Source organism: Massilia sp. UYP34 (assembly GCF_056279385.1).
In genome coordinates, this window is the sequence record NZ_JBWBRF010000002.1 from 623,227 (window position 1) to 678,647 (window position 55,421).

Consider the following 55,421-nt stretch of genomic DNA (forward strand, 5'->3'; position numbering starts at 1 on the left):
GCAGCTCCTCGCGGGTCACGCCCAGCGCCTCGGTCCAGTAACGCACTTCGTGCTCTTCGTGCATGTTGATGCGCGAACGGTCCTGCTGGCCGCGCTTGTTCAAGTCATCCGACATGATTCGCTCCCGGTTTTACGATGAGTGGAAGAAGATGAGTCACAGCGTGACAGTCTCGTCGGGCAGTTTCCGTTAGCTGCCACACGCTGGGGCGAGATCCGGGCAGGCAAATGCGCCGCCATGCCAGGCAACGCATTTTGAGGTACGCTTGCGGTATTCGAATGGCAATACATCAGGAGTTTTCATGGCTGTCCCCTACGCTACCAACCAACCCGAACGCAGCGCCATCGACGCCAGCCAGGGCCTGGTCGCCCTCGACTTCGGCGCCAACTGGTGCGGCTATTGCCGCGCCGCCGAGCCGCTGATCGACCAGGCGCTGGGCGACTATCCGACCGCCCGGCACGTCAAGGTCGAGGACGGCCCCGGCCGGGCGCTGGGCCGCTCGTTCCGCATCAAGCTGTGGCCGACGGTCGTGGTGCTCAAGGACGGCCAGGAGGTGACGCGCGTGGTGCGTCCGGTCGACGCCGACGCGGTGCGTCAGGCCCTGGCCCAGGCGGGTGCATGAGCGAGGCGGCAACCCAAGCCGCGGGCAACAAGCCCCGCACCGTCCTGTTTGCGAGCCTGATCGGCACCACGATCGAGTTCTACGATTTCTACATCTACGCCACCGCCGCGGTACTGGTGTTTCCGCGCCTGTTCTTCCCGGCCGCCGACCCCGGCGCGGCGACCCTGCAGTCGCTGGCGACGTTCGCCATCGCCTTCTTCGCGCGCCCGGTCGGCTCGGCCGTGTTCGGCCACTTCGGCGACCGCGTCGGCCGCAAGGCGACCCTGGTCGCGGCCCTGCTCACGATGGGCATCTCGACCATCCTGATCGGCATGCTGCCCACTTACGCCCAGATCGGCGTGGCGGCGCCGCTGCTGCTGGCGCTGTGCCGCTTCGGCCAGGGGCTCGGACTGGGCGGCGAGTGGGGCGGGGCGGTGCTGCTCGCCACCGAGAATGCGCCGCCGGGCAAGCGCGCCTGGTATGGCATGTTCCCGCAACTGGGCGCGCCGATCGGCTTCTTCCTGTCCGGCGGCGTCTTCCTGCTGCTGGGCGAGCTGATGAGCGACGAAGCCTTCTTCGCCTGGGGCTGGCGGATTCCCTTCCTGGCCAGCGCCCTGCTGGTGGCGGTGGGCCTGTACATCCGCCTGAAAATCACCGAGACGCCCGACTTCCAGAAGGTGCTGGACCAGAAGGCGCGGGTCAAGGTGCCGATGGTGGCCGTGCTGCGCGACCACCGCCGCGCGCTGGTGCTCGGAACGCTGACCGCCCTGTCGACCTTCGTCATCTTCTACCTGATGACGGTGTTCGCCCTGACCTGGGGCACGGCGCAGCTGGGCTACACGCGCCAGGAGTTCCTGGTGCTGCAGCTGTTCGCGGTCGTGTTTTTCGCGCTCACGATTCCGCCGTCGGCGCTCCTGGCCGACAGCCGCGGGCGGCGCAGCGCCATGATGCTGGTGAGCGCCGCGATCGCCGTGTTCGGACTGCTGTACGGGCCGCTGTTCGGCGCCGGCGGCTGGGTCGCGGTTACCCTGTTCATGGTGCTCGGCATGTGCCTGGTGGGCTTCACCTATGGCCCGCTCGGCACCTTGCTGGCCGAGATGTTCCCGGCCGAGGTGCGCTACACCGGCGCCTCGCTCACCTTCAACTTCGCCGGCATCCTCGGCGCCTCGGTGGCGCCGTATATTGCGCTATGGCTGGCCACGAATCACGGGCTGGAATTCGTCGGCTACTACCTGAGCGGCGCGGCGCTCGTCAGCCTGGTCGCCCTGGCGCTGGCCAAGAGCCTGGTGCCGTCCGACGCCAGGTGAGCGCACGCAGGTTCGGGAGCCTCGAAGCGCGATCTGCGTCGTGCGCCGACGAGGCCTCCCTGGACGCGCTCTACCTCGACTCCCGTCCCGACCTCGGGGCGCTGCCGGTGCCGCGCGCCGTCATCGAGGGCATCGCGCGCCATCAACGCGCCATGCAGGCCGACGGTTACGCGCGGCGCTTTGCCACGCTCCAGACGTGGCTGGTGACCGATGGGGAGCGCCCGGTCGCGCGCATCGTGCTGGCCGGGGAGGGCGGCGCGCTGCGCGTGGTGGACCTGTCGGTGGCGCTGGCCGCGCGGCGCAAGGGTGTCGCCAGATCCCTGCTGCACGCGCTGCAGGATGAGTACGAGCGCATCGCGCTGCGTGTGCGCAGCGCGAACGTCGCCGCGCGCCGCCTGTACGAAGGACTCGGCTTCACGCTCCTGCGCGCCGACGACGCCGCCATGGAGCTTGAATGGCGCCGATCGAGAGCAGATGCGTACGACGCCTCTCAGAACGAGTAGACCATCGTCAGCGAAGTCTGGGTATCGGTGTTCTTCTTGTCGTCCGGGACGTTGCTGTCGTTGCGCACGCTGAAGCCGGCCTTCATCTGCATGCTGCCGTTGATCTTGGTGCTGAGCGAGGTTTCGGCCACCGAGTGGGTGTTGCCGGTGCCTTTCTCGACGCTGACGGTCTGCGCGAAGAAGGCCGATGGGCTGACCTGCCAGCGGAACTGGGCGGCGCTACGCACCGTCATGCCTTTTTCTTCTTCGTCGTTGTCGCGCACGCCGACCGAATAGCCCGGACCGATCTCGACGTCGAGCGTCTTGTCGGGCGCGGTATACCAGCGCGAGCCGTAACCGATGCCGACCGTCGAGTAGCGCGAATAGGCGCCGAACTTGTCGTCGGTATGCGAAGCGAGCACGAAGGCGCGGCGGCCGTCGCCCAGCAGCTTGAGCGAAGCCTTGGCCGAGGTGGCCCAGCGCTGGGCCGAGCGGCTTTTCTGGCGCTCGCCGAACTCGTCTTCGTACTCGTCTTCCTTGAAGAAGCCGCTGGCGATGAATTCGTGGCTCCAGCGCGAGGTTTCGTGGCGGGCATCGATCTTGCCCGTCACCGACGTGCCGTTGGTGTTGCCCGAGGTCGTGATCGCGCCCAGCTCGGCGGAGGTGAACCACCCGCCATCGGGAATCGCCGGCTTCGCGACGATCAGCGGCGCGTGGACGTCGCCGATTTGGGGAAGGTCGGGAGCGGCGAGCGCCGCACCCGGGATGCCAGCCAGGGCCAGCGCCAGGATCGAGAGTGGTTTCATCAGCTTCAAGCGGCCGCATGGGTTGCGCCTTACCGCACGGCGTACCCAGGGCGACCGGCCATCGTTCGTGGATCGTGCGCGACCGTGATGGTAGCCGCGAGTTGGCGGACATTGTAACGCAAGGACAGCACGAAGCGATGCAATCGGGCACGTACCGGGCGCTGTTTAGTCGCGACCGGCGCGAACGACCGGTCACTTTTTCTGCGGGCGGCTCAGGCGCCGACGTAGACGATCTTGAAGGCGAACAGCCCCGCGATCACCCACACCACCGGCTTGACTTCGCGCGCGCGCCCGGTCAGCAGCTTGAGCGCCGCATAGCTGATGAAACCGAAGGCGATGCCCTCGGCGATCGAATAGGTGAACGGCATGGTCAGGGCGGTGATGGCGGCCGGGATGCTCTCGGTGCTGTCGCCCCATTCGACGTCGCCCAGGTCGGACAGCATCAGGCAGGCCACGAACAGCAGCGCCGGCGCGGTGGCGTAGGGCGGCACCACGGCCGCCAGCGGCGCGATGAACAGGCAGGCCAGGAACAGCGCGGCCACGGTCAGGGCGGTAAGGCCGGTGCGCCCGCCGGCCTGTACGCCGGACGCGCTTTCCAGGTAGGCGGTGGTGCTCGAGGTGCCCAGCACGCTGCCGGCGACGATGGCGCCGCTGTCGGCCAGCAGGGCCTTGTTCAGGCGGTCCATCTTGCCCTCGACCAGGAGGCCGGCGCGGCGCGCCACGCCCATCAGGGTGCCGGTGGCGTCGAACAGTTCGACCAGGAAGAACACCAGCACCACGTTCAGGATGCCGGCCCCGAGGGCGCCCACGATGTCGAGCTGGAACAGGGTCGGCTCGATCGACGGCGGCAGCGAGAACAGGCCCTGGTAGGTGTTCCCGCCGAAGAAGAAGCTGAGCACAGTCACCAGCACGATGCCGATCAGGATCGCGCCGCGCACGCGCAGGCGGTCGAGCGCCACGATGACGAAGAAGCCGACCACCGCCATGATCGCGGCCGGCTGGTGCAGGTCGCCGGCCTTGACCAGGGTGGCTTCGTTGGCGACCACGATGCCGGCGTTCTTGAGGGCGATCAGGGCCAGGAACATGCCCAGGCCCACCGTGATCGCGATCCGCATCGAGCGCGGGATGCCGTCCACGATCATGGCGCGCAATCCCACCATGGTGACCAGGATGAACAGGCAGCCGGAGATGAACACGGCGCCCAGCGCCGCCTGCCAGGGGATGCCCATGCCGAGCACCACGGCGTAGGCGAAATAGGCGTTCAGGCCCATGCCGGGCGCCATCGCGATCGGATAGTTGGCGTACAGGCCCATGAGGGCGGTGCCCCCGGCGGCCACCAGGCAGGTGGCGACGAACACCGCGTCCTTCGGCATGCCGGCGTCGCCCAGGATCGAGGGGTTGACGAAGATGATGTAGACCATCGTCAGGAAGGTGGTCAGCCCGGCCATCATCTCGGTGCGGATGTCGGTCTTGTTTTCGCTGAGTTTGAAGAGTCGTTCGAACATGGGGGACTTTCGGGATAGGTTTTTGCCCGAAGCATAACACCGGGCCACCGCGCCTGCACCATGGCGCTACGCCGGCCCACGCGGCGGTGTTACCATGCCGGCTCGAACCTCCCCAATTTTGCCCATCCATTTCCACACTATGCCGAAGAACAAGCGTCCCGCACCCCGCACCTCGAACAACACGCGCGAACCCGACACCGACGCACAAGCCCGGCTGATGGCCGACATGGCCCTCGAGATCGCCGAGCGCGAGGACGATGCGGCGCAAGGCGACGAGCAGGCCGAAGCCCTGGCCGGCCTGGTGCGCAAGGCGATCCGCAGGAAGCATGACGAGGTGCTGTACGAGGCGATCGAACTGGCGCGCTACACCGACCCGCTGGCCTGCCGCCTGCTGCGCGCGCGCGTGGAAGAAGAAGCCGCCACCCTGCGCATCCGGCGCGACGACGGTCCCGAATATGAGATCGACGCCTTCCTGGTGCCGCTGTTCGTGCGCAGCCGCGGCGGCCTCGATGGGCGCGAGAACTTCCAGGACCTCGAGGCCTTCGAGCGCCTCGCCGCCAGCTTCCAGGAACACGGCCTGGAAGGCAAGGGCGCGAAAGTGGTGCTGCTGCAGCATGCCTACGACCTGGGCGAGATCGACCACATCGCCTACGGCACGCTGCACCAGATGCTGCGCGAAGCAGCCGCCTCGCTGCTGGAAAAGAAGCTGCAGCCGGCGCCGACCATCGAAGCGAGCATGCGCGGCTGGACCGGCGAGCCGGTGGCGCCCGACGAGACCGCGCTCGAACTGCGCTTCCTGCTCGGCTTCTCGCTCAAGCGCGCCGACGATCCGTTCTACCAGGCGCCGCCGGACGAAGCGGGCAGCGACGCTTATTTCGCGGCCCGCATGGAGCGCTACCGCGCCTGGACCGAAGCCGTCGCCCCGCTGGTGGCGCGGGTACTCGCGCGCGACCCGGAGCGCCTCGAGCTGAACTTCCTCTACCAGGACCTGTTCTATGGCGCCAAGGAGCAGGGCGTGGCCGAACTGGCGATGCTCGGCGTGCTGGCCGAAGCCAAGCGCCTGCTGGCGGCCAAGGACCTGGCGCCGGACGCGGTGCACGCCGCGGTGGCGCCGCTCGACATGGGCGAGCACGTGATCCTGCGCGCCAACCTGTATGCGCTCGACGGCGGCCAGCCCTGGGGCAGCGTCGACAAACCCGTCGACCTGGCCGCCGACCTGGCCGCCGAGGTCGACGAATTGTGCGATGCACTACTGGCCCTCGGCCTGGAGGGCGTATCGGTCGCGGCCGGCTTCAGTGCCGACGGTCACGCCGAAGGGGCCGAGCCGTATCACCCTGTGTAAGGTCCCGCCGCCCGCGCCGTGCGCTGCCCCGATATGGGCGCATTTGCGACCGCAGGGGCGGTAAACAACCGTTTTCGGCCAGGGAATCCAGTGCAACGCGTAAAGTTTTCGCCGTTTTTTCGTAGTGGATTTGCCTGTGTTGGTGTAGGACGCCGCTTACAGAAAGTTGCTGGATAGACGAACTCTCCCTATGAAGCCCAGCCGTAGGCCAGTAATCTTTAGTTACATTCGGTGCAATGTTGCTTTGCACAACTGAAAATATTGGGAAAATTGCATGATACGATTCCGTGGTCCGACCGGCTTCCCGTGCGCGCCACAGCCTTGAACAGAATGATAAGGACCGGTCCGGTTTTACTTGCCAAACTACTAGAACGCCGCCGAGGCGAAAGGAAATCGACATGCCGACCCTGATCGTGTTTTGCCACCTCCGCTGGGATTTCGTGTTCCAGCGCCCGCAGCACCTGATGACCCGCCTGGCTGAACACTACAACATCCTCTTCATCGAAGAACCGATGCACACCGAAGGCGAGGCACGTCTCGAACAGACCACCGTCGCACCGAACATCACCGTCTGCCGCCCGCATACGCCGATCCAGCAGTTCGGCTTCCATGACGACCAGTTGCCGACCCTGCAGGTGCTGCTGGCCGACCTCGTGCCCCTGGACGAGGCGCCGATCGTCTGGTTCTACACCCCGATGGCGCTGCCGCTGCTGCAGGTGTTCAAGCCGTCGAAGGTGATCTATGACTGCATGGATGAACTGGCCATGTTCAAGAATGCGCCGAAACAGCTGCTGCAGCGCGAAAGCGCGCTGCTGAACATCGCCGACGTCGTCTTTACCGGCGGCCCGAGCCTGTACCAGTCGAAGCGCGACCGCCACGCCAACGCCCACTGCTTCTCGAGCAGCGTCGACGCCAAGCACTTCCGCCAGGCCCAGGACCGCGCCATCTCGCACCCGGACCAGGCCCATATCGCGTATCCGCGCCTGGGCTTTTATGGCGTGATCGACGAACGCTTCGACGTCGACCTGGTCTCGAGCATGGCCGATGCCCACCCGGACTGGCAGATCGTGCTGGTCGGCCCGGTCGTCAAGATCGACCCGGCGACCCTGCCGAAGCAGCCGAACGTCCACTACATGGGACAGCGCACCTATGACCAGCTGCCGCAGTTCCTGGCCGGCTGGGACGTCTGCCTGCTGCCGTTCGCGATGAACGATTCGACCAAGTTCATCAGCCCGACCAAGGTGCTGGAATACATGGCGGTTGAGCTGCCATGCGTGTCGACCCCGATCACCGACGTCAAGGTGCCGTATGGCGACGTGGTGGAGATCGCCGAATCCCACGCCGACTTCATCGCCGCCTGCGAACGCCAGCTGGCGCTCGGCGACGACGAGCGCCAGGCGATGGCCAGCCGCATGCGCGACGTGGTGGCCGGCACCTCATGGGACCTGACCGCCAGCCGCATGCACGAGCTGATCGGCAACGCCGTCCCGAGCAACAAGGTCGAGCGCTTCTTTGCCAACAGCCAGGAAGCGGTGCGGTCGACGGCGGAGAAGATGCCGGTGGCGCAGGTCGGCTAAAATCGCGCCGGCAGGCGGATCTCCGCCTGCGCGCCCGGCTCAACCTAACTCCTCCTGAGCACCTGTTCGATCGCCTCGACCGTCGCCGGCTTGGTCAGGTGCTCGTCGAAGCCCGCCGCCCGGGTTCTGGCCCGGTCGGCTTCTCCACCCCATCCCGTGAGCGCCACCAGCCGGATGCCCGCCAGGCGGGCGTCCTGCCTGATCGCCGCCGCCACTTCGTAGCCGGACATGCCCGGCATGCCCAGGTCCAGGAACACCACGTCCGGCATCAGACTGGGCAGCATGCGCAGCGCCTGGCGGCCGTCGTTGGCCACCGGTGCGCGGTGGCCCATCATGTTGAGCAGGGCGGCCAGCGTGTCGGCCGCGTCGCGGTTGTCGTCGACCACCAGCACGCTGCGCCCTGGCGGCGCGGCCTCAAGGGCCGTCCCGGTCGCCCCGGCCTCGAGCGCCGGCAGCGCCGCATCGGCGACGAGCGGCAGGCGTATCGTGAAGGCGCTGCCGGCGTTGACGCCGGCGCTGGCGGCGCTCACGCTGCCGCCATGCAGCTCGACGAGGCTGCGCACCAGCGACAGGCCGATGCCCAGCCCGCCGGATCCAGCCTGCTGCGCCTGACCGACCTGGGTGAACATGCGAAACACGTCTTCCAGCGCCTCGGGCGCGATCCCGATCCCGTTGTCGGTCACCGTCACCACCGCCTGCTCGCCATCGCGCCTGGCTTCCAGCGCGATGCGTCCGCCCTTGGGCGTATAGCGCGCCGCGTTGTTCAGCAGATTGCTCACCACCTGGGTCAGGCGGGTGGGGTCGGCCTCCAGCACCAGGGCTTCGTCCGGCAACCGCAGTTCGAAACCGTGGCGCGCCGCCTCGATCAGCGGCATGCTGGTCTCGACCGCGGCTGCCAGCACCGTCGCCAGGTCGACCCGCTCGCGCCGCAGCTCGACCTGGCCGCGCGTGATGCGCGCGACGTCCAGCAGGTCGTCGACCAGGTTCACCAGGTGGTCGAGCTGGCGCTCCATGATGCCGTGCACGCGGCCGACCGCTTCGCGGTCGTCGGGCGAGCGTCGGATGAACTGCAGCCCGCTGCGAATCGGCGCCAGCGGATTTCTCAGTTCGTGCGCCAGGGTGGCGAGGAACTCGGTCTTGAGGCGGTTGGCTTCGGACAGGTCGGCCGCCATGCGTCGCAGCGCGGCCTCGGAGCGGCGCCGTTCGGTAATGTCGGTGAACAGCACCGCGACGCGACGCAGCTCGGGCGGACCCAGCCGCGTTGCGTGCACGTCGTACCAGCGGTCCAGGCCCCGCGCCTCGTTCTCGAAGCGCACCGCCTCGCCGGTTTGCGCCACCCGGCCATAGATCTCGAACCAGTGCTGCTCATGGGTGGGCACCAGCTGGCGGATCGTCTTGCCCACCGCATCGACGAGGCCGGTGTGCTTGACGAAGGCCGGATTGGCCTCGACGAACAGGTAGTCGCACGGCTGGCCATCGCCGTCGTAGATCATGTCGATCACGCACAGGCCCTCGTCGATCGAGTCGAACACGGTGCGGTAGCGCTCCTCGGTGGCGCGCAGCTGCTGCTCGGCCTCGCGCTGGCGCGTGGCGTCCATGACCACCCCGTGCACTTCGCACGGCGCGCCATCGTCGTCGTACTCGACGTGGCCGCGCGCGATCATCCAGCGCCAGCCGCCGGCGGCCGCGCGGATGCGGTAGGTGGCGGCGTACGCGCCGCCGCCGTCGATGGCGGAATTAATCAGCGCAATGGTCGGGGCGATGTCGTCCGGATGAAACGCCGCCAGGTAGGTGGCGAGCGGGGCGTCCAGGCGCCGCTCGCGCGGCACGCCGAACAGCGCCGCCATGCGGGCGTCGGCGCGGAGCCGGTCGGCCACGATGTCCCACGACCAGATGCCCAGCTCGGCGGCCTCGACGATGCGTTCCAGGCGCGAGCGCGTCTGTTCCAGTTCGGTTTCGGCCCGGCGCCTTTCGACCTGACTGTCGAAGGCCTCGGTGTAGAAGCGCGCCTTGGCGCGCAGGATCGTCGGCGAAAGCGGTTCGGTGAGCACGGCGATGGCGCCGGCGTCGTATAGGTATTCTTGTGGGAAGGGCAGGGGTTGCGGCAGGCCGAGCGCCACGATCGGGGTGCGGCTGGAACGCGGGTTGGCGCGCACCGCCCGAATGGTCTCGAGGATGCCCTCGGCGTCGCCCGCATAGCCGACCAGGATCAGGGGAAAGTCGCCCGTGCGCGCCTGTTCCAGGCCGGCGGACTGGGTGGGCGCGCGGACGATGGCCTGGTCCAGTTCGCACGAGACCTGGGTGACGATCGGGTCGTCGATCGCGCGCTTGCAAATGAACAGGATGCTCCTGTCCCCGGTGTGCGGTAGGGTGTCGGTCACAGACATCGTTGCCCGAGAATTATGGTTATTTCGGCAATTTAAATAGCTCGCAGGGCCATGTCAACGATGTTGCGTCTTCCCGTGCGGTGTTCTCGTCAGGATTTGTCAGGCACCTGCTGCGAAGGAACGGGCGTGCGCAGCGCCTCGGGAACGGCATCGGCGATCCCCTGCGATGGCGCCTGGCCGATGCGGCGCGCCTCGTCGGACTGCTGGTCGAGGCTGACTTCTTCGGCCACGTCGAAGCGGCCGTCTTCCGCGCCTTCGTCGCCCGGCAACAAGTTGTCGGAACGGTTGTCCTGGCCGCCGGCGGGAACCGGGACGTCCTGCCTGCGGTCCGAATGATCGGGAGTGCTCATGAGGAACTCCATGACATAGTGGATGTGTTTTGATTATGAGGCAGCGGCTCTGCGTCAGGCGCACGCCAGCGCCGCCTGCGCGCGCCTGCAAGCAACGAGCGCGTCAGGCGCGCATCGACTGCTCACGGGCCACGCTTTTTACGCGGCAAGTTCTTTTCAAGGATGGCCCACAAGATCAGGCCATAGGCCAGCAGGCGGATCAGGTAGTGCAGCGGCGAGTACTCGCCGCCGTCGTCGCGCAATGCCGCATACACGCGGTGCAGCCCCTCGATCGCGAACGACAGGGCGAAATACAGGAAGAAACGGTCGCCGCTGGCGCGCCAGAAGCGCAAGAAGAACAGGGCGATGGTGATGGAAGCCATGGCAATGGCGCCGGCCAGCAGATCGGTCATCGCGTCAGTCCTTCTCGTAGATCAGGCCGTACAGCAGCAGCAGGCAGGCCACCAGCGCGCTGGCCTGACGCCACGGCAGCAGGTCGATCTCGGTGGGGAACACGACCTTGTCCAGCAACAGCAGCAGATTATTCAGGGTCATCCCCGTGAAGCAGGCGCCGCTCCAGAACAGGAGGCGGTGGCGCGTGCGCCGATAGCCGGCGAACAGCAGCACGGCGCACGTCAGCGAGGTCAGCATGCAGAGGGTATAGATCAATTGGCCCATATCACATCATCCCGAAGGGTATGCTCATTATTCGTGTCGGCGCCTGGCGCCCGCTCATTACGTCCGATTACTTCAGTGTCTTGCATGCAGATAGGCTGACCACCGTTTCCTTTCACCCGTCCTTGCGCAGCCGGAAGGCGTCGGCGAACTGCTGGGCCTGTCGCTCGAGGCTGGAGTGGATCAGGTGGGTCACCTCCACCAGGCGCCGGGCATACAGGTCGGCCAGGCGGTCGATCCTGTCGCGCAGGGCCTCGCTGGCAGGCTCGTAGCGGTAACAATGGGCTGCGGGAGGATCGCAGGGCTGCGCGATGCCCGCCGTGCATAAATCGATCAGCAACTGGCCCGCCACGCGCTCGCGGATGTAGAGCCGGCTGGCCAGCATCGCGCTTTCCCACTGCTGGGTGGGGTCGGCGCGCAGCAGCAGCATGGCTTCCAGGAAGGGCACGGAAGGAACGCTCGTCAGGACGAAACGGCGCAGATCCTCCGGTATTGACGGGTGAGTCATTCGTGGCGAACTTGTTTCCCAAATGGAAAATCTAATTGAGAAAGCGTTAATTTTAAAACATTCCGCGTGGAATTGCTCACACAATTGTGCGCACCGTTGTGCCTCGATCATCCGCACGATTGTGGCTGGCGTCGCGCACCCATCGACGCAAACTTTATGCTCAAGAGCACCTGCTCAGCTAAAATGCCCGCTTTCTTCACCTGGCCGTTCCATGATGCTTCGCTCCACCCTGGGCAGACTGCTTGCCCGCCTTGCCGTCGCCGGCGCCCTGTTGTCCGCCGGCGCTGCGCAAGCCGACAGTTGTCCCGTCCACTACCTTGACGGCCGCCCACCCGAGATCCAGAACAAGAAACTGGCCACGGCCACGCGCGAGCTGTGCTACGGCGTGTTCGGGGTCGTGCATTCGGGCGTGACGCGCACGCCGCTGTGGTCGGCCGAATACGTGCGCGCCGATAATCTCAAGCGGGCCCAGGGCCTGGACCGCGACGACAAGTTCCACGCCGAGCAGCGCCTGCCGCGCGGCCAGCGCGCCGAGCTGTCGGACTATGCGCGCAGCGGCTTCGACCGCGGCCACCTGGCGCCGAACGCCAACATGCCAGACCGCCGCACCCAGCGCGAGAGTTTTTCGCTGGCCAATATGGTTCCGCAAGACCGCGACCACAACCGCCACATCTGGGCGCCGATCGAGGGCGCGGTGCGCACCATGGCGAAGAAGGAAGGGGAACTGTACGTGATCACCGGCCCGGCCTTCCTCGGCGCCAGCCTGAAGAAGGTCGGCAACGTGATCGTGCCGACCCACCTGTACAAGGTGGTGTACAGTCCGCGCCAGAAGCTGGCGGCGGCCTGGTTCACCGAGAACCGCGCCGATGCGCCGATCAACGTGGTGCCGGTCGCCGAACTGGAGCGCATTGTCGGCATCGAACTGCTGCCGTCCCTGTCCGCGAAGCAAAAAGAACGCATGCTGCGCCTGCCGAAGATCAAGCAGCGCAAGAACCGATCGTAAAGGAACGCCATGAGCAAGAAGAAACCCGCCTCCTTCGCCCCGTTCGCCAACGAGGCCGACGTCGCCGGCATCGGCGACCTGATGCTGGAAAATCGCGTCGACCGCATCACCATTTCGGGCGACGTCGATCTGACCGCCGACCTGGCAGGGCTGGACAAGGCGCGTCGCCTGCACGCACTGCTGGGCGAGATCGTGGCGGCGCTCGAGGCGCGCGATCTGCCGGACGTGCTGCCGCCGCCCGAGATCAAGACGATCGACAACCCCTTCGCTTGAAGCGCGGCGCACCGGTTCCGGTGCGCTCCCCGCGCCGGGCGCCAGCCCGGCCTTTCCCCGCTTTCTCTCTTTGTCGTCCTGCGCCTACAGCCCCGTCCGGCTGTGCGCCGACGCGCGATTTCGCTTTGTTCTGACATTAACTTTCCAGTAGTCAATGGTGTGCGAGCCCCATCAGTATTGGAGTAATCTTGACAACAAAGCGCATACGGTGCGGCGACGTCGCCGCTGGCGCCAGAACGATCATTTTTTGGAGGAACGACCATGCAACACACTCTTGTCGCGGTGTTCGACAACCGCACCGATGCGCAGAACGCCATGAACGAACTGCTGTCGTCGGGCTTTATCCGTACCGACGTGCGTCTGTCGAACGCTGACCCGACCGGCCAGACCGACAGCGAGACCGGCCGTTCCGACCTTGGCGCAGAACGCAGCCACGATGGCGATACTGGCATCACCGCCAGCATCAAGAATTTCTTCAATGACCTGTTCGGCTCGGATCACGCGGAACACGTGAGCCGTTACGAAGGCGCCGTGACCCGCGGCCATCATGTCCTCACCCTGATCGCCGTCTCGCTGCCGGAAGTCGAACGCGCCGCCGACATCGTCGAGCGCTATGGCCCGACCGACATCGACGAGAGCTCCAGCGGCATGCCGGACATGGCGGCGGGCGGCATCAGCGCCGGCGCCATGCGCATGGGCAGCAGCGCCGGCATGCAGCAATCGTCGTCGATGTCGGCCCAGTCGGGCGCGCTCGGCAATGCGCAAGCGGCGTCGGCTCCCAAACTCGACAATCCCGGCGACCGCGAGCTGTTCCAGCAGCGCTCGATGAACCAGGACGTGCCGGTGGGCGGCACCCACCAGGAATCGATGGGCAACAGCGGCCTGACCGCCACCGGCGGCACCTCGCTGCAAAGCTCGACGCTGCGCGACGACCCGGTGCAGAATGCGCCGCTCGAAGGCAGCCAGCAGGGCGGCCTGTCGGCCGGCAGCGCGCAACTGGACAACGACCGCATCGCGGCCCGGGGTGCAAATACCGCTTCGACCGCTGCGACCGCGTCGACCGGCTCGACCGCTTCGGCGGCCGGCGCATTGTCGAACAATACCGCTTCCATCCAGGGTTCGGCCCTGGAAGGCTCGATCCGCAGCGACTCGCTGCAGCGCGATCTCCAGGGCAGCCATACCGGCGGGCTGGCGGGCGCAGGGGCGAACCTGGACAAGCAGCGCAGCGGCGTGCGCATCTTCTCGCGCGGCCAGGCGGGGCAGGCCGATCCCGCGCTGGGCCTGGGCGCCGGCTCGGGATCGAGCGCCTCGGGCTCGTACGACGGCGACTACCGCGACCATTTCGACACCACCTACGGCGCCAGCGGCGCGTCCTACGACGACTACCTGCCTGCCTACAGCTACGGCAGCGAAGCCGCGCGCAGCGGCCGCTACACCAACCGTGCCTGGGACGACATCGAAACCGACCTGCGCAGCGACTGGGATCGCCGCTACGCTGCCGGCGGCGAGCCATCGACCTGGGAAAAGATGAAGTCCGCGGTGCGCCACGGCTGGGAACGCATGACCCGTGACGATGACGATGGCCTGTACCGCAGCCACTACGACAGCACCTATGCGTCCAGTGGCACCAAGTTCGAGGAGCTGAAACCGGCCTACTCCTACGGCAGCGAGATGCGCCGCAGCGAGATGTATCGCAACCAGCCCTGGGACGACGTCGAGGGCACGCTGCGCACCGGCTGGGACAACCGCATCGACGGCACGCGCGACTTCAGCACGACCGGCAGCGACGCCAGCGAGCCGTCGGCCTGGGATCGCGTCAAGAACGCCGTCCGTCACGGCTGGGACCGCATGACGGACGAGGACGACGAGTACTACCGCAATCATTGGAACACCACGTACGGCGCCGCCGCCGGCTCGTACGACGAGTACCGCCCGGCCTACAGCTATGGTTCGGAAATGGCGCGTGATGACCAGTACCGCGGGCGCAGCTGGGACGCGGTCGAGACCGACCTGCGCAGCGACTGGGATCGCCGCCATCCGGACGAGCCGTCGACCTGGGACAAGATGAAGTCCGCCGTGCGTCGCGGCTGGGACCGGATGACCGACGGCGATAACGACGCCTATTACCGTAACCACTGGAGCTCGGTGTATGGCGCCACTGGCGAGGCGTACGACGAATACCGTCCGGCCTACAGCTACGGCTCGGAAATGGCGCTCAACGACAGGTACCGCGGCCGCCCGTGGAACGACGTCGAGACCGACCTGCGCAGCGACTGGGATACCCGCTATCCGGGCGAACAGTCGACCTGGGAGAAGATGAAATCGGCCGTGCGTCACGGCTGGGAGCGCATGATGCGCTGAGCGCGCTAAAGCGAACTCCAGGAGTTGCGATAAGCTCGCACTCCTGGGTTAGCCGCCAGCATGTCGTCCCCGCGCAGGCGGGGATCCAAGTTAGCCAGCGGTGCAGCAAACTGGACAGGACCAGTGCTGCAAGCTTGCCTTGGGTCCCGCCTCCCGCGGGGGCGACGTTTTCAGGCCTACATATCTGGTCAGGACCTGACCTGTATCCCTCACACCTGCGCCGCCGGCGCGATCGTCAGCGCCTGCGGCTTGATGTTCAGCTTCGTCGCGCCGATCTCTCTGTCCTCGTTCAGCAAGGCCCGCGGCCTGTTGGCGTCGTATTCGACCGGCGCGAACGCGTCGCTCGCCCCGGTGCCGGGGCTGTGGAACTTCCCGTGTTTACGCCGCTTCCGTCATCGGCAGGCTGATGCGGTTGCGTCCCAGGTGCTTGGCGCGGTACAGGGCGGCGTCGGCGATCGCGACCAGCTGGCTGGCATGGTTGTCGGGCCCGGCAATGGCGGTGGCGGCGCCGATCGACACCGTCACGTGGCCGGCGGCGAAGCGGCATGGCAGCTGCAACTGCTCGACCCGGCAGCGGATGCGCTCGGCCACGATGGCGGCGCCTTTCAGCGACTGGTTGGGCAGGATCACGGCGAATTCCTCGCCGCCGTAGCGCGCCACCAGGTCGTTGGCCCGCATTTCGCTGGCCACCGCGCGCGCCACCCGTTTCAGGCATTCGTCGCCGCCCAGGTGGCCATGGGCATCGTTGTAGGCCTTGAAGTTGTCGACGTCCACCATCAGCAGCGACAGCGGCTGCATCTGGCTGAGCGCGCGCGCCCATTCCGCATGCAGGGTGTCGTCGAAGCAGCGCCGGTTGGCCAGGCCCGTCAAGCCGTCGCGCGTGGCCAGTTGCTCGAGCGCGAGCTGCGCCATCTTGGCGTCGGTGAGATCGCGCAGGGTCTCGACCACCGCCGACAACTGGCCGCTGGCATCGAAGATCGGGCTGGCGTCGGCCGCCAGGTAGCGGCGCCGGCCGGCGCGCGGCATGTCGCACCAGGTTTCGATCGACAGCGCAGCAGGACAACGGCCGTCCGCGCCAATGGTGGGCCGGGGCTCGTCGCGCCGGCCCTTGAGCACCATGTCGGCCAGGGTGGGACGCTGGATGTCGTAGAAACTGCGCCAATGGTCGCCGGTGCCGAGCACTTCCGGCGCCGGCACGCCGGTCAGCTGCTCGCAGGCGCGGTTCCAGATCATGACGCGGGCATCGGTGTCCAGCACGAATACCGGCACCGACAGGCTTTCCATCAACTGCCCCACGAATGCGACGTCCTGGACCAGGGCTGTCGGGCCTGTGCCGGTGCTGGGTGCGCTCATGAGCCGTCCTCTGCGAATGGTTGCGGTGTCGAAGAGCGGCAATCAATGTGGTGCCGCCAGGGACCGATTCTGCAACCTGCGCCTGTTCGGGCCATTGATTTTAAGCAAGGACAATGGCGAGGGGGCATTTTGCAACGCTGAGCGGTCAGGCGGCCTTCGGGGTGAATGCGGGCAGGCCGGGCGCCGGATCGGGCAGCGGGTCGCGCACCGGAGCGCGCACCGGATCTGGCGCCGCAGCGCGCACCGGCAGCGAGAGCGTCCAGCGGGCGCGCCGCCCGGCGCTGACGGCGATCCGCAGCACGCCGCCCATGGCGCGGATCTGCTCGACCAGATCGACGGGCAGGGCGGATACGTCGTCCACCGTGCCGGCGCAGCCGTCGATCTCGAGGCCGAGCGTGCTGGCGCCTTCGAGCAGCCGCACCCTGAGTTCGCTTTCCGGCCCGCGCTGTGCGACACCCGCATTGCCGGCCCCGCGCGCGGCGCCGGCCAGCACGTCCTGCAGCACGCGGAACACGGCCAGGCGCGCCGCCCGGTCCTGGCCGGCGCGCGAACTTGGATCGACGCCGGCCTCGAAGCGGTAGCCCAGGCCGTGGCGGTGAGCATGCTCGGCCAGGCAGCGCTCCAGCGCCTGGCGCAGGCCGTCGCCCGAATGCGCGCCGCCGCGCAGGCCGCCGCCGACGGCGCGCAGTGCATGGATCGCGCCGTCGATGCCGCCCAGCACGCGGTCGAGGTGAGTCAATAGCACCGGGGCGGGCGTCGCCTCGGCGCACTCGCGCAGACTCGCCATCTCATTGCGCAAGCTCGACAGGCGTCGGCCAAGCTCGGCCTGCAATTCGGATCCGATCCGGGTCTGCTCGCCTGCGCCTGCGCGCGCGCCGTCGGACTGGCGCACCAGTCGGCACAGCAGGTCGTGGTTGTCGGCCAGCGCTTGCTCGGACTGGCAGCGCGCCTCGCGCTCGGCCGTGAGCTGGTCCTGCAGCGCGCGCGCCCGTTCGTCGGTGACGACGCTGCGGCGCAGGCCGATGTAGGCCAGCACCAGGGCCGCCAGCGTGACCATGACGCAGGCCAGCACTTCCGGCGCCGCGCCGCGCCACGGCAGCGGCACCAGCGCATGCGCTTCGCTGGCCACGGCGCGGTGGGAAACGAAAGCGAGGGATGCTAGGAGAACCGATGACTTTTTCATGGGTAGCCTCTTAACGGATTCGGAACATTCCGTAGGACCATACCGCCGAGCAGCTGGTGGAATCTTGTTTCTTCTCAAACACCCAATCCGCACCCGGTTTTTGTGGAACCCAGGCAACCCCTCAGCGGCGCGCCGCTCGGCGCGTTATAATGGAAGGTTGACGAGAGGCTTACCGTGACTTACAGCATCAAAGAGATCTTCTATACCTTGCAGGGCGAGGGCGCGCATGCGGGACGGCCGGCCGTGTTCTGTCGGTTCTCCGGCTGCAACCTCTGGACCGGGCGCGAAGCCGACCGTGCGAGCGCCGTGTGCCAGTTCTGCGACACCGATTTCGTCGGCACCGACGGCGAGCGCGGCGGCAAGTTCAGGGACGCTGACCTGCTGGCAGCCGAGATCGACGGCCTGTGGCCAGCCGCTCATCCAGCCAGCAAATACGTGGTGTTCACCGGCGGCGAACCGCTCCTGCAGCTCGACCGCCCCCTGATCGACGCCATGCATGCGCGCGGCTTCACCATCGCCATCGAAACCAACGGCACCCTGCCGGTGCCCGAAGGCGTGGACTGGATCTGCGTCAGCCCCAAGATGGGCTCGACGCTGGTGGTGCACAAGGGCAGCGAGATCAAGGTCGTCATTCCGCAGCTCGGGCAAGACCTGGCCGCCTATGAGGGGCTCGACTTCGAGCACTTCTACGTGCAGGCGATGGACGGCCCGCTGGCCGCGCGCAACATCCGGCTGGCGATCGAGACCTGCCGCGCCAATCCAAAATGGAAGCTCAGCCTCCAGACCCATAAACTTCTTCAGATTCCTTAACGATCCACACGCAGCATGTTGACCATTACCCGCAAGCTCGAATTCGATGCCGGACACCGGATTCCCGACCACAAGAGCCAGTGCCGCAACCTGCACGGGCACCGCTATACCCTTGAGATTACCCTGACGGGCCAAGTCATCGATTCCGATGGCAATTCCGACAATGGCATGATCATGGATTTTTCCGACGTCAAGGCGCTGGCAAAGCAGCATCTGGTCGATGTGTGGGATCATGCCTTCATCGTGTACGAAAAAGATGACAAGGTACGTGACTTCCTGGCATCGCTGCCGGACCACAAGACGATCGTGATCGACCGCATTCCAACCGTCGAAAACCTGGCCCAGGTGGCGTTCGACATCCTGAAGGCCGTGTTCATCGACCGCTACGGCACGGGGCTGCGCCTGCACAAGCTGGTGCTGCACGAAACCCCGAACTGCTGGGCCGAGATCACGCAATGACGCCGGAGTCGACCTTCCAGGCCGCGCAGGAAGTGTCGGCCGCGAGCGCGGCGCCGGCCGAGGCCGGGCGCTACATGGCGCTGGCGCTGGCCCAGGCGCGGCTGGCGTGGGAGCGGGGCGAGGTGCCGGTCGGCGCGGTCGTGGTCAAGGACGGCGAGGTCATCGCAACCGGCTTCAACCAGCCGATCAGCGGCCACGACCCGACCGCCCACGCCGAGATCGTCGCCCTGCGGGCGGCGGCCGACAAGCTGGGCAATTACCGGCTGCCCGGTTGCGAGCTGTACGTGACCCTGGAACCCTGCATCATGTGCTCGGGGGCGATGATGCATGCGCGCCTGGCCAGGGTCGTGTACGCGGCGCTCGACCCCAAGACCGGCGCCTGCGGCTCGGTCGTCGATCTGTTCGCCGAAGACCGGCTGAACCACCACACCGAGGTGGTCGGCGGCGTCATGGCCGAGGAGGCGAGCGCCTTGCTCAAGGCCTTCTTCGTGGAGCGCCGCAACGCCGCGCGCAAGCCGGCTAAGAGCCTAGAGTAAGGGCAGGCCGGGCGGGCAATCGCGCCATTCCAGCAGGCGAAGCGCCATGCGCGCCAATTAGCTGCTATGCTGTTTTCAAGTCGCGATGACGGCACCGCCGTCCGACCATAGGGATGTGAACCACGAACAGCATCGGCGCCAGGCTGGCGCCACCCACGCGCTCCTGAACGCCGTCATGCCTACCCTCCACGCCAATGGTCTGCGCATCGCCTTCGACACCGCGGGCGACGCGAAAGCCGCGCCGCTGCTCCTGATCCATGGCCTCGGCATGCAGCTGACCAACTGGCCCGACGAATTCGTCGAAGGCCTGGTCGAGCTCGGCTTTTACGTGATCCGTTTCGACCACCGCGACAGCGGCCTGTCGACCAAGTTCGAGCAGGCCGGCACGCCGAATCTCGCGCTGGCGCGCGTCAAGGCCGCCCTCGGCTGGCCGCCGCGCTCACCCTACGGCATCGACGACATGGCGGCCGACGCCCTCGGCGTGCTGTCGGCGCTGGGCGTGGCGCGGGCCCACCTGGTGGGCGTCTCGGCGCTGGGCGGCATGGTCGCCCAACAGCTGGCCGCGCGTCACCCGCAGCGGCTCTTGACCCTGACCTCCATCATGTCCACCAGCGGCCGGCGGGCGCTGCCCGGACCGAGCGCGACCGTGCGCAAGGCGCTGGCCAGCGGTCCCGCCGACCCGGCCGATCTCGACAGCCTCATCAACCACGCGGTCGGCCAGCTGCGGCTGCTTGGCAGCCCGTCCTATCCGACCCCGGACCGGCAGCTGCGCAAGCGCGTCACGCGCTCGATGCGGCGCTGCTATTGCCCCGGCGGGAGTGCGCGCCAGATGCTGGCGCTGCTTGCCGCCGGCGACCGCAGCGCGCTGCTGCCGGCGATCGCGGCGCCGACCCTCGTCATCCACGGCGCCGCCGATCCGTTGCTGCCCGCGGCCTGCGGGCAGGACGTCGCGCGCCGCATCGAGGGCGCGCGGCTCGAGATCATCGAAGGAATGGGCCACGATTTGCCGCCCCAGCTGGTCGAGCGCATCCTTGCCTTGATCGACTCCCATGCTCGGGGTAAGATGTTGCCAAACTCAACACCCCGGCTTTTCGTCAAACAGTGATCACCTCCCGTCCCGGCATCGCCATCGTGGCGCCAGCCGGCTGCATTGCCGAGCCAGACGCACTCGAGCGCGCCATTGTGCGCCTCGAGAAGCAGGGCTTCGTGGTGCGTAATTACTACGACCACAGCTGCAGGCACCAGCGCTTCGGCGCCACCGACGAGGCGCGCCTGGCGCAGCTCCACGCGGCCGTGGCCGACCCGGACGTGCACCTCGTCATCGCCCTGCGCGGCGGCTATGGCATCAGCCGCCTGCTGCCGCGCATCGATTTCGAGGCGATCGCCGCCAGCGGCAAGATCGTGGTCGGCTTTTCCGATCTGACCGCCCTGCACATGGGCCTGATGGCAAAGGCGGGCGGCCTGAGCTACGCCGGCCCGATGATCGCGGGCGACTTCGGCGCGCCGGAGTCGGTCGCGGGGGCGGTCGCGGAGTCGGTTGCATTTACGCTCGACGACTTTTTCGCCTGCCTGGCCGGCCCCACCCATACCATCACCGAATGTGTCGCCGGCAATCCGGCGCTCGACGTGCGCGGCACCGTCTGGGGCGGCAACCTGGCCATGATCGGCGCAATGGTCGGCACGCCATACTTTCCGCGCATCGACGGCGGCATCCTGTGGCTCGAGGATATCGCCGAACACCCGTACCGGATCGAGCGCCTGCTGCTGCAACTGATGCAGGCCGGCGTGCTGGAACGCCAGCGCGCCGTGGTACTGGGCGACTTTTCGGGTTATCGCCTGGGGCCGCTCGACAACGGCTACGATTTCGACGCCATGCTGTCCTACCTGCGCCAGACCCTGCCGCTGCCGGTGGTGACGGGCCTCTCGTTCGGCCACATCGAGCGCCGGGTCACCATCCCGTTCGGCGCCCAGGGCCGCCTGGTGTCCGATGCCGACGGATTCCGCCTGACCCTGTCCGACTATCCGACCTTGCGCCGGGTTTGAGCCGCGCGTCACGGTCTGCGCCACTGTCGGGAAACCAGCCTGATTCGCCCGCCAGGGCGCGGAATGGTAAAATAGCCGGTTAATCAAATATGCTTTTTGGGGTAATACAGTGCTATCCACAGCCAATATCACGATGCAATTCGGCGCGAAGCCGCTGTTCGAGAACATTTCCGTTAAATTTGGCGAGGGCAACCGTTATGGCCTGATCGGCGCCAACGGCTGCGGCAAGTCGACCTTCATGAAGATCCTGGGCGGCGACCTCGAGCCGTCCGCCGGCAACGTCAGCCTCGATCCGGGCGAGCGCCTGGGCAAGCTGCGCCAGGACCAGTTCGCCTATGAAGACGTGCGCGTGCTGGACGTGGTCATGATGGGCCACACCGAGCTGTGGAACGCGATCGCCGAACGCGATGCGATCTACGCCAACCCGGACGCGACCGACGACGACTACATGAAAGCGGCCGAGCTCGAAGGCAAAGTGGCCGAATACGACGGCTACTCGGCCGAGGCGCGCGCCGGCGAACTGCTGCTGGGCCTGGAAATCGGCACCGAGCTGCACCAGGGGCCGATGAGCGCCGTGGCGCCGGGCTGGAAGCTGCGCGTGCTGCTGGCCCAGGCCCTGTTCTCGAATCCGGACATCCTGCTGCTCGACGAACCGACCAACAACCTGGACATCAACACGATCCGCTGGCTGGAAAACATGCTCAACGAGCGTAACTCCACCATGATCATCATTTCCCACGATCGTCACTTCCTGAACCAGGTCTGCACCCACGTGGCCGACATGGACTACGGCACCCTGAAGGTCTATCCGGGCAACTACGACGACTACATGCTGGCCTCGACCCAGGCGCGCAACCAGCAGCTGGCGAACAACGCCAAGGCCAAGGAAAAAGTGGCCGAGCTGCAGGACTTCGTGCGCCGCTTCTCGGCCAACAAATCGAAGGCGCGCCAGGCGACCTCGCGCGCCAAGCAGATCGACAAGATCAAGATCGAGGAGTTCAAGCCTTCTTCGCGCGCCTATCCGTTCGTGCGCTTCGAAGGCGAGAAGAAGCTGCACCGCCTGGCGGTGGAAGCCGAGAACATCTCGAAGGCCTACGAGCGCCAGTTGTTCAAGAATTTCTCGATCATGGTCGAGGCCGGCGAGCGCATCGCGATCATCGGCGCCAACGGCGCCGGCAAGACCACGCTGCTGCGCGCGATCGGCGGCGACCTGTGCGGCCTGCAGCCGGACACCGGCCGCGTGAAATGGGCCGAGAACGCCAATCCGGGCTACATGCCGCAGGATCCGACCGAGGAATTCGCCAGCGGCGAAACGCTCACCGACTGGATGGGCAAGTGGACGCAAGAGGGCGACGACGACCAGGCCGTGCGCTCGATCCTGGGCCGCCTGCTGTTTGGCGGCGACGAAGTCAAGAAGTCGGTCAAGGTGCTGTCGGGTGGCGAAAAGGGCCGCATGATGTACGGCAAGCTGATGCTGGGCCGCCACAACGTGCTGTTGCTGGACGAACCGACCAACCACATGGACATGGAATCGATCGAATCGCTGAACATCGCGCTCGACAAGTACGCCGGCACCCTGATCTTCGTGTCGCACGACCGCGAGTTCGTGTCGTCGCTGGCCACCCGCGTGATCGAGATCCGCGAGAACGACGTGGTCGACTTCCCGGGCAATTACGAGGAATACCTGCGCAGCCAGGGCATCGACTGACCGTCGCGCAGGCATCGGTTTGAAGGACGAGGCGGGGCTGGTCCCCGCCAACGCGAGGAGACGCGCGAGCATGAATACCGTGACAGTACCCATCAAGACCTACGAATACGACCGGCCCCAGGCCGGCATGGCCTGTACCGCCGAGGCCTGGGCGAAAGTGCCGAGCGCGCCCGACCTGGCCGAGCGCGCCGAACTGAAGGAGCGCATCCGGCGCCTGCTGAAAGAGAAGGGCGCCGTGCTGGTGGCCCACTACTACGTGGACGCCGACCTGCAAGACCTGGCCGAGGAGACCGGCGGCTGCGTCTCGGATTCGCTGGAGATGGCGCGCTTCGGCCGCGACCATCCGGCCCACACCCTGGTGGTGGCCGGCGTGCGCTTCATGGGCGAGACCGCCAAGATCCTCAGCCCCGAGAAAACCATCCTGATGCCCGACCTCGACGCGACCTGCTCGCTCGACCTGGGCTGCCCGGCCGACGAATTCGCGGCCTTCTGCGACCAGCATCCGGACCGCACCGTCGTCGTGTACGCCAACACCAGCGCCGCCGTGAAGGCGCGCGCCGACTGGATGGTCACCTCGTCGATCGGCCTGGACATCGTGGCCGAGCTGCACGCCCAGGGCAAGAAGATCCTGTGGGCGCCCGACCGCCACCTGGGTTCCTGGATCCAGGCCAAGACCGGCGCCGACATGCTGCTGTGGCAGGGCTCGTGCCTGGTGCACGACGAGTTCAAGGGCGTCGAACTCGACCTGCTGAAAGCCGAGTACCCGCATGCCAAAGTACTGGTGCACCCGGAGTCGCCCGCCAACGTGGTGGCCCTGGCCGACGCGGTCGGCTCGACCACCCAGCTGATCACCGCGGCCCAGACCATGGACGCGACGCATTTCATCGTCGCCACCGACAACGGCATCCTGCACAAGATGCGGATGGCGGCCCCCGGCAAAACCTTCATCGAGGCGCCGACCGCCGGCAACAGCGCAACCTGCAAGAGCTGCGCGCACTGCCCGTGGATGGCGATGAACGGCCTGCGGAATGTCGCCGATGCGCTGGCGAACATGGAGTCGGGCGCGAACGAGATCCACGTCGACCCGGCCGTCGGCCTGCAGGCCAAGCGCGCCATCGACCGCATGCTCGACTTCGCCGCCGCCAGGCGCACCAAGGCGCTGCCGACCGGCAAACTGGAAAACAATGCCCCGATGTTCTCGGGGGTAGGGCCCGCATGAGCACACTGAACAACCCCCACGCCCAGTTCGACGACAAGCTGCAGGCCGCCTTCGAGCAGAACATCCTGGCCGCGCTGCTGGAAGACGTCGGCGCCGGCGACCTGACCGGCAAGCTGGTACCAAGCGATACCCAGGTGACGGCGCGCGTCATCGTGCGCGAAGCGGCCGTGCTGTGCGGCGCGCCGTGGTTCGAAGGCCTGATGCTGGCGGTCGACCAGGACACCGAGATCGACTGGCACTATGCCGAAGGCGACCTCATGCCGCCTGACTCGACGGTGTGCACGATCCGCGCCAATCCGCGCTCGCTCCTCACCGCCGAGCGCGGCGCGCTGAACTTCTTGCAGCTGCTGTCGGGCGTGGCGAGCGCCACCCGGCGCTACGTGGACGTCATCGCCGGCACCGATGCCGCGATCCTCGACACCCGCAAGACCTTGCCGGGCCTGCGCCTGGCGCAAAAATACGCGGTGCGCGTCGGCGGCGGCAAGAACCAGCGCATGGCGCTGTATGACGGCATCCTGATCAAGGAAAACCATATCGCGGCGGCCGGCGGCGTGACCGCCGCGCTGCAGGCGGCGGCCAGCCTGGATTCCGGCGCGCCGGTGCAGATCGAGGTCGAGACCATCGCCCAGCTCGAAGAGGCACTGGCCGCCGGCGCCAAGTCGGTCCTGCTCGACAATTTCGACCTGGCGCGCATGGTGGAAGCGGTCAAGGTGAATGCCGGCCGCGCGCTGCTGGAAGCGTCGGGCGGCGTCAATATGGAAACGGTGCGCGCGATCGCCGAGACCGGCGTCGACCGCATCTCGGTCGGCAGCCTGACCAAGGACGTGCGCGCGACCGATTACTCGTTGCGCATCGTCTGATCGCACTGGACCGAACAATTATTTTTACAGGATCTTCATGACGACTTCCGACAAGTTGAAACGTTCGCTCGGCTTTCGCCTGTTCTGGCTCGGCTTCGGCCTGCTGCTGGGCGTGCCCCAGCTCCTCGACGGCATCATGTATGGCATGAAGGGCGAACTGTTCTTCGGTATCGGCATGCTGCTGGTCGGCATCCGCGGCTTCCTGCGCCCGGTGGTGCTGGGCCGCGCGATGGCGCTCAAGCGCGATGACGCGGCGGCCGAATCATCGATCGGCTCGACCGGCCTGCATGGCCTGCTGTCGATTGGGATGGCGGCGAGCTTGATCGCCGGCCTGGCGATCAAGCTGGGGAATAGCTGACATCCACTATCCTATGAAGTTGTGATATTGCCCGCGGAATCGCCAAAGCAACTGAACTTTGGTACCGGAACTCTGCCGCTGAGTGCGCTATACAATTGGATCGCCAAGCCATAAACTGACTTCAAGTTCACACATCAGAAGGACCGGGCAGAGACAACGAATCTCGTTCGGCGAAGCTGTTTCTCAGGATAGCAAGTGACCGTAGCAAGCTTAATTGACCCGGACGACACGCCCGCTCTACGCAAGGAGCGTGGCGCATTCTTTACGCCCAAAAATATTACCGAATTTATAGCTAACTGGGCCATACGCGCATCGTGTGATATGGTTCTGGAGCCAGCTGCGGGTGATGCGGCGTTCCTGATCGCCGCAGTAAATCGTCTGCGCGACTTATCCGAGGATCGTAAGACGCGACCTACGGTAGACGGTGTCGAGATTCATGCTCACAGCATGGAGATTGCTCGCCAGCGAGTGCAAGACGCTGGCGGTCAGGCACGAATGTGTCACAGCGATTTTTTCGCGATCGAGCCAAGGCCAATCTATGATACTGTCATTGGCAATCCTCCGTATATCCGCTATCAGGACTTCTCCGGTGAATCCCGCGCACGATCGCGTGAGGCAGCACTCCGAGGGGGCGTGTCGTTAACCGGTCTTGCATCCAGTTGGGCAGCGTTTACAGTTCACTCTGCAATGTTCTTGAAGCAAGGCGGTCGATTAGCACTTGTTTTACCTGCAGAATTACTCTCGGTGAACTATGCAGCCCCGGTTCGTCGTTTTCTTTTCGCTCGCTTCCGAGAAGTGCAACTTGTACTCTTTGACGAACAGGTCTTTTCTGAGGCAGAGGCAGACGTTGTGCTATTGCTAGCGGACGGTTACCTAGATGGTCCAGCAGATCACGCCACAATTCGGCAGGCAAAGAATGCCGACAAGCTCGCATCCTTAGACGTCGGTCTAACTTGGAAGCCTGCGGATCCGGCGGATAAATGGACGAGCAGCCTCGTCGATCCGAGGGCTGTTAAGTCGCTAGATAAGCTTCTGAGTAAGGAACTTTTCACCGAACTAGAAACGTGGGGAGATACCACTCTCGGAATCGTCACTGGCAACAATAAATATTTTACGCTTTCGCCTCAACGAGTTAAAGAACTTGGACTAAAACCTAAAGAATTGCTGCATCTCTCTCCGCCTGGAAGCTCTCATTTACGGGGACTGACGCTTTCGAAGGCAGCGCTCTCAAAATTGGGGAAAGAGGGCCAAGCCGTCTATTTGTTTTACCCGAGCGATCCGCCCTCGCTCAATGCAGCTGCATATATCGACGATGGGCATCGCACGGGAGTTGATACAGCGTACAAGTGTCGAATCCGCAAAAGCTGGTTTCGAGTGCCGATTGTCCCGCCTGCTGATCTGCTGTTGACTTGTATGAATGCAGACACTCCGCGGCTTACTGCAAATGAGGCTGGTGCACATCACCTCAACTCAGTCCACGGAGTCTATCTTGATACGAAATACCGTGAAATTGGGCGGGATCTTTTACCTCTTGCAAGCGTCAACTCAGTGACGCTTCTACACGCGGAGATGGTGGGCCGGGCTTATGGCGGAGGAATTCTAAAAATCGAACCTAAGGAGGCAGACGTATGGGCAATGCCCTCGCCAGCTTTAATCTCGGGAAGCGCCAATTCGCTCCTTTCTGTCAAGGAAGAGGTCACCGCATTGCTGAATTACGGTAAACTGATGGAGGCTGTGACTGTCGTAGATAGGATTATTCTTACAGAATTCAGTGGCCTTTCAACGGCAACTATCAAGTGTATTCGGCAAGCCCGGCAGGACCTTGCCATGCGCCGTACTATGAGGGGGGCAAGTGGCCGCTAAACTACCAACTACAAAAGCTAAGGCTTGGGTACTATTTGACCAGATTGTCGACCACGCAGCACCGAATGGCGAACATAGTAACCCATGGTTTAAAGCGGCAGATGGCCAGCTTTTTTTTGAGCCCGACTACCAGACTCTGGAAAAACTACTTGGAGTACCTCTCTATTTGAGAGCAGAAACTCAGTCGGGTGTTCCAGCCCTTGCACTCGATGTATGGTTGAGCTATGAGTTACGGCGGGCAGGATTTGATTCGGATCAAATTTGGCCACGACCTCTACCCCCGCGAATTTTACCGGGGCCAGTAGCGGCGCTGATGAAATCCAAAGACAAAGCTGTTCGTGCGGCGGTAATGAATTACGTGAACAGCAAGCCATCAATTCCTGGTGTTACTTCGTCGAGTGCATCTATCCTTGGCAAGAACTATCTTAAACAAGTTGATGTCACCATGACAGACTGGGCTACAGGACCAGAGCTGTTAATCTCGACCAAGCGGATGGATTCGTCCTATGGAAAAAATGCCCCTAATCGTGTGGAAGAGTCTTACGGTGATGCAAAAAACCTGCGCCTGAGACATCCGTTGGCTGCCCTCGGCTTTGTATTCGGTCTCCGGTCGGATATTCTCCAAAAAGAGTATAATGTAGCCGAATGGTTATTTGATTTGCTAGCCAAACTAGGTCTCGAAGACGATGCATATCACGCAACGTGCCTTGTTTTGATGGAATATGCAGATAATGTCGCTATAGCGAACCCAGGAGAAGAAATCCCTGCTAAAGGCGTGCCGGAGCCCGGTGGAGATGCAGATCAGGAAGAAGAGGTTCCCGAACCCATACCTGATTCAACACTTGATCGTCAGATCGATCAGCTTCCTACAGTGACAGTGCTTCGGGAGCAGACTCCAGCAGTGCTCGGACCTGGTCGCTTCCTTGCTGCGATGACTTCGCGCGTTCTAGCGGCCACCCCCGTAAATATGCATCAGGAGGCCCGTCGACGACGTTCCTCTCCCACGCTCGTTTAGCTGCAACTCAAAACGTTACTGGATTTCCTTCGCTAGCCAGTTATAGCTATTTTCGGCAATCTATTGTGTGGTGAATTCAAACGCCGCTTTCGCCGGCTGCCGCGGCCGCATTCTCGCGTGCGGTAGGCAGGTGCGCCGGCACGCCGGCTTGGGATGCGATCGCGTCGATCGCGGCCAGCACCTTGCCCGGTTCGGCGTAGTGCAGCATATGGCCCACCCCGGGCGTCAGCGCCAGTTCGCTGTGGCGCAGCGCGGCGTGCAGACGCTCGGCGTTGCGGGCGCAATCGCAGACGCCGTCCTGGGTGCCGGACAGGATCTGCACCGGCACCTTCAGCCGTCCATACCGGCGCGCCAGCGACATGGCGGCCGGCACCAGCAGGCTCGCATCGGCGGCGTTTGCCCGCAGCTGGGCGGGCCGCAACACCATCCACGGCGACATGGCGCGAAAGCGCTCCGAGACCGGCAGCGGCGCGAACGCGCAGCCCGCGGCGGCCGGCCAGATCAGCCTTCCGGCCAGCGGCGCCACCGTGTAGCGCAGCGCATCGCCCACCAGCGGCAGGGCCGGCGGCGCGCCCACCATCACGTCCATCCGCAGGCTCGGGTAATAGTAGCCCGACACCAGCACCAGTCCCCGCACGAAGTCCGGCACCTGCAGTCCCATGCAGAGTGCCACCAGCGTGCCCCAGGAATGGCCGGCGACGATGGCGCTGTCCACGCCCAGTTCCTGCAGGGCGTGGTGCAGCAGGTGCGCCTGCCGGTCGGGCGTCCAGACCGTGGTGCGCGGCCGCTCGCTGTAGCCAAAGCCGGGGCGGTCGAAGGCGATCACCCGGTAATGCTCGGCGGCGGCGTCCAGCAGGCCGCTACGCTCCCAGTCGGTGGCGTCGACGCCATTGCCGTGCAAAAGCACGAGCACCGGCCCCGTTCCGCGTTCCAGGTAATGCAGGCGCACGCCGTCGACCGTGATGAAGCGGCCGGCGGGAGGATGCGCCTGCTCGGCGCGCCGGGTTTTGGCGCGCACGAACAGCCACGAGGCCAGTAGGCCAATGCCGGCCAGCGCCGCTCCGGTCGACAAACGGCGGCCGGAGTTTGCGCCGTGAAGTTGCGATTTCACATGGTCCCCCTATGGTCGATGGGGTCGGATGGCGGCGCCGGCCGGTCGGCGTCCAGCAGTCGCGCCACCTGCGGCAGGATCTGTTCGGCCGAGGCTTCGAGCTTGAGCGCCAGCATGTCGTCGGCGCGGGTGCGGCCGAGGTTGATGGCGGCGATCGGCTTGCCGGCCGCCTGCGCCAGCCGGCAAAAACGAAAACCGGAATACACCATCAGCGACGAGCCGACCACCAGCAACGCGTCGGCCGCCTCCATCTGGGCCAGGGCGCAGGCAGTGCGGCTGGGCGGCACGTTATCGCCGAAGAAGACGACGTCGGGCATCAGCACCCCGCCGCAATGGACGCAGGCGGGAATGGCGACGCCGGTGACGGCGTCGGGATCGAGCGCGGCGTCGCCGTCGGGCAGGGGCGTGGCCATCGCCTGCAGCAGGGACGGGTTGGCGAATTCGAGCTGGGTCTGCACGAAAGCGCGCGGGAAGCGCGCATGGCAGGCGAGGCAGGTCACGTGGTGGATATTGCCGTGCAATTCGAGCAGCGCGTGGCTGCCGGCCTGCTGGTGCAGGCCGTCGACGTTCTGGGTCAGGATGAAACCGAGCTTGCCGGCCGCCTCGAGGGCGGCCAGCGCCCGGTGCCCGTCATTGGGCCTGGCGCGCGCCAGCAGCGGCCAGCCGACCATGCTGCGCGCCCAGTAGCGGCGCTGGATCGCCACGTCGCGCCGGAATTCCGGCCCCTGGATCGGCAGGCGGCCGCGGCGCACGCCGTCGCGGTCGCGGTAATCGGGAATGCCGGAGGCGGTCGACAGCCCGGCGCCGGTCAGGACCAGGGTGCGCGGGCGCCTTGCCAGGAACGTGGCCAACGCCTCGACGCCGTCGTGAATGCTGAGCCCTTCCGCCATGCCGTTTCTTCCTCCGATACCGCCCCCCATGCATGGGATCGTACCATCAGCGATCGGGACGCCCACACACGATTCCGACCGTCAGGCCGCTCATCTTGCCGAGACCGCGATCCCGCCGACGATCATGCCGAACGCCACCACGTGATACAGGTGCGGCGCCTCGCCCAGGAACGCCGACGAGAACAGCGCGGTAAACAGCGGCGTCAGGTTGATGAAGAAGGCGCCCAGGCTCGGCCCGGCGCGCTGCACGCCGGCGCCCCAGCAGCGCATGGCGATGATGGCCGGGCCGATCGCCACGTACAGCAGGGCGGCGGCGAGCGGCCAGCTCCAGGCGATGTGCACGTCCCGGATCGCCCATTCGCCGCCGGCCAGCGCGCCCGACCACAGCACGCCGAACCCGACCTGGGCCAGCAGGAAGGCGGCCCAGTCCGCGCGCAGCGCCGGTACGTCCTTTTGCTGCATCAGGAGCCAGCTGTAGAAGGCCCAGGCGATGGTGGCCAGGATCATGTACACGTCGCCCGCCACCAGCCGCAGCGCCGCCAGCTCGGCCAGCGAGCCGCGGCACATCACGACCAGCACGCCGGCGATCGACAGCACCGCCCCCACGACCTGCTTGCGCTTGACCGGGACACCGAAGAACAGCCGCCCGACCAGCAGCATCCACACCGGCACGCCGGAGGCGACCAGGGTCACGTTGATCGGGGACGAGCTTTGCAGCGCCAGGTATTGCAGCGAGTTGTAGAGGCCGACGCCCAGCAGGCCGAGCATGCTGTAGCGCTTCCAGTTGGCCAGCACGCCGCTGCCGTCGCGCAGGGCGGCGCGCCCCAGCGGGAGCAGGATGGCGAGCGCGATCGACCAGCGGATCAGGTTGAGCGTCATCGGTGGCACCGCGTCGCGCACGAGACGTCCGACGATGGCGTTGCCGGCCCACAGCAGCGGCGGGACGGTCAGGAGCAGGGCGGTGGCCGGGGTCAGCCGATAGCCGGGCGTCGCCATCGGTCAGTGGCGGCGCGGCGTCAGGACGCTGGGCAGCGCCTTCGGCAGCGTGTCGGGGAAGTCGCGCGAATAATGCAGGCCGCGGCTTTCGTGGCGCGACAGCGCGCTCTTGACGATCAGGTGCGCCACCTCGACCAGGTTGCGCAGCTCGAGCAAGTCGGGCGTGATGCGGAAGTTGCGGTAGTACTCGTCGATCTCTTCCTTGAGCAGCTTGATGCGGTGCTGCGCGCGCTCGAGGCGCTTGGTGGTGCGCACGATGCCGACGTAATTCCACATGAAGCGGCGCAGCTCGTCCCAGTTGTGGGCGATGACGACTTCTTCGTCGGCATTCGTGACGCGGCTTTCGTCCCAGGCCGGCAGCGCCGGCTGCGGTGCCGGGCCGCTCGCCGCGATGTGCTCGGCGCAGGCGCGGCCCACCACCACGCATTCCAGCAGCGAATTGCTGGCCAGGCGGTTGGCGCCGTGCAGGCCCGTGCAGGCGGTCTCGCCCACCGCATACAGGCCGGGAATGTCGGTGCGCCCGGCCAGGTCGGTGACCACGCCGCCGCAGGTAAAGTGCACGGCCGGCACCACGGGAATCGGCTCGCGCGTGATGTCGATGCCCAGTTCCAGGCAGCGCGCATGAATAGTGGGGAAGTGTTCCTTCAGGAAGTCCGGGTCCTGGTGGCTGATGTCCAGGTCCATGTGGTCCAGCCCGCGCTTTTTCATCTCGAAGTCGATGGCGCGCGCGACCACGTCGCGCGGCGCCAGTTCGCCGCGCTCGTCGTGGGCCGGCATGAAGCGGGCCCCGGCAAGCTGCCCGGCTTCGCGCGGGAGCTTGAGCAATCCGCCTTCGCCGCGGATCGCCTCGGTGATCAGGAACGATTTGGCATAAGGGTGGTAGAGGCAGGTCGGGTGGAACTGGATGAACTCCATGTTCGACACCCGGCAGCCGGCGCGCCAGGCCATGGCGATGCCGTCGCCGGTGGCGGTGTCGGGATTGGTGGTGTACAGGTAGACCTTGCCGGCGCCGCCGGTGGCCAGCACCGTGTGCCCGGCCTCGAAGGTCAGCACCTGGCCGCTCGCGATGTCCTGCACATACAGGCCATGGCAGCGCGGCTGCCCGACCAGCGCCGGCGCGCCCGCATGGACGGCGTCGGCGCCCAGCTTGTCCGACGTAATGACGTCGATCGCCACGTGCTGCTCGAACAGCGCGATGTTCGGGTGCGCGCGCACCTTCTGTTCCAGGGTCGCCTGCACCGCATGGCCGGTGGCGTCGGCGGCGTGGATGATGCGGCGCTGGCTGTGGCCGCCTTCGCGGGTCAGGTGGAAACCCAGTTCGGCCGTGGCGTCGCGGGTGAACGGCACGCCCTGGTCGATCAGCCATTCGATGGCGGCGCGGCCATGCTCGACGATGTAGCGGGTGGCGCCCTCGTCGCACAGGCCGGCGCCCGCGACCAGGGTGTCGTCGATGTGCTGGTCGTGGCTGTCGCCCGAATCGAGCACGGCGGCGATCCCGCCCTGGGCCCAGCTGCTGGCGCCATCGAGCAGCGCGCGCTTCGAAATGATGGCCACCTTGCGGGTCTGCGCCAGGTGCAGCGCAACGGACAGGCCGGCCAGGCCGCTGCCGACGATCGCGACGTCAAATTTCATGGCAATGTCATATTTGTACAGAGGCATCACTATAAGCCATTTGCGGGTGGACGTCAGGCTTCCCGAAGGCCGCCACCGTACGGCTGCGCACCGAACGACGCGGCGCGGCCGTCTAGGATGGGGCTTTACCTCATCATCAAGGACCCACCATGACCGCAGACCGCCACCACGCAGCCGCGCTCGCCGACCGGATCGGCTCGCTGCGCTTCGCCATGTTCACCTTTCGCGACAGCTACGACCACCTGGTGAGCCAGCCGATGACCAAACAGGACGTCGACGCCGAAGGCGGACTCTGGTTCTTCGTGAACTCGACCACCGAGCTGTGGGACAGCATCGCGCACCAGCCCGAGGTCAACGTCAGCTTCGCCGACAACGAGAACAGCACCTATGTCTCGGTCAGCGGCCGCGCCGAGCGGGTGGTCGACCGCGCACAAGTCCAGGCCCGCTGGAATCCGATGGTCCAGGCCTGGTTCCCGGCCGGCCCGGAAGACCAGCACGCGGTGCTGGTGCGGGTCGACCCGCACGCCGCCGAATACTGGGATTCGAACGACAGCAAGATGGTGCGCCTGTTCGCCATGGCCAAGGCGGCCGTGACCGGCACCCAGCCGGACCTGGACGGGCAGCACGGCACCATCAAACTGTAATTCTTGCAATAGGGCACGTACGTGCCTTACAGTAGCGCTCCCGCATTCTGGAGCGCACATGATGACCAGCCCGCTCGAACTGGCGGCCAATGCCTTCACGGCCGCCGCCATCCTGCTGGCCGGCCGCAACAACGTCCATACCTGGTGGACCGGCATCGTCGGCTGCACGCTGTTCGGCGTGCTGTTCGCGCAGAACCGGCTCTACGCCGACGTCGTGCTGCAGGTATTTTTCGTCGGCACCGGCGTGCTGGGCTGGCGGCGCTGGGTGCGCGGCAGTGACGGGACACCGCTGCCGATCACCCACGCCGGCTGGCGCAGCCTGGCATGGATGATTCCGGCGGGAATCGCCGCCACTGCCGCCTATGGCGCCTTGCTGCATTTCCATACGAACGCCTACGCGCCATTCACCGATTCGGCGGTGCTGGTGTTCAGCGTCATCGCCCAGCTCCTCATGATGCAGCGGCGCATCGAGAGCTGGCCGGTCTGGCTGCTGGTCAATACCATCGCCGTGCCGCTGTACTTCAGCCGCGGACTGCACCTCACGGCCTTTCTCTACCTGTGCTTCTGGGTCAATGCGATCGTGTCCTGGGTCTGGTGGACCAGGCTGGCCCGGCGCCAGGCGGGCGCCGGGCCAGCGCGCACCTGATCAGGGCTGGACCGGCGGCAGGTCCCGGGCGTCCTGGTTGCCGCCCGTCTCGGGTGTTCCCAGCCCGGTTTCCCGCGGCCCCGCCTGGCCGGCGCGGGTGTCCTGGGCGCCGGGATTGGCATGGGTCATGGTCGCGTCCACGGACTCGGTGCGCGGCGCGGCGTCGAGCGTCTCGACACTGGTGGCGGCCGTGTCCGGTACGGCGCCTTCGGTACCGTCCGGCGCGTTGACGTAGGGACCGGACTGGTTGCGGGTAAGGCCCGGGCCGCCGTTGCCGCCGGTTTCGGCCTGGCTCTCGTGGCTGGGGCTCGCCCCTTGCTGGCCGCTCGTCTGGCCGCCGACGCCGACCGTCACGGTGTCGTCGTTGCCGGACGTGGTCGATGGTGGGGACTGCATCATCTGTGCCTCCTGTCGTGTGAGTGGATAACGCCATTCTGGCGCGGCGCGCCGGGCGCGGGTATCGGCGCGGGCGGCGGCGTGGTGTAGGAGAGCGGCGCATGTGTTAGCGATGAGCGTGCCTGGAGGTAACGTGCGCGCGCGCATGACGGTGGATGCTAGGGTATCTGCAATCGCAATAAGTGCATGGAGACCCGCATGGAACACCCCGAATATGCAAGCTGCATCGCTGCCTGCAATGCCTGCGCCGACGCCTGCGACCGCTGCGCCGCCGCCTGCCTGGGCGAGGACGACGTCCGCATGATGGCGCGCTGCATCGCCCTCGACATCGATTGCGCCCAGTTGTGCCGCCTGGCCGCGGCGGTCATGGCGCGCGGTGGCGAGATCGCCGCCGCGCTGTGTGGCGTCTGCGCCGAGGCCTGCGACCGCTGCGCCGCGGAATGCGGCAGCCACCCGATGGACCATTGCCAGGCCTGCGCGGCCGCCTGCCGCGCGTGCGCCGATGCATGCCGGCGCATGGTCGCCGCCGCATGACCGCCGCCGCATGATGCGGCTTTGCGCGATATCGCTTCCTGAGGCGGGAGACGTGGTGCTATACTGTATATCTATACAGTCATTTATCGCGCCACCATGCCTGCCTTCCTGCCGATCGACCTCGACCCACTGCCCGCGGAACATCCGGACCGGGCGGCGGCGAGTCGCCCGGAGTCCGGGATCTTCGCCGGCGTGCACGACGAGCCGGTCACCTCGGCCCGCAACGACGCCGAACTGGCGCGCGAATACATCTCGCATGGCGAGCTCAGTCCCAAGTCGATCGCCAACCTGCAGAAAGAGCTGTACCGCTTCCTGACCTGGTGCCGCGAAGAAGCGCACAAGACTTTCCAGCAGCTGAACGTGGCCGACCTGAACGCCTACAAGGAATTCATCCGCAACCCGCCGCCCGAGTGGGTGTGCGCCACCAAGTGGCCGCGCAACGACCCGCGCTATCGCCCGTTCTCGGGCCCGCTGTCCGATACCAGCCGGCGCCAGTCGATGATCGCCATCAAGGGCTTGCTCGCATTCGCCGAGCATACCGGCTATCTGCGCCGCAACCCGGCGCGCCTGGTGCGCAATGTGCGAGCGCCCCATGCCGGCCGCATCACGCGCTACCTGACGCCGGCCGCGCTGGCCTATGCGCTGGCCGCGGCCGAGGCGCGCGACGCCGATTCCGAGGCCGCGGCGCGCCAGCGCGCCCGCGACCGCTTCCTGTTGATCGCCTTCGCCCAGACCGGCGCGCGCCTCAATGAAATCGTCGGCGCGCGCATGGGCGCGATCTACAGCGAGGGCGACGGCCGCTGGTGGCTGGACGTCCTGGGCAAAGGCAACAAGCCGCGCCGGCTGCCGGTGCCGCCGGCCACGCTGGCGGCCTTCCGCGACTACCGGCGCGCCTTCGGCCTGCTGGAACAGACCAGCCGCGGCGACCACATGCCGCTGGTGCTGTCGAGCCGCACGCGCGACCACGTGCGCGTGACCGACGAGGCGGCGTCCGAGGCGCTCAAGGCGATCTTCCAGCTGGCCGCCAGCGCGGCGGCGGCCCGGGGCGACGGCGACAGCGCGGCCATGCTGCGCCAGGCGTCGCCGCACTGGCTACGCCACAGCATGCTCACCAACCACGCCAACAGCGGGGTGCAGCTCAAGACCCTGCAAGATACCGCGGGCCACGCCAATATCGCCACCACCGCCGGCTACCTGCACAAGACCGACAAGGAGCGCCACGACGAGATCCTCGGCGCGGATGGCAAGGGCCTCCTGTAGCTGCTATACCGGGATCGACGAGGTGCCGCCGTCCGAGCTGCCGTAATTCTGCAACTCGTCGAGTGACAGACGGCGATCGTTCAGCGCCGTGACGATCGACCCCAGCTGTTCATCGTCGGGCTGGATGTAGATGATGCGTTGCTCGAGCAGGTTGTCCCAGTAGGGCGTGTAAGGCACGGCGGTTTCGGTCATCACTTGCGCCTTGAAGCTGCCATCCTGCAGCTCGCCGACCAGGGTGATGCGCGCGGTATCGGGGACGGTATTCTGGACCGTGATGTTCATGCTCTTCCTTTGAATGATCAGTTCGCGTGAGCCCATTGTCACGCAGCCAGGGATCGCGTGCAAACCGCGCGCTGCCTGCCGTGCGCACCCCTGGGTCTGGCAGGGGCGAACGGTCGATGCAATCGCATGCCATCGACATGATTATCCGCTTCATCGGAGCCGCTTGGGCAAGTACTCGACCAGATATCGGCGGTTGCCAGAACCACCGACACGCCCGGCCTGCTTGCGGGCGCACGCGCGCAGGCCTAGAGTAGGGGCCGATCCGGCCCGCCCCGCGGCCGGAGCCGACCGAGGTCATGCACATGGGCCTGTCGTTTCCCGCGCGCCGCGCGCCGACCATCCGCCAATGGCTGGCCTTGCTGCTGGCCGCCTTCATCGTGCCGACCACGATCGCGGTGGTTGCGCTGTTCTTGCATTCCTACGGGCGCGAGCGGGCCGGGATGGAACGCGCCTACCAGGACGTGTCGCGGGCGTTGATGCAGGCCATCGACCGCGAACTGAGCAGCGCGCAGGCCGCCCTCGAGGCGCTGGCCACCTCGCCCAGCCTGGATGCCCACGACCTGCGCGCCTTCCGTGTCCAGGCCATCGAGGTGCTGCACGCCCGTCCCGGCAACGTGCTGGTGGCCGTCGATCCCGGCCTGCAGCAGGTGATCAATACCGGCCTGCCGTTCGGCACGCCGCTGCCGCGGCACGGCAACGTGGGCCAGCTCTGGCAGGTGGTCCAGACTGGCCGGGCGCAGGTTTCCGACCTGTACGTGGGGCCGACCGTCCACCGCCTGCTGACCAGCGTCGACGTGCCGGTGGTGCGGGGCGGCCAGGTGCGCTACGTGCTGTCAATGCAGTACTTCGGCGAACGCCTGGGCGCCATCCTGGAGCGCCACCGGGCGCTGCCGGGGTCCACCGTGACGATCTACGACGGCCAGGCGCGCATCGTGTGGAGCAGCCGGGCCCGCCACGCCGAGGTCGGCCAGCGCGCCAGTCCCGCCCTGGCGGCCGGATTCGCGCTGGGGCGGGAAGGCACGGTCGAAGAGACCGGGCCGCATGACGCCGGCGTGGTGACCGTGTTCAGCCACTCGTCGCTATCGGGCTGGACGTTGGCGATCGCCCTCCAGCGCAGCGTGCTCAACGCCAACCTGTGGCGCACGCTGGAATGGTTCGTGGCAGCTGGCTGCGGCTTGCTGGCGCTGGGCGCCGTCCTGGTGGCGCTGATCGGCAAACGCATCGAGACCGCGCTGCGTGGGCTGGTCCGTCCCGCCATCGCGCTCGGCCATGGCGAACAGGTGGTGCTGCCGCCGTTGCCGCTGGACGAGGCGCAGGACGTCGGCCATGCCCTGGTCCAGACCGCGGCGCTGCTGCGCGAACGCACCGTCCAGCGCGACGAGGCCGAGCGCGCCGAACGGGTCCTGCGCGAAGCCAAGCGCGCGGTCGAGCGCAGCGAGGCCTTCCTGCTCGGGATCTTCGAAGAGACGCCGGACGGCATTCTCCTGGTCGACCCCGGCGGCCGGGTGACGCGCGCCAACGTCCAGGCCGAGCGCATGTTCGGCTACCCGAGCGGCGCGCTGCAAGGGCTGGCGCTGGACGTGCTGCTGGTGGGCAGCGGGGGGGCGCCGGTCCCGGTCTACGAGCGCATGCGCGCCGCCCCGGCCAGGAACGGCATGGCGGGCACCACCCACCTGCGCGGCCGGCGCCGGGACGGCGTGGCTTTCCCGGCCGACGCCATGGCCAACCCGCTGCCCGAGCGCGCGCTCCTGATCGTGACCGTGCGCGACGTCAGCGCCGGCTGGGCGCAGGAGGAAGCGCTGCGCCAGGCGCTGGAAGACAAGAACACCCTGCTCAAGGAACTGTACCACCGGGTCAAGAACAACCTGCAGCTCATCATCAGCCTGTTCAACCTGCAGGCACGCACCCTCAAGGGCGGGCGCGCCAAGCGGGCCCTGGTCGAGGCCGCCAACCGGGTGCGGGCCATGGCGCTGGTGCACGAGCGCCTGTACCAGGCGCGCACCCTGGGCACCATCTGCCTCGCCGCCTACGTGCGCGTGCTGTGTGACGAGCTGGCCAGCGCCTACGGAGCCGGCCGGCGCGGTATCTCCCTGGAGCTCGAGGTGGCGCCGGTCGAGGTCGGCCTGGACCTCGCGGTGCCGCTGGGCCTGCTGCTCAACGAGCTCGTCTCGAACAGCCTCAAGCACGCGTTCCCGGCCGGCCGGCGCGGCACCATCCGGGTGACGCTGGCGCCGGAGCCCGGGGAAGGCGCCGCCGCCGGCGAACAGCGGCTGCAGCTGACGGTCCACGACGACGGCATCGGCCTGCCGCCCGAGACCGATCGAACTTCGCCCCGGACGCTGGGTCTAAGGTTAGTCGCTGCCCTGAGCGAGCAATTGCACGCAAAGCTCGTGTTCGAGAACCGCAACGGCGCCTGCGTCAGGCTCATCTTCCATGTGCCGGTCGATGGCGATGGCAGGCGCGGCGCCGGCCACCCGGCGGCTGCCTCGTCCCGGCACGCGCCGGCCACCGAGCTGGCGGCGCGAGAGTGAGCTCCCGAGAATAAGCTCCAATTAACCAGTATCCATTAACGAGTTCCATCAACCAGCTCCCATCGACCCAGGAACCGCTATGCTGCAACCCCTTCCCGGCGCCGGGCAGGACGCACCGACCCTGCTGGTGGTCGAGGACGAAGCCGTGGTCGCCATGGACATCGCCGGCCAGTTGCGCGACATGGGGTACCGGGTCTGCGGCTGCGTCGACAACGGCCGCGACGCCATCGCGCGCGCGCGCGCCGACCGGCCCGACCTGGTGCTGATGGACGTGGTGCTCCGGGGCGACATGGATGGCATCGCGGCGGCCGCCACCATCAGCGCCGAGCTGCAGATCCCGGTCCTGTTCCTGACCGCCTACAGCGACGACCAGACCGTCGACCGCGCCGCCGCCGCCATGCCCTATGGTTACCTGACCAAGCCGTTCCAGGGGCGCGAGCTGCGCGCCGGGATCGCGGTCGCGCTGCGAAAGGCCGCGGTCGAGCGCGCGCTGCGCGACAATGAGCGCTGGCTCACTGCGGTGCTGCACGGGGTGTGCGACGCCGTGATCGCCACCGATGCCGACGGCCTGGTCGGCCTGGTCAACCCGGCCGCCCAAAGCTTGCTGGGCATGGAGGTCTTGCGCGGACGCAGCGCCGCCGAGGTCGTGCGCCTGGAAGACGATGCCGGCGGCCCGATCGGCCTGGTGCACCACGATTGCATCGCCCGCAGCGGGACGGCGACGCTGGTGACCGGCGCCGGCCAGCGCATCCCGGTCGATTATTCCGCGGGTGCGATCTGCGACGATCACGCCCGCCCGATGGGCACGGCGATCGTGCTGCACGACGAGCGCGAACGGGTGGCGGCCGAGCTGCGCCTGGCGCGCAGCGAGCAGCGCTTTCGCAGCGCCTTCGACAATGCCCCGTTGGGGGTGGCGCTGGTCGACCGCGACAACCGCTTCGTGCGCGTCAATCGCGCCATGTGCCGCCTGCTGCGCACGCCGGCCGAGGCGCTGGTGGGCGCCGCCCAGGACGCCTTCGGCGACAGCGGCGACAATGCGATCGAACGCGAGTACCAGCAAGACCTGCTGGCCGGACGCAGCGACGCGGTCCAGTACGAGCGCAGCTACCGGCCGAAGGATGGCCGCACGGTGTGGGCCCTGGTGTCGGCCACCTTGCTGCCGGTGAACCACGAACCGCAGCACTTCCTGATCCAGGTGAACGACGTCACCGAGCGCAAGCGCGCCGAGGACGAACTGGCCCACCTGGCCCAGCACGACGCCCTGACTGGCGTGGCCAACCGCGCCATGCTGGGCGAGCAGGTCGAGCGCGAGCTCGCCGTGGCGCGCCGCCGCGGCTCCCGGCTGGCGGTGGTCTTCATCGACCTGGACTACTTCAAGCACATCAACGACACTTATGGTCACGAGACCGGCGACCTGGTGCTCAAGGAACTGGCGACCCGCCTGGCCCGCAGCGTGCGCGCGATCGACATCGTCGGGCGCCTGGGCGGGGACGAGTTCGTGGTGGTGCTGTCCGAGGTGTCCGACGCCCACGACGTGATCACGCTGACCGACAAGCTGCGGCTCGAATGCGGCCGCCCGCTGCACTTCGATGGCCACGAGGTGCGCGTGGCGGTCAGCATGGGGGTGAGCCTGTTCCCCGACGACGCCCAGGACTTCCGCACGCTACTGCGCTTCGCCGACAGCGCCCTGTACCAGGCCAAGGGCGAGGGCCGCAACAACGTCCAGTTCTACCGCCCCGAACTCACGGTGCGCATGGAGATGCGGGTGCGGCTGGGCGCCGGCTTGCGCACCGCCCTCGAGCGCAACGAGCTCGAGATATTCTATCAGCCGATCGTGACGCTCAGCGACGGCCGCCCGGCCGCCACCGAGGCGCTGCTGCGCTGGCACCATCCCGAACTGGGCCTCCTGCTGCCCGACCTGTTCCTGCCGATGCTCGAGGAATCGTCGATGGGCGAGGAGATAGGCGCCTGGACCATCGGCGAGGCCTGCCGCCAGGCCGCGCGCTGGAACGCCGGCGGCGGGCCTGGCCTGCGCATGGGGGTGAACGTGACGGCGGCCCAGTTCAAGTCCGGCCGCCTGGTGCCGGCGGTAGAGGCGGCACTGCGCGCAACCGGCCTCGCGCCGGGGCACTTGTGCATCGAGATCACCGAGCAGACCCAGCTGGCCGATACCGAACAGACCCGCGCCGTGCTGGCCGCCCTGAAAGCCCTGGGGGTGCTGGTGGCGATCGACGATTTCGGCACCGGCTACTCGTCGCTGGGCTACATCAGCCGCCTGAAGCCCGACGAACTCAAGGTTGACAAATCGCTGGTGACCGATGTCGACAGCGACGCCGAGCGCGCCGGGCTGGTGGTGGCCGCGCTGGCCATGGCGCGCAGCCTGGGACTGCTGGTGGTGGCCGAAGGGGTCGAGACCGAGGCCGAGCAGGCTTTCCTGCGCGCCCACGGCTGCGACATGGCGCAGGGCTACCTGCACGCGCGGCCTGCGCCGGCGCCCGAATTCGAGGCTTGGCTGGCCAGCGCGGCCGGGCCGGGCGCCGGCCGGCGCGACGGGACGGCGGCGGCCCGGCACTGACGCCACTCGACCCGCGCACCGGCGCTCATCAACGATCGCGGCTTGACGGCGTCGTGGGCGCCTGGAAGTGGGTGTCTGGAACTATTGCCGCTGCAGTACGAATTGCGCAAAGGCGTCCGAGTCGAGCGGGCGGCTGAACAGATTGCCCTGAACCAGATCGCACCCAATCCCTTGCAGTTCCGCGAGCTGCGACTGGCTCTCCACACCCTCGGCAATCGTTTTCATACCCAGCGAGCGGGCCAGCGCGACAATGCCCCGGATGACCGCCGACGCCTTGTCCGAATCGAGCAGCGCGTGCACGAACGACTTGTCGAGCTTGAGCATGTCGATCGGCAATCGCACCAGGTAGCCGAGATTGGAGTAGCCGGAGCCGAAATCGTCGAGCGACGTCGAGATGCCCGCTTGCCTGAGCACCGCGAGCACCGCCATCGCCTTCTCGATATCGCCGACCAGCGAGTCTTCGGTCACTTCCACGTCCAGCATGGCGGGTGAGACGCCGTGCGCGGCCGCGCTATCGAGGATCTTGTCGACGAGGCCCACGGTCAGCAGTTGTCTCGGCGACAAGTTAAAGCTGATCCGCGCGATGGGCACCTCCATCTTCTTCCACTCCTCGATTTGCCGACAGACGGCGTCGAGCAGCCATCCCACCAGGACTCCCTCGTAGGGCGACTTCAGCAACACGTCCAGGAACACCTGCGGCCCCAGCAAGCCTCGCACCGGATGACGCCAGCGAAGCAGCGCCTCGGCGCCGATCGGCGCGGCGTCGGCGATGGCGATCTTGGGCTGGAAATGCAGCTGGAACTGGTTGGCGGCAAACGCCTCGGGCAAATCCATGCGCAGAGCGAGCCGTTCCCGCATTCCACGGTCGAGCGCCTCGTCGTAGACACGTACCTGGAACCGGCCGGACGACTTCGCTGCAAGCATGGCCGTGTCGGCCTCGCTCAGCAGCGTCCCGGCGGATTCCGACGCGTCGTTGAGCAAGGCAATGCCGACGCTGGCGGACAGGGAGATCGACCTTCCGCATGTCTCGAATGGCGGCGCCAGCTCACCGAGCACGGCGTGCGCGAGCGCCTCCGCCGCGTCTTGCGTGGTGTTGCGTAACAGGAGAACGAACTTGTCGCCCCCTACGCGCGCGGCGAACACGTCAGGATCGAGCAGCGCGCGCAGCCTGCTCGCGAAGTCGCGCAGCAATCCGTCGCCGGCGACGTGACCGCAGGCGTCGTTGACCTCCTTGAAATGGTCGAGATCGATGAACAGCACCGCCAGGGTGGGGCCCTGCGTGGCGCCGGCGGAACCAGCGTCGGCGATGGCGCGTGCCAGCACTTCCATGCACTCGCGCCGGTTGTACAATCCGGTCAGATAGTCGTGCCTGGCTTCAAATTCCAGTTCCGCAGCTTGCTCGTGTTCCTGCGTTACGTCGCGAAACAGCACCGTGATGCCGTCGTCGTGGGCAAATGAGCGCGCTTCGAACCAGGCGCCGAGCGCCGGGTAATAACCGGTGTACTGACCGGGCCGTCCCGTCGCCGCCGTTTGCCGGTAGATGTGTTGGTAGCCCGAGCCGACCAGGTCCGGAAAACACTCCCAGATGTCCCGTCCAAGCAGGTTCTCCCGCTTGCGCTGCAGGTATCGCTCAGCCGTGTGGTTAAGATAGGTAAAGCGCCACGATCTGTCGATGGACATGAATCCGTCGGTCAGGCTGTCGAGCATGTCGCCCAGATGGGCCGGGGCGGGCTGCCTGGCGCCGGCCCCAGGCACGCAGGATGGCGGAAGAGCATCAGTATAACGTTCCATCGTGTACCTTCCGCGCGGGTCGGTCATGCATGCGCCGCTTCCGGACCAAGCGGCAGGAGGTCCATTCTACGCGCGATTCGCCGCACCTACGAACGTCGTGATGCACGTGCGTCCCGACCTGCTTCGATGCCCGAGGCGCGCATGTTCGCGGCGCCGGCGACGCCAGGCTGCGCGGCGCCCGACACCCTGCAGCGCCGTGCCCTGCCAACCTGGGAACAGGCGCCTTGCCTTCATGGCATGCGACAGATTGTCGCAAATTTCGCGATGTTGCCTGCGGTCACTATTTTATATCCTGATGCAGTTCCGACTCGCTCAGGCCGAATGACATGAACGCTCCTACCTCTCCCATTGCCGGTCCCGACGCGGACATGCCGGCAAGCACGGGCCATGCGCAAATGCCGGCCGCCGTCGAGCGGGCGGACGGCGCCGGCTTGTCGCATAAGGAACGCGGGGCGACGGCGCAGCCGGGAGCGCGGCGCCTCGAATGCGGCGTGCACGGCTATGACGCGCTCACGGCCCTTCCCAATCATGCGCTGTTCCGCCAGCGCCTGGGCCAGGCCCTGGATCGCGCCGCGGGCACCGGCCGGCCGGTGCAGGTTGCGACCGTCGACCTGGACTTGTACCGACGGGTCAACTCCTGGTTCGGCCAGGACGCGGGCGAGCGCCTGTTGCAGGACATGGCGCGCCGGATCGAGGCGCTGGTGGGGCCCGAGGTGGCGGTGGCGCGTGAAAGCAGCGACCGTTTCCTGGTGTTGTTGGAAGGAGATCAATGTCTCGCCGAAGCGGGAACGGCCCAGGGCATCGCGGCCACGCTGGCCGAGCCGCTCGACTTCGCAGGTCACCCCGTGTATGCGGCCTGCTGCATCGGCATCGCGTCGTTTCCCGGGAACGGCAGCGATGCGGATGCGCTGCTGTGCGCCGCCGACCGCGCCCTGCGGCGCGCCCAGGCGAGCGGCCCCGGATCGCTACGCTACGCCGACACCAGCATCGACAAGGCCGAACTCGACCGGTTTCAGCTGGGCGCGGCCCTGCGCGATGCATTCGCGGCCGGAGAGTTGCGGCTGCACTACCAGCCGCAGGTCGACCTCGTCACCGGCCAGATCTCGACCGTGGAAGCGCTGGTGCGCTGGAGGCGGGGAGACGACGAGGTGCCTGCCGCCACGCTGATCGGCGCTGCCGAAAGCTGCGGCCTGATCGGCGAGCTCGGCGACTGGGTCTTGCGCACCGCCTGCGCCCAGGCCGCGGCCTGGCGCGCCATGGGATTTTCGGCGCTGCGCATTGCCGTGAACCTGTCGACACGCCAGCTTTCCACCGGAATGATCGAGGCATCGGTGAACCGGGCCTTGTCGGAGACCGGGCTGCCGCCCGAATGCCTGGACCTCGAGCTTGCCGAAAGCGCGCTGATGTATGACATGAACGGCAGCATGCAGTTCCTGCTGGCGCTGCAGGAACGTGGAATACGGCTGTGCCTGGACCATTTCGGGACCGGCACTTCCAGCCTGGCCCAGCTGCGGCGGCTGCCGATCGACGTCCTCAAGATCGATCAATCGTTCCTGAACGGCGTTCCGGAAGCGGACCAGGCGGCCGCGATCGTGGATGCGGTCATCGTCATGGGGCACAGCCTGGGCATGCGCGTGGTCGCCGTCGGCGTCGAACACGAAGCGCAGTGCGAATACCTGGCGCGCCACATGTGCGACGAGGTGCAGGGCTACCTGGTGTCCGAGCCGGTTGCGGGCGAGGTGCTCACGCGCATGCTGCACGATGGCGCCGGCCTGTCCGCGCGCCTGCTGCGCTTCGACCGCGCGCAGCCGACCCTGTTGCTGGTGGACGATGAACCGAGCATCCTGTCGTCCCTGAAGCGCCTGCTGCGCGGCGACGGCTACCGCATCCTGACCGCGAACAGCGGCCAGGCGGGCCTGGACGTCCTGGCCGAACATGCGGTCGACGTGATCGTGTCCGACCAGCGCATGCCGGGGATGACCGGCGTCGAGTTCCTGCGTACCGTGCGCCAGTCCTATCCAGAGACCGTGCGTATCGTCCTGTCGGGATTCACCGAACTGCAGACCGTCACCGATGCGGTCAACGCGGGCGCGATCTATAAATTCCTCACCAAGCCCTGGGACGACGGGCAACTGCGCGCCCACGTCCAGGAAGCGTTCACCTACGGGGCGATGGCCAATGAAAACCGCCTGTTGACACTCCAGGTGCATACCGCCAACCAGAAGCTGGCCGCAGTCAACCGGCGGCTCGAGTCGCTGCTGGCGCGGCAACGCCGTGAACTCGAATATGGCGCGATCAGCCTGGACATCGCGCACGAGGTATTGAACAACGTGCCGGTCGCCGTGCTCGCGAGCGACGACCTGGGCACGATCGTGCTGGCCAATCGCGCCGCGTCCTGCCTGTTCGCCGAACACGGCACGCCGCTCGGCCACGACCTGCACCGCTTGTTTCCCTGCCTGCCCGCGCTGTTGCCGGAAGGGGCCGGTCTCGGCTTCGAGTACCGGGGCCAGGACGGCGTCTTCCCGGCCAGCCTGCACCCGATGGGCCATGGCAGCCAGTCGCGCGGCTGGCTGATCACGGTTACCGGATTCGAATCACACCTGAGTGGACAGTCATGAAACGCTATCAAATTGTGGAACTGGACGCTGCGCAGGACGGCATGTGTCTGTACGACGACTTGCGCGACCGCGCCGGCAACCTGCTGCTCCCGAAGGCGACGGTGCTGACCGCGTCGACCATCAAGGCATTGCGCCGGCGCGATATCGAGGTCGTGTCGATCGTGGACGATACCGTCACCGAGGAGCAGCTCGGCGCCGCGCGCGAGCAGGCGAAGGCCCGCATCGCGTACCTGTTCCGCAATGCCGGGACCGGGTCGGCCAATGCCTTGCTGCGACAAGTGGTCGAGGCTTACCGGATGGCGGAGCTCGCATGAACAGCCTCGATGTCATCCAGGTCGTGCGCCGGATTCGTGACCTGCCGCCGCTGCCGTCCATTGTGCTCGACCTCATCAGTTCGTTCGAGCGCGAGGATGTCGATGTCGGGCTGCTGGCGGAAAAGATTTCGCGCGACCAGGCGCTGTCGGCGAAAATGCTCCGGTTGGCGAATTCCTCGTTCTACGGCCTGCCGTCGAAGGTGGGCACGGTCAACCAGGCCATCGTCGTGCTCGGTTTCGACGCCGCCCGCGCGCTGGCGGTGGCGGCCAATGTGATCGAGAGCTTCGAGGCCGGGCAGGGCGGCCAGATCGACGTCGCCGAGTTCTGGCGCCACTCGATCGCAACGGCCCTGTGCGCGCGCGGCCTCGCACGCCATGCCGGGCTGCCGCAGGACCACGCCTTCATCGCCGGACTGCTGCACGACATCGGGCGCCTGGTGCTGGCATCGGGATTCCCCGAGCAGTACGCCCAGGTGCTCGCGGTTTACGCGCGCGAACAGACGACCCTGAGCGATGCCGAGATGCGCGTGCTGGGCATTGACCACCAGCAAGTCGGGCGTATCCTAGGCGAAGCCTGGAAATTCCCTGTCGCGATCCAGAGCGCCATCGCCGAGCACCATCGGCCGATGGGAACGGGCCTGGCCAACCTGCCGGGCCTGATCCATGCCGCGAACGCGGTGGTCCAGGCACTGGACCTGGGCGCCGACGAACACGCCGCCGTGCCGCAGCTGCACGATGCGACGTGGACCAGCCTGCACATCAGCTTCGAACAACTGCAAGAAGCCTGCCGTGAAACGGAGGCCCAGTTCGAAGCGACCTGTCAACTCCTGATGCGTACCAAAAACAATGAATGACATTAAGGACATCACGTGCGCCGGCGAGTGCGCCGCGCGCGAAGAATCCGCGGAGGCGGAGCTGTTGCGTCGCAACCGTGAGCTGACCGAACTGAACGAGAAACTGTCGAGGGCCCAGGAGCAATTGCTGCAGTCGGAAAAGCTGGCATCCATCGGACAGCTGGCGGCCGGGGTCGCTCACGAAATCAATAATCCCATCAGTTTCGTGTTTTCGAATTTCGGCACGCTCGACGCCTACATCGTCGACCTGCTGCGGGTGCTGGCCCAGTACGAAGAAGCGGAACCCTTCATCGCGGATCCGGCGATGAAGGCGCGCATCGGCGCCTTGCGCAAGCAGGTCGAGCTCGATTACCTGGTCGAAGACGTGCCCGTCTTGATGAGCGAATCGCGCGAAGGGATCGAGCGGGTCCGCAAGATCGTCCAGGACCTCAAGGATTTCTCGCGCGTCGACGGCCACCAGGACTGGCAGTGGGTCGATCTGCACCATGGCATCGATTCGACCCTGAACATCGTGAACAACGAGGTGAAGTACAAGGCCGATATCGTCAAGGAGTACGGCGCCATTCCCGAAGTCGAGTGCCTGCCTTCGCAGATCAACCAGGTCATCCTGAATATCGTGGTCAACGGCGCCCAGGCGATCAGTGGCGTACGGGGGCGCATCACGATCCGTACCGGCTGCGACGGCGCCAACGTATGGATCGAAATCGCCGACAATGGCAGCGGTATCCCCAAGGCAATCCAGTCGCGCATCTTCGACCCGTTTTTCACCACCAAGCCGATCGGCAGCGGGACCGGACTGGGGCTGTCGCTGTCGTACGGCATCATCCAGAAGCACCACGGCCGCATCGAGGTCCAGAGCGAACCGGGCGTCGGTTCCACCTTCAGGATCGAACTGCCCATCCAGCAGGAGCGCGACCCGGACGCCGGCGCGGAGGGACCGTGAGCGCCGCGGCCCCGGCCGAGGCCATGGCCGTCGCGACGATCCTGTGCGTGGATGACGAGCCGAACATCCTGGCCTCCCTGCAACGCTTGTTCCGCAAGCATCATTTCCGCGTCCTGTGCGCCGATGGCGCCGCGGCCGGGCTGGCGGCGCTCGAGCGCGAGCCGGTCGATCTGGTGATCTCCGACATGCGGATGCCGCATTGCAACGGCACCGACTTCCTGGAGCGTGTCCGCGCACGCTGGCCGGCCACGATGCGGCTGCTGCTGACCGGCTATGCCGATCTCGGCTCGATCGTCGGCGCCATCAATCGCGGCGAGATCTACCGCTATATCACCAAGCCCTGGAACGAAGAAGACATCCTGCTGATCGTGCGCGATGCGCTGGGGCGCAGGAGCCTCGAACAGGAAAAGGAGCGGCTCGAACAGCTGACCAGGCAGCAGAACCACAGCCTGCTGGAACTGAACGCCACGCTCGAGGAGCGGGTACGGGCGCGCACGCTGGAATTGCAGTCGGCCCAGCAGGCCTTGCTGGTCTCGAACCACCGGCTCAAGGGCAACTTTCTCACGTCGATCAAGATCCTCTCGAGCATGATCGAGATGCGCGGCGGGGCCATGTCCGGCCATGCGCGCGGTGTCGCCGATCTGGCGCGCAAGCTCGCGCTGCGAATGGGGTTGCCTGCGCGCGAGGCCCAGGACGTGTTCATCGCGGGGCTGTTGCACGGGATCGGGAAGACCGGGTTTCCCGACAGTTTGCTGCGTATTCCGGAATACGTGCTCAAGGGCGATACCCTGGGCGAGTATCGAAAGTATCCCCAGCTCGGAGAGCAGCTGCTCATGCCGCTCGAAGAGTTGCGCGAGACGGCGCGCCTCGTCGGTGCGCACCGGGAGCGCTTCGACGGCAGCGGTTTTCCACACCGGCTGGCCGGGTTCGACATCCCGGTCGGCGCCCGCATCCTTGCCGTCGCCTACGACTTCGAGGCGCTGCAGAGCGGCCATCTGGTGCAGCGCCAGTTGAACGCCGGGCAGGCGGCAGGACTGATGGCCGAGAGCCGCGGCAAGCGTTACGACCCGGACGTCATCGAAGCGCTGTACGACATCCGCACGGGACGCCACGTCACCGACGAGGTTCCCGACGTCGTGATGGGCGTCGCCCAGCTCAAGCCGGGCATGACGCTTGCCCGCGACCTGGTGTCCGAGGACGGGGCCCTGCTGCTGTCGGCGGAACACGTGTTGAACGAACGTTTGCTCAAGCAGCTTGCCGACTTCGAGCGGCGCTCGGGAAGCAGCTTGCAGCTGCATATCCGGACGGGGACGTCCTGATGCGTCGAATACTGCTTCTCGACGACGAGGAGGCCGTCCTGAATGCGCTGCAGCGCGCCCTGCGCCTGGAATTCTCCACCGACAGCGTCCAGGTCGAGGCTTTCATGCAGCCGGAGGCCGCGCTGTTGCGGGCCGGCGAGCAGGATTTCGACATCGTGGTTTCGGATCTGCGCATGCCGGGGTTGACGGGAGCGGACGTGCTCCAGATGATCAAGGGCTTGCAGCCGGAGGCGGTGCGCATCGTGCTGAGCGCCTCCACCGAGCGCAGCGATATCGTGGCCGCGGTGAACCGCGCCGAAGTGTTCCGTTACCTCGCCAAGCCATGGGAGAGCCGCGAATTGATCGCGACCATCCACGCCGCCTTCAGGTACCGGGATGCGCGCATGCGCACGCGTCCCGGGGCGACGCTCGCGCCGGCGCCGGCCAGCGCGCACGAACTCGAGCTGCTGCGGCTGGAGCGCGAAGAGCCGGGCATCACGCACGTCGATTGGGATGAGCATGGCAACGTCCGGCTGTTTTGAGGCGGTGGGCGCGCGCGTGTTGTCGAAGGCGGATCGGATGGCAAGGCTGAGTGTGCCGCACGATGCGGGCGTCGTGACACAGGGCGACGCGCTGGTCAAACTGACACACGAGTGACGTCGAAGGCGCGCGCATGGCTGGCGGAACACGACAGGAGCTCGACCGGTCGGACCGCTTGCCGCAGATCGACCTGCGCTGCCGGGGGGCATGGCCGTGCCGGCTGGAGCGCGCGCGGCGCCAGGTCAGCTGACCAGCCCGTGCCGGAAGGCATAGCGGATCAACTCGGCGTTGTTCCTGATGTGCAGTTTGGTGAAGATACGGCAGCGGTAGGTGTTGACGGAGCTGATACTGATGTCGAGCTTGCCCGCCACCTGCTTGACCGCGGTGCCCGTGGCCAGCAAGCCCAATACCTGATGTTCGCGGTCGGTCAGGCGCTCGTGCGCCTTGCGCAGATAAGGCGACGCCGCTTCGTTGGCAAGCAGTTCGGCCAGGGTTTCGCTGACGTAGCGCCCGCCGGCGTGCACCTTGCGGATGGCCTTGACCACGACGTCGGCGGCCAGCGTTTTGCTGATGTAGCCCGACGCGCCCAGCCGCAGGACGGCAATGCCGAACTGCTCCTCGCCGTGCGCGCTGAGCACGAGGACCGGCATGCCGGGACAGCGCGCGGTCACGGTGCGCAGCGCGTCCAGTTCATGCGTCGGGCTCAGGTTCAGGTCGAGCAGCAGCACGTCCGGCTCGGTAGCCTGCACCATGTCCAGGGTGGCTGGCAGGCTGCCGCTTTCCCCCACCAGGATGATATCGGATTCCACCGACAAGACGTTCTTGACGCCTTCGCGAACAAGCGGATGGTCGTCGGCAACGGCGACCCGGATGACCTGGGGGCACGGGAGAGGTAAGATGTTCATAAGGTAAATTCAAGCCAGCTTCATGACAACGCCAGGACCGCCATCGCGGACCAAGGCTCGGCCGGGACCGGCAGGGTGTGAGAGGCGATTCCTGCGCCAGATTCCTGCGCCATACGATCGGTCATTTTTCACGGACGACCGGATCGCACCATTGTCCCGTCGATTTTTTGCCTAATATGTATGAGATGAGTGGCGCAGGCCGCCACTCGACTTGCCGGGCTTGGCCTCAATGTATGTACAACCCACGACATCCTAATCAGAAACAATTTCCATACATTGAGACAAAATGTCCCAGCTAACATCCTTGCAAGATGACCGATCGGCAAGCTGGTTACCCCGGCTGGCCGCGCACGGCGGCCCGCGGTTCCTGCAGATTGCGGATGCGCTGCAGCAGGCAGTGGCCGATGGCCTCCTGAAGTCGGGCGACCGCCTGCCGCCGCAGCGCCAGCTGGCGGCGCAGCTGGACGTCGACCTGACCACGGTCACCCGCGCCTACGACGAAGCGAAGCGCCGCCACCTGCTGGAAGGGCGGGGCGCGCGCGGCACCTACGTCGCGGCGCCGAAGTTCGACCTGGCGCCGGTGCTCGACCTGAGCATGAACACGCCGCCGCCGCCGGATGGCGTCGACTTCGACGACATGCTCAAGCAGGGCCTGCGCCAGGTGCTGATGCGGGCGGATAGCGGATTGCTGATGAGCTACCACCTGGGTGGCGGCAGCGAATCCGATCGCGAGGTGGGCGCGCGCTGGATGGCGCCGATGTTCGGGCGCGTCGATCCGCGCCAGGTGATCGTCTGTCCGGGCGCCCAGGCCGCGATCGCCGCGTTGATCCTGACGCTGACCGCGCCGGACGACGTGATCCTGGTCGAGCCGACCGGCTATCCGGGCCTGCGCGCGGCGGCGACGCAGTTCGGCCGGCGCATCGTGACGGTTGGCGCCGACCGGCACGGGATGCTGCCCGAGCGCCTCGAACAAGCGTGCCGCGAACACGCGCCGCGGCTGGTCTATCTGAATCCGACATTGCAGAATCCGACGACGGTCACGATGCCGGCGCAACGGCGGCAGGAGCTCGCCGCCATCGCCAGGCATGCCGGTGTGCGCATCGTCGAGGACGATCCTTACTGGCTTCTCGCCGAGGCCCCGCCGCCGCCCATCGCCACGTCCGCCCCAAGCCATGCGTACTACATCTCGAGCCTGTCGAAATGCCTGACTCCGGGACTGCGGATCGCCTTCGTCCTCGTGCCCGACCCGCAGGAACGTGAGCGTCTGCTGGTCGCATTGAGGTCGTTCGCATTGATGGCTCCACCGTTGGCGGGAGCGCTTGCAACCCAGTGGATCCTGGACGGCTCCGCCGCCCGGCTGCTGGAAGGGGTGCGCACCGAAGCGCGGATCCGGCATCGGATGGCGCGAAATATCCTGGCCGGCCGGTACACCGGTGTGGGTGACGGCCTGCACGTATGGCTCGAGTTGCCCGCGTACTGGAATGGCACCCAGCTTGCGCGCGCGGCGGACAAGGAAGGCATGGCGGTCGCCCCCGGCGAGGCGTTTGCCAATGGAAGCGATTCGGTGAACGCGATCCGGATTTCGCTGGGCTGTGTCAGGGACCGGGGACGCCTGCAGACGGGCCTGCAGCGGCTGTCCCAGCTGCTGGCGCGGCGGCCGGAGAGTTCTGGTACGCCGCCCGCGTAGTCCGCGCGCCGTGCAGGCGGCACCTGGCGCGTGGGGGAGGGATCAGGAACGGGATCAGAAACGGGACCAGAAACGGGGATCAGAAACGCGCGCCGTCGCTTGCAGGGGGCGCGGGTGCAGGCGGGACGTTCCGGTAGCGCAGGCTGAGGAGAGCATAACAGATCATCGCGACGGTGAGGCCGAGCAGCATGTAGCTGGTTCCGGGCAGCAGGATAGCGATGCCGCACAAGGCGAAGGCGATCAGGGTATTGACGACCAGCCGCCCCCGCAATTCGGGGCGTTCCATGAAATAGCCGTACTGCTTGCCGATGAAAAAGCAGAGCGCGCCGATCACCGCCAGTGCACGGAAGTCGGACTCCACGATGTCGTCGAGGATCGCATGCCGGATCAGGCTGGCCAGCACCGACAGGCCGACGAAGACGAGAAGGTGCGAGTACAGCACCGAATGGCCGGTAGTGAGCTTGCGTTCGGTCAGCAGATGAAAACTGTCGAAATAGACCCACCAGATGGCCGATACCATCACGAAGCCGGTGGCGGCAGTGGCCATTCTCTGCGCGGTCCAGTTGATGTTCGCCAGTCCCGCGGACATGCTGAACACGGACTCGCCAAGTATGATGATCGTGAGCAGACCGACACGCTCGATCAGGTGTTCGGTGTGCACGGGAATGGTCCGTAGATGACGCGGCAAGAAAAAGATGAACGCCAGCAGATCGAACAATATGCCGACATAAAACATCACATATTGCCATGGCGGCGCGAACAGGACCGCCGCGAGGCTGAGGGTGGCCCCGGCCACGATCACCCGGCCGATCGCGCTGGCGAGCCCCGCACTTTCCGGGTGCCGGTATTTCGACACGAAGTACATCATGGCGATGACGTATTTCGCGCCGACGTAGCAGAAGACGATGGCGTCGAAGCTGGTCAGGAATCGCTTGCCGATCAGGCCCGAGACGACGATCAGCAGGAACATGATGACCAGGGTTGCCAGGCGGTGCTTGCGGTCGTCCGCGTCGAACCGGTTGGCATACATCGTGTGGCTCGCCCAGATCCACCACAATGGGATAAAAATCAGCACGAACTTCCAGAACTGGACCGGGTCGAGATGCCCCTCGTGTGTGTGGCTCAGGATATGCGTGACGTCACCGATCGTTACCACGAAGATCAGGTCGAAGAACAACTCCAGCCAGGTGGCGTGCCGATTAGGATCGAAATATTTTGTGTTGTACATGTGGCCTGGTGCTCGCCCTGCACCAGACCCGCGCCAGTTGCCCCGCCAGGGTCTACCGCGTGGTGTTCGTGGCAGTGATGCGCATTTCTCTAGTGCTCCATCTTATTTGGACACCAAAGCCGACCCAGGGTTCCGCTATTCCTTTCCATTTTGCGCAAGGCGAATTTAGCGCGCGCCACGCGGTCTAACTGAAATCGCTTGCCTGTGTTGCGCAGCCGGGAACCCGCCCGGCGCGCCGCAGGTGGTCGGCGCCGAGCAGGTTCGGGCGGCGCTTTGTCAACCGCAACACACGGAGGTAGACCCGATGGCTACAGTCAAGCTCGACAAAGAGGTGTGGCAACCCTATTTTGACCGGATTTCGAAGTTAATCTTGGGCAAACAAACCGAGATCGAGGTCGCGTCGCTGAATATCGGCGTGCAGATCGCCGCCAAGTGGGTGCCGCTGCTGGGCATCACTTACGACCACAAGAACGATCTGGTGGAGGTGCTGCTGGAAGGACTCGACCACCTGATCCGGCACCCCCGCGACATCTACATCAACCAGGAGCCGGCGGGATTGACGAGCATGGAGGTGATCGACGCCGACGACGTGCGCCAGATTATCCGGCTGCGCGATCCGCTCATGCTGCCTTACGACCCGTCCCCGTGACCGGCCGCCAGCCGCGGCAGGATCTCTTGACCGATCTCGTCGAGCACGTCGCCCGCATTGCGTGCGCCGTACTTGAAGTTCAGGATGACGTGGTTGACGCCGATCGAGCGCAACGCCTCGAGAAAGCGCAGGACGAAGTGCCGGCCGCCGCGAAAGCCCAGGTGGATCGGCGTTGGCGCGGCGTCGGGATCGTCGCTCAGGTCGACGTAGAACGATTGCACGAACGGCTTGAAGACGCCGGGCGCGGCGGTTTCGACCGCGGCGCGCCAAAGCGCCGCGACCTCGGCCTGACGCTGGAGTGCGCGCGGGTAGGTGATCCACCCATCCGCATGTTTGGCGATCCAATCCAGCGGCTGGCCGCTGTGACCGGTCACGAGCATCGGCACGGGCGTGATCGGCTTGGGTACGAGATCCGCGCTCCCGTCCAGGGTGCCGTGCGGCCACTGGACTTGCGGGAACTCTTCGGCGAGGACCGTGCGCACGACGCGCAGGTTGTCGCGGAACAGGGCCGAACGCTGTTCAAAGTCGATGCCGAA

Annotated in this window: 53 protein-coding genes (2 of these 53 only partly in view); 33 read left to right on the forward strand and 20 right to left on the reverse strand. The window is 66.4% G+C overall.

Going from position 1 to position 55,421, the window contains the following annotated elements; genetic code table 11:
- On the reverse strand, positions 1-115 hold the 5' portion of the coding sequence (locus tag ACZ9AQ_RS06130; RefSeq protein ID WP_071362741.1) for a DUF3606 domain-containing protein. It extends 62 nt beyond the left edge of the window; the window shows 115 of its 177 coding nt (coding positions 1-115); the start codon lies at positions 113-115; its stop codon lies beyond the left edge, outside the window.
- A 184-nt stretch (positions 116-299) separates the two neighbouring features.
- Between ACZ9AQ_RS06130 and ACZ9AQ_RS06135 the strand changes: the two genes are divergently transcribed.
- Genes ACZ9AQ_RS06135 through ACZ9AQ_RS06145 form a run of 3 tightly spaced genes read left to right on the forward strand, consistent with a single transcriptional unit; the run spans position 300 to position 2,409 of the window.
- On the forward strand, positions 300-620 hold the full coding sequence (locus ACZ9AQ_RS06135; RefSeq protein ID WP_429201935.1) for a thioredoxin family protein: 321 nt from the start codon (positions 300-302) through the stop codon (positions 618-620).
- On the forward strand, positions 617-1,906 hold the full coding sequence (locus tag ACZ9AQ_RS06140; RefSeq protein ID WP_429201933.1) for an MFS transporter: 1,290 nt from the start codon (positions 617-619) through the stop codon (positions 1,904-1,906). Before ACZ9AQ_RS06135 ends, ACZ9AQ_RS06140 begins: the two co-directional genes overlap by 4 nt.
- A complete protein-coding gene (locus tag ACZ9AQ_RS06145; RefSeq protein ID WP_429201931.1) occupies positions 1,903-2,409 on the forward strand; it encodes a GNAT family N-acetyltransferase in 507 nt (168 codons plus the stop codon). The genes ACZ9AQ_RS06140 and ACZ9AQ_RS06145 overlap by 4 nt, the downstream gene beginning before the upstream one ends.
- Here the strand turns inward: ACZ9AQ_RS06145 and ACZ9AQ_RS06150 are convergent.
- Positions 2,397-3,194 (reverse strand): DUF481 domain-containing protein, encoded by a 798-nt coding sequence (locus tag ACZ9AQ_RS06150; protein ID WP_429201929.1) that lies wholly within the window; start codon positions 3,192-3,194, stop codon positions 2,397-2,399. The genes ACZ9AQ_RS06145 and ACZ9AQ_RS06150 overlap by 13 nt on opposite strands.
- 212 nt (positions 3,195-3,406) lie before the next feature.
- Positions 3,407-4,699 carry an NCS2 family permease gene (locus ACZ9AQ_RS06155; protein ID WP_429201927.1) on the reverse strand — a complete coding sequence of 431 codons (1,293 nt, stop codon included), beginning with the start codon at positions 4,697-4,699 and terminating at the stop codon, positions 3,407-3,409.
- Between the two features lie 139 nt (positions 4,700-4,838).
- On the opposite strand from ACZ9AQ_RS06155, the gene ACZ9AQ_RS06160 reads away from it, so the two are divergent.
- Positions 4,839-6,041 (forward strand): hypothetical protein, encoded by a 1,203-nt coding sequence (locus ACZ9AQ_RS06160; RefSeq protein WP_429201926.1) that lies wholly within the window; start codon positions 4,839-4,841, stop codon positions 6,039-6,041.
- A gap of 398 nt (positions 6,042-6,439) precedes the next feature.
- A complete protein-coding gene (locus ACZ9AQ_RS06165) occupies positions 6,440-7,618 on the forward strand; it encodes a glycosyltransferase (protein WP_429201925.1) in 1,179 nt (392 codons plus the stop codon).
- A gap of 44 nt (positions 7,619-7,662) precedes the next feature.
- Here ACZ9AQ_RS06165 and ACZ9AQ_RS06170 read toward each other — a convergent pair whose 3' ends face one another.
- The 5 genes from ACZ9AQ_RS06170 to ACZ9AQ_RS06190 form a co-directional block, all read right to left on the reverse strand.
- Complete coding sequence (locus ACZ9AQ_RS06170; protein ID WP_429201923.1) at positions 7,663-10,005, reverse strand: hybrid sensor histidine kinase/response regulator; 2,343 nt, start codon at positions 10,003-10,005, stop codon at positions 7,663-7,665.
- 89 nt (positions 10,006-10,094) lie between these two features.
- A complete protein-coding gene (locus ACZ9AQ_RS06175) occupies positions 10,095-10,355 on the reverse strand; it encodes a hypothetical protein (RefSeq protein ID WP_429201921.1) in 261 nt (86 codons plus the stop codon).
- 122 nt (positions 10,356-10,477) lie between these two features.
- Positions 10,478-10,747: a DUF5985 family protein gene (locus tag ACZ9AQ_RS06180; RefSeq protein ID WP_429201919.1), complete on the reverse strand. Its 270-nt coding sequence runs from the start codon at positions 10,745-10,747 to the stop codon at positions 10,478-10,480.
- Between the two features lie 4 nt (positions 10,748-10,751).
- Complete coding sequence (locus ACZ9AQ_RS06185) at positions 10,752-11,012, reverse strand: DUF5985 family protein (RefSeq protein WP_429201917.1); 261 nt, start codon at positions 11,010-11,012, stop codon at positions 10,752-10,754.
- 112 nt (positions 11,013-11,124) lie between these two features.
- On the reverse strand, positions 11,125-11,457 hold the full coding sequence (locus tag ACZ9AQ_RS06190; RefSeq protein WP_429201916.1) for a hypothetical protein: 333 nt from the start codon (positions 11,455-11,457) through the stop codon (positions 11,125-11,127).
- Between the two features lie 274 nt (positions 11,458-11,731).
- Between ACZ9AQ_RS06190 and ACZ9AQ_RS06195 the strand changes: the two genes are divergently transcribed.
- The 3 genes from ACZ9AQ_RS06195 (at position 11,732) to ACZ9AQ_RS06205 (ending at position 15,154) form a co-directional block, all read left to right on the forward strand.
- Positions 11,732-12,520, forward strand: a complete 789-nt coding sequence (locus ACZ9AQ_RS06195) for a DNA/RNA non-specific endonuclease (RefSeq protein WP_429202826.1) — start codon at positions 11,732-11,734, stop codon at positions 12,518-12,520.
- A 9-nt stretch (positions 12,521-12,529) separates the two neighbouring features.
- Entirely contained in the window at positions 12,530-12,793 is a 264-nt protein-coding gene (locus tag ACZ9AQ_RS06200) for a hypothetical protein (RefSeq protein WP_429201915.1), read from the forward strand.
- Positions 12,794-13,054: 261 nt separating this feature from the next.
- Complete coding sequence (locus tag ACZ9AQ_RS06205; RefSeq protein ID WP_429201913.1) at positions 13,055-15,154, forward strand: hypothetical protein; 2,100 nt, start codon at positions 13,055-13,057, stop codon at positions 15,152-15,154.
- Positions 15,155-15,532: 378 nt separating this feature from the next.
- Here ACZ9AQ_RS06205 and ACZ9AQ_RS06210 read toward each other — a convergent pair whose 3' ends face one another.
- Both ACZ9AQ_RS06210 and ACZ9AQ_RS06215 read right to left on the reverse strand, forming a co-directional pair.
- Positions 15,533-16,507, reverse strand: a complete 975-nt coding sequence (locus ACZ9AQ_RS06210) for a sensor domain-containing diguanylate cyclase (RefSeq protein WP_429201912.1) — start codon at positions 16,505-16,507, stop codon at positions 15,533-15,535.
- 145 nt (positions 16,508-16,652) lie between these two features.
- Positions 16,653-17,690, reverse strand: coding sequence for a sensor histidine kinase (locus tag ACZ9AQ_RS06215; RefSeq protein WP_429201910.1), 1,038 nt, complete (start codon positions 17,688-17,690; stop codon positions 16,653-16,655).
- Between the two features lie 174 nt (positions 17,691-17,864).
- Here ACZ9AQ_RS06215 and queE point away from each other — a divergent pair, with 174 nt between their 5' ends.
- The 11 genes from queE to ACZ9AQ_RS06270 all read left to right on the forward strand — a co-directional run bounded on the left by queE (position 17,865) and on the right by ACZ9AQ_RS06270 (position 28,561).
- Entirely contained in the window at positions 17,865-18,500 is a 636-nt protein-coding gene (gene queE / locus ACZ9AQ_RS06220; protein WP_429201908.1) for a 7-carboxy-7-deazaguanine synthase, read from the forward strand.
- 15 nt (positions 18,501-18,515) lie between these two features.
- Positions 18,516-18,959 carry a 6-carboxytetrahydropterin synthase QueD gene (queD, locus tag ACZ9AQ_RS06225; RefSeq protein ID WP_429201906.1) on the forward strand — a complete coding sequence of 148 codons (444 nt, stop codon included), beginning with the start codon at positions 18,516-18,518 and terminating at the stop codon, positions 18,957-18,959.
- The gene (gene tadA, locus ACZ9AQ_RS06230) at positions 18,956-19,495 is read left to right on the forward strand and encodes a tRNA adenosine(34) deaminase TadA (protein WP_429201905.1); all 540 of its coding nucleotides are present in this window, start codon (positions 18,956-18,958) and stop codon (positions 19,493-19,495) included. Before queD ends, tadA begins: the two co-directional genes overlap by 4 nt.
- Before the next feature lie 175 nt (positions 19,496-19,670).
- Entirely contained in the window at positions 19,671-20,600 is a 930-nt protein-coding gene (locus ACZ9AQ_RS06235) for an alpha/beta fold hydrolase (RefSeq protein ID WP_429202824.1), read from the forward strand.
- Positions 20,597-21,538: an LD-carboxypeptidase gene (locus ACZ9AQ_RS06240; RefSeq protein WP_429201903.1), complete on the forward strand. Its 942-nt coding sequence runs from the start codon at positions 20,597-20,599 to the stop codon at positions 21,536-21,538. Before ACZ9AQ_RS06235 ends, ACZ9AQ_RS06240 begins: the two co-directional genes overlap by 4 nt.
- A 109-nt stretch (positions 21,539-21,647) precedes the next feature.
- Complete coding sequence (locus tag ACZ9AQ_RS06245; protein WP_429201901.1) at positions 21,648-23,246, forward strand: ABC-F family ATPase; 1,599 nt, start codon at positions 21,648-21,650, stop codon at positions 23,244-23,246.
- A gap of 70 nt (positions 23,247-23,316) precedes the next feature.
- Positions 23,317-24,465, forward strand: a complete 1,149-nt coding sequence (gene nadA / locus ACZ9AQ_RS06250; RefSeq protein ID WP_429201900.1) for a quinolinate synthase NadA — start codon at positions 23,317-23,319, stop codon at positions 24,463-24,465.
- Positions 24,462-25,325 carry a carboxylating nicotinate-nucleotide diphosphorylase gene (nadC, locus tag ACZ9AQ_RS06255; protein WP_429201898.1) on the forward strand — a complete coding sequence of 288 codons (864 nt, stop codon included), beginning with the start codon at positions 24,462-24,464 and terminating at the stop codon, positions 25,323-25,325. Before nadA ends, nadC begins: the two co-directional genes overlap by 4 nt.
- Positions 25,326-25,362: 37 nt before the next feature.
- Positions 25,363-25,683 carry a hypothetical protein gene (locus ACZ9AQ_RS06260; protein ID WP_429201896.1) on the forward strand — a complete coding sequence of 107 codons (321 nt, stop codon included), beginning with the start codon at positions 25,363-25,365 and terminating at the stop codon, positions 25,681-25,683.
- Positions 25,684-25,878: 195 nt separating this feature from the next.
- On the forward strand, positions 25,879-27,546 hold the full coding sequence (locus ACZ9AQ_RS06265) for an N-6 DNA methylase (protein ID WP_429201895.1): 1,668 nt from the start codon (positions 25,879-25,881) through the stop codon (positions 27,544-27,546).
- Positions 27,536-28,561 carry a hypothetical protein gene (locus ACZ9AQ_RS06270; RefSeq protein WP_429201893.1) on the forward strand — a complete coding sequence of 342 codons (1,026 nt, stop codon included), beginning with the start codon at positions 27,536-27,538 and terminating at the stop codon, positions 28,559-28,561. The genes ACZ9AQ_RS06265 and ACZ9AQ_RS06270 overlap by 11 nt, the downstream gene beginning before the upstream one ends.
- Before the next feature lie 76 nt (positions 28,562-28,637).
- On the opposite strand, the gene ACZ9AQ_RS06275 is transcribed toward ACZ9AQ_RS06270, so the two are convergent.
- The 4 genes from ACZ9AQ_RS06275 to nadB all read right to left on the reverse strand — a co-directional run bounded on the left by ACZ9AQ_RS06275 (position 28,638) and on the right by nadB (position 33,190).
- Positions 28,638-29,672: an alpha/beta fold hydrolase gene (locus tag ACZ9AQ_RS06275; protein WP_429201892.1), complete on the reverse strand. Its 1,035-nt coding sequence runs from the start codon at positions 29,670-29,672 to the stop codon at positions 28,638-28,640.
- A complete protein-coding gene (locus ACZ9AQ_RS06280; RefSeq protein WP_429201890.1) occupies positions 29,669-30,562 on the reverse strand; it encodes an NAD-dependent protein deacetylase in 894 nt (297 codons plus the stop codon). The genes ACZ9AQ_RS06275 and ACZ9AQ_RS06280 overlap by 4 nt, the downstream gene beginning before the upstream one ends.
- A 90-nt stretch (positions 30,563-30,652) precedes the next feature.
- Positions 30,653-31,558: a DMT family transporter gene (locus tag ACZ9AQ_RS06285; protein ID WP_429201888.1), complete on the reverse strand. Its 906-nt coding sequence runs from the start codon at positions 31,556-31,558 to the stop codon at positions 30,653-30,655.
- 3 nt (positions 31,559-31,561) lie between these two features.
- Positions 31,562-33,190, reverse strand: a complete 1,629-nt coding sequence (gene nadB, locus ACZ9AQ_RS06290; protein WP_429201886.1) for an L-aspartate oxidase — start codon at positions 33,188-33,190, stop codon at positions 31,562-31,564.
- Between the two features lie 149 nt (positions 33,191-33,339).
- Here nadB and ACZ9AQ_RS06295 point away from each other — a divergent pair, with 149 nt between their 5' ends.
- Together ACZ9AQ_RS06295 and pnuC are read left to right on the forward strand one after the other, a co-directional pair.
- Positions 33,340-33,834 (forward strand): pyridoxamine 5'-phosphate oxidase family protein, encoded by a 495-nt coding sequence (locus ACZ9AQ_RS06295; RefSeq protein ID WP_429201884.1) that lies wholly within the window; start codon positions 33,340-33,342, stop codon positions 33,832-33,834.
- Between the two features lie 61 nt (positions 33,835-33,895).
- Complete coding sequence (gene pnuC, locus ACZ9AQ_RS06300; RefSeq protein WP_429202823.1) at positions 33,896-34,480, forward strand: nicotinamide riboside transporter PnuC; 585 nt, start codon at positions 33,896-33,898, stop codon at positions 34,478-34,480.
- On the opposite strand, the gene ACZ9AQ_RS06305 is transcribed toward pnuC, so the two are convergent.
- Entirely contained in the window at positions 34,481-34,879 is a 399-nt protein-coding gene (locus ACZ9AQ_RS06305) for a hypothetical protein (protein WP_429201882.1), read from the reverse strand. It lies immediately after the preceding gene.
- Between the two features lie 195 nt (positions 34,880-35,074).
- Between ACZ9AQ_RS06305 and ACZ9AQ_RS06310 the strand changes: the two genes are divergently transcribed.
- Both ACZ9AQ_RS06310 and ACZ9AQ_RS06315 read left to right on the forward strand, forming a co-directional pair.
- A complete protein-coding gene (locus tag ACZ9AQ_RS06310; RefSeq protein WP_429201881.1) occupies positions 35,075-35,410 on the forward strand; it encodes a four-helix bundle copper-binding protein in 336 nt (111 codons plus the stop codon).
- A 96-nt stretch (positions 35,411-35,506) separates the two neighbouring features.
- On the forward strand, positions 35,507-36,670 hold the full coding sequence (locus ACZ9AQ_RS06315; protein ID WP_429201879.1) for a tyrosine-type recombinase/integrase: 1,164 nt from the start codon (positions 35,507-35,509) through the stop codon (positions 36,668-36,670).
- Between the two features lie 3 nt (positions 36,671-36,673).
- Here ACZ9AQ_RS06315 and ACZ9AQ_RS06320 read toward each other — a convergent pair whose 3' ends face one another.
- The gene (locus ACZ9AQ_RS06320) at positions 36,674-36,952 is read right to left on the reverse strand and encodes a hypothetical protein (RefSeq protein WP_429201877.1); all 279 of its coding nucleotides are present in this window, start codon (positions 36,950-36,952) and stop codon (positions 36,674-36,676) included.
- A 302-nt stretch (positions 36,953-37,254) separates the two neighbouring features.
- On the opposite strand from ACZ9AQ_RS06320, the gene ACZ9AQ_RS06325 reads away from it, so the two are divergent.
- Entirely contained in the window at positions 37,255-39,483 is a 2,229-nt protein-coding gene (locus ACZ9AQ_RS06325) for a sensor histidine kinase (protein ID WP_429201876.1), read from the forward strand.
- 79 nt (positions 39,484-39,562) lie between these two features.
- A complete protein-coding gene (locus tag ACZ9AQ_RS06330) occupies positions 39,563-42,058 on the forward strand; it encodes a two-component system response regulator (protein ID WP_429201874.1) in 2,496 nt (831 codons plus the stop codon).
- Positions 42,059-42,139: 81 nt separating this feature from the next.
- On the opposite strand, the gene ACZ9AQ_RS06335 is transcribed toward ACZ9AQ_RS06330, so the two are convergent.
- Positions 42,140-43,849, reverse strand: a complete 1,710-nt coding sequence (locus ACZ9AQ_RS06335; protein ID WP_429201873.1) for a putative bifunctional diguanylate cyclase/phosphodiesterase — start codon at positions 43,847-43,849, stop codon at positions 42,140-42,142.
- Positions 43,850-44,175: 326 nt separating this feature from the next.
- Here ACZ9AQ_RS06335 and ACZ9AQ_RS06340 point away from each other — a divergent pair, with 326 nt between their 5' ends.
- From ACZ9AQ_RS06340 to ACZ9AQ_RS06365, 6 genes are read left to right on the forward strand one after another with little or no spacing between them, the layout of a single operon-like run.
- Positions 44,176-46,467 carry an EAL domain-containing protein gene (locus ACZ9AQ_RS06340; protein WP_429201870.1) on the forward strand — a complete coding sequence of 764 codons (2,292 nt, stop codon included), beginning with the start codon at positions 44,176-44,178 and terminating at the stop codon, positions 46,465-46,467.
- On the forward strand, positions 46,464-46,781 hold the full coding sequence (locus ACZ9AQ_RS06345; protein ID WP_429201868.1) for a hypothetical protein: 318 nt from the start codon (positions 46,464-46,466) through the stop codon (positions 46,779-46,781). The genes ACZ9AQ_RS06340 and ACZ9AQ_RS06345 overlap by 4 nt, the downstream gene beginning before the upstream one ends.
- On the forward strand, positions 46,778-47,635 hold the full coding sequence (locus ACZ9AQ_RS06350) for an HDOD domain-containing protein (protein WP_429201866.1): 858 nt from the start codon (positions 46,778-46,780) through the stop codon (positions 47,633-47,635). Before ACZ9AQ_RS06345 ends, ACZ9AQ_RS06350 begins: the two co-directional genes overlap by 4 nt.
- Positions 47,628-48,578, forward strand: a complete 951-nt coding sequence (locus ACZ9AQ_RS06355) for an ATP-binding protein (protein ID WP_429201864.1) — start codon at positions 47,628-47,630, stop codon at positions 48,576-48,578. The genes ACZ9AQ_RS06350 and ACZ9AQ_RS06355 overlap by 8 nt, the downstream gene beginning before the upstream one ends.
- The gene (gene nosR, locus ACZ9AQ_RS06360; protein ID WP_429201862.1) at positions 48,575-49,897 is read left to right on the forward strand and encodes a response regulator c-di-GMP phosphodiesterase, NosR family; all 1,323 of its coding nucleotides are present in this window, start codon (positions 48,575-48,577) and stop codon (positions 49,895-49,897) included. The genes ACZ9AQ_RS06355 and nosR overlap by 4 nt, the downstream gene beginning before the upstream one ends.
- Entirely contained in the window at positions 49,897-50,418 is a 522-nt protein-coding gene (locus ACZ9AQ_RS06365; protein ID WP_429201860.1) for a response regulator, read from the forward strand. Before nosR ends, ACZ9AQ_RS06365 begins: the two co-directional genes overlap by 1 nt.
- Positions 50,419-50,658: 240 nt before the next feature.
- Here the strand turns inward: ACZ9AQ_RS06365 and ACZ9AQ_RS06370 are convergent, their stop codons facing one another.
- Positions 50,659-51,321, reverse strand: coding sequence for a response regulator (locus ACZ9AQ_RS06370; RefSeq protein WP_429201859.1), 663 nt, complete (start codon positions 51,319-51,321; stop codon positions 50,659-50,661).
- 286 nt (positions 51,322-51,607) lie between these two features.
- On the opposite strand from ACZ9AQ_RS06370, the gene ACZ9AQ_RS06375 reads away from it, so the two are divergent.
- Positions 51,608-53,008 (forward strand): aminotransferase-like domain-containing protein, encoded by a 1,401-nt coding sequence (locus tag ACZ9AQ_RS06375; protein WP_429201857.1) that lies wholly within the window; start codon positions 51,608-51,610, stop codon positions 53,006-53,008.
- Positions 53,009-53,087: 79 nt separating this feature from the next.
- Here the strand turns inward: ACZ9AQ_RS06375 and ACZ9AQ_RS06380 are convergent, their stop codons facing one another.
- Positions 53,088-54,236 carry a low temperature requirement protein A gene (locus tag ACZ9AQ_RS06380; RefSeq protein WP_429201856.1) on the reverse strand — a complete coding sequence of 383 codons (1,149 nt, stop codon included), beginning with the start codon at positions 54,234-54,236 and terminating at the stop codon, positions 53,088-53,090.
- A 304-nt stretch (positions 54,237-54,540) separates the two neighbouring features.
- Here ACZ9AQ_RS06380 and ACZ9AQ_RS06385 point away from each other — a divergent pair, with 304 nt between their 5' ends.
- Positions 54,541-54,885: a DUF5335 domain-containing protein gene (locus tag ACZ9AQ_RS06385; RefSeq protein WP_429201854.1), complete on the forward strand. Its 345-nt coding sequence runs from the start codon at positions 54,541-54,543 to the stop codon at positions 54,883-54,885.
- On the opposite strand, the gene ACZ9AQ_RS06390 is transcribed toward ACZ9AQ_RS06385, so the two are convergent.
- Positions 54,867-55,421 carry the 3' portion of an LLM class oxidoreductase gene (locus ACZ9AQ_RS06390; RefSeq protein WP_429201852.1) on the reverse strand. The gene runs 438 nt beyond the window's last position, so the window shows 555 of its 993 coding nt (coding positions 439-993); its start codon lies off the right edge, out of view — the gene reads right to left on this strand; it ends in the stop codon at positions 54,867-54,869. The two genes, ACZ9AQ_RS06385 and ACZ9AQ_RS06390, sit on opposite strands and share 19 nt — an antisense overlap.

What these genes read in the sequence shown, in the direction of transcription:
- ACZ9AQ_RS06135 (WP_429201935.1), top strand. Translation starts at nt 300, where the DNA reads ATGGCTGTCCCCTACGCTACCAACCAACCCGAACGCAGCGCCATCGAC.
- ACZ9AQ_RS06140 (WP_429201933.1), top strand. Translation starts at nt 617, where the DNA reads ATGAGCGAGGCGGCAACCCAAGCCGCGGGCAACAAGCCCCGCACCGTC.
- ACZ9AQ_RS06150 (WP_429201929.1), bottom strand. Translation starts at nt 3,194, where the DNA reads ATGAAACCACTCTCGATCCTGGCGCTGGCCCTGGCTGGCATCCCGGGT.
- ACZ9AQ_RS06155 (WP_429201927.1), bottom strand. Translation starts at nt 4,699, where the DNA reads ATGTTCGAACGACTCTTCAAACTCAGCGAAAACAAGACCGACATCCGC.
- ACZ9AQ_RS06160 (WP_429201926.1), top strand. Translation starts at nt 4,839, where the DNA reads ATGCCGAAGAACAAGCGTCCCGCACCCCGCACCTCGAACAACACGCGC.
- ACZ9AQ_RS06165 (WP_429201925.1), top strand. Translation starts at nt 6,440, where the DNA reads ATGCCGACCCTGATCGTGTTTTGCCACCTCCGCTGGGATTTCGTGTTC.
- ACZ9AQ_RS06170 (WP_429201923.1), bottom strand. Translation starts at nt 10,005, where the DNA reads ATGTCTGTGACCGACACCCTACCGCACACCGGGGACAGGAGCATCCTG.
- ACZ9AQ_RS06175 (WP_429201921.1), bottom strand. Translation starts at nt 10,355, where the DNA reads ATGAGCACTCCCGATCATTCGGACCGCAGGCAGGACGTCCCGGTTCCC.
- ACZ9AQ_RS06180 (WP_429201919.1), bottom strand. Translation starts at nt 10,747, where the DNA reads ATGACCGATCTGCTGGCCGGCGCCATTGCCATGGCTTCCATCACCATC.
- ACZ9AQ_RS06185 (WP_429201917.1), bottom strand. Translation starts at nt 11,012, where the DNA reads ATGGGCCAATTGATCTATACCCTCTGCATGCTGACCTCGCTGACGTGC.
- ACZ9AQ_RS06195 (WP_429202826.1), top strand. Translation starts at nt 11,732, where the DNA reads ATGCTTCGCTCCACCCTGGGCAGACTGCTTGCCCGCCTTGCCGTCGCC.
- ACZ9AQ_RS06200 (WP_429201915.1), top strand. Translation starts at nt 12,530, where the DNA reads ATGAGCAAGAAGAAACCCGCCTCCTTCGCCCCGTTCGCCAACGAGGCC.
- ACZ9AQ_RS06205 (WP_429201913.1), top strand. Translation starts at nt 13,055, where the DNA reads ATGCAACACACTCTTGTCGCGGTGTTCGACAACCGCACCGATGCGCAG.
- ACZ9AQ_RS06210 (WP_429201912.1), bottom strand. Translation starts at nt 16,507, where the DNA reads ATGAGCGCACCCAGCACCGGCACAGGCCCGACAGCCCTGGTCCAGGAC.
- ACZ9AQ_RS06215 (WP_429201910.1), bottom strand. Translation starts at nt 17,690, where the DNA reads ATGAAAAAGTCATCGGTTCTCCTAGCATCCCTCGCTTTCGTTTCCCAC.
- queD (WP_429201906.1), top strand. Translation starts at nt 18,516, where the DNA reads ATGTTGACCATTACCCGCAAGCTCGAATTCGATGCCGGACACCGGATT.
- tadA (WP_429201905.1), top strand. Translation starts at nt 18,956, where the DNA reads ATGACGCCGGAGTCGACCTTCCAGGCCGCGCAGGAAGTGTCGGCCGCG.
- ACZ9AQ_RS06235 (WP_429202824.1), top strand. Translation starts at nt 19,671, where the DNA reads ATGCCTACCCTCCACGCCAATGGTCTGCGCATCGCCTTCGACACCGCG.
- nadA (WP_429201900.1), top strand. Translation starts at nt 23,317, where the DNA reads ATGAATACCGTGACAGTACCCATCAAGACCTACGAATACGACCGGCCC.
- nadC (WP_429201898.1), top strand. Translation starts at nt 24,462, where the DNA reads ATGAGCACACTGAACAACCCCCACGCCCAGTTCGACGACAAGCTGCAG.
- ACZ9AQ_RS06260 (WP_429201896.1), top strand. Translation starts at nt 25,363, where the DNA reads ATGACGACTTCCGACAAGTTGAAACGTTCGCTCGGCTTTCGCCTGTTC.
- ACZ9AQ_RS06280 (WP_429201890.1), bottom strand. Translation starts at nt 30,562, where the DNA reads ATGGCGGAAGGGCTCAGCATTCACGACGGCGTCGAGGCGTTGGCCACG.
- ACZ9AQ_RS06285 (WP_429201888.1), bottom strand. Translation starts at nt 31,558, where the DNA reads ATGGCGACGCCCGGCTATCGGCTGACCCCGGCCACCGCCCTGCTCCTG.
- nadB (WP_429201886.1), bottom strand. Translation starts at nt 33,190, where the DNA reads ATGAAATTTGACGTCGCGATCGTCGGCAGCGGCCTGGCCGGCCTGTCC.
- ACZ9AQ_RS06295 (WP_429201884.1), top strand. Translation starts at nt 33,340, where the DNA reads ATGACCGCAGACCGCCACCACGCAGCCGCGCTCGCCGACCGGATCGGC.
- pnuC (WP_429202823.1), top strand. Translation starts at nt 33,896, where the DNA reads ATGACCAGCCCGCTCGAACTGGCGGCCAATGCCTTCACGGCCGCCGCC.
- ACZ9AQ_RS06305 (WP_429201882.1), bottom strand. Translation starts at nt 34,879, where the DNA reads ATGATGCAGTCCCCACCATCGACCACGTCCGGCAACGACGACACCGTG.
- ACZ9AQ_RS06310 (WP_429201881.1), top strand. Translation starts at nt 35,075, where the DNA reads ATGGAACACCCCGAATATGCAAGCTGCATCGCTGCCTGCAATGCCTGC.
- ACZ9AQ_RS06315 (WP_429201879.1), top strand. Translation starts at nt 35,507, where the DNA reads ATGCCTGCCTTCCTGCCGATCGACCTCGACCCACTGCCCGCGGAACAT.
- ACZ9AQ_RS06320 (WP_429201877.1), bottom strand. Translation starts at nt 36,952, where the DNA reads ATGAACATCACGGTCCAGAATACCGTCCCCGATACCGCGCGCATCACC.
- ACZ9AQ_RS06325 (WP_429201876.1), top strand. Translation starts at nt 37,255, where the DNA reads ATGGGCCTGTCGTTTCCCGCGCGCCGCGCGCCGACCATCCGCCAATGG.
- ACZ9AQ_RS06330 (WP_429201874.1), top strand. Translation starts at nt 39,563, where the DNA reads ATGCTGCAACCCCTTCCCGGCGCCGGGCAGGACGCACCGACCCTGCTG.
- ACZ9AQ_RS06335 (WP_429201873.1), bottom strand. Translation starts at nt 43,849, where the DNA reads ATGGAACGTTATACTGATGCTCTTCCGCCATCCTGCGTGCCTGGGGCC.
- ACZ9AQ_RS06340 (WP_429201870.1), top strand. Translation starts at nt 44,176, where the DNA reads ATGAACGCTCCTACCTCTCCCATTGCCGGTCCCGACGCGGACATGCCG.
- ACZ9AQ_RS06345 (WP_429201868.1), top strand. Translation starts at nt 46,464, where the DNA reads ATGAAACGCTATCAAATTGTGGAACTGGACGCTGCGCAGGACGGCATG.
- ACZ9AQ_RS06350 (WP_429201866.1), top strand. Translation starts at nt 46,778, where the DNA reads ATGAACAGCCTCGATGTCATCCAGGTCGTGCGCCGGATTCGTGACCTG.
- ACZ9AQ_RS06355 (WP_429201864.1), top strand. Translation starts at nt 47,628, where the DNA reads ATGAATGACATTAAGGACATCACGTGCGCCGGCGAGTGCGCCGCGCGC.
- ACZ9AQ_RS06365 (WP_429201860.1), top strand. Translation starts at nt 49,897, where the DNA reads ATGCGTCGAATACTGCTTCTCGACGACGAGGAGGCCGTCCTGAATGCG.
- ACZ9AQ_RS06370 (WP_429201859.1), bottom strand. Translation starts at nt 51,321, where the DNA reads ATGAACATCTTACCTCTCCCGTGCCCCCAGGTCATCCGGGTCGCCGTT.
- ACZ9AQ_RS06375 (WP_429201857.1), top strand. Translation starts at nt 51,608, where the DNA reads ATGTCCCAGCTAACATCCTTGCAAGATGACCGATCGGCAAGCTGGTTA.
- ACZ9AQ_RS06380 (WP_429201856.1), bottom strand. Translation starts at nt 54,236, where the DNA reads ATGTACAACACAAAATATTTCGATCCTAATCGGCACGCCACCTGGCTG.
- ACZ9AQ_RS06385 (WP_429201854.1), top strand. Translation starts at nt 54,541, where the DNA reads ATGGCTACAGTCAAGCTCGACAAAGAGGTGTGGCAACCCTATTTTGAC.